Here is a 57,671-nt window from a genome sequence, read left to right as displayed (position 1 = left end):
TTGATCGGCACGTTTTACGGCGGTTGGGCGGTGAGCGTACCGCTATTGCTTATTTTGCTTGTGGCGCGCTTTATGATGTATGGATATCAGTTTATTACCGTTGCGGTATATGTGATGATGTGCCTATGCGGCAGCTTGTTTTCTCCGTTGTTTCAGCAGCTTACAAGAAAGCAGCGGCTCGTTGCTTCGGCGGCGATGACGTTTCTTTTGGCGATTGCGGCAACGGTGTTGGCGGTCGCCATTTCCGATTTTCAAGTGACGGAATCGTACGTTGTCGATTTTATTCTCGTTCCTCCTGTTGCGGTGTTGTTCGTTGTATTTATCATTGAAACGTTGCGAGAGGCGCTGCTTATTCGTTCAAAAGCGATCAAGTTGGAGAAAATGGAAGTCGTCAGTCAGCTTGCCGCCAGCATTTCCCATGAAATTCGCAATCCCCTTACAGTCGTCAAAGGTTTTATGCAACTGATGAAAGCAAAAGACATATCAGCGGAAACAAAAGAGCAATATATGAATATCGCCCTCGAGGAGTTAAACCGCGCCTGCATGATCATTGACGATTATTTAACGTTTGCGAAGCCGTTTCCTGAAAAAATTGAGACGCTTCATGTGGAGCGAGAGTTAGAAAAAGTGATCGACATGTTGCGTCCGTTTGCGAACATGTATGGCGTACAAATTGTCGCAACACTCATGCCTGCCACGATGGAAGGAAACGCACAATATTTTCGGCAATGTTTTTTAAATATAATAAAAAATGGCATTGAAGCAACTGAAAATGGCGGTAAGGTATATGTCGATGCCCACGCCGATGAAAAAACGGTTACGATCGTTGTGCGCGATGAAGGGGAAGGGATGACGAAAGAGCAACTTGCTCGTTTTGGTGAGCCGTATTTCAGCACGAAAGAAAAAGGAACAGGGCTCGGGGCGATGGTGTCGATTCGCATCATTGAAATGATGAACGGAACATGGCGCATTCAAAGTGAAAAAGGGCGTGGAACGACGATGACAGTCAGCTTCTCGTTATTAGAAAAATAAAAATATTGCGAAATAGCGAAAAAGTATTGTCTTTAACGATTTTGGGCGTTAAAGTATAAAATGAACATAACGAGTAAGGGGAGTTTACATCGATGAGTTTGTTTAGGAAAAAGTCGATTGAAGCGCTGATGAGCGAATCAGGAAAAAATGGGGCAACGCTCAAAAAGGAATTAGGCGCATTTGATTTAACGATGCTTGGCATCGGTGCGATTATTGGAACAGGCATTTTCGTTTTAACGGGGGTAGCGGCTGCTGAACATGCGGGACCAGCGCTTGTTCTTTCGTTTATTTTATCTGGATTGGCGTGCGTTTTTGCGGCGCTTTGTTATGCGGAGTTTGCATCGAGCGTTCCGGTGTCAGGGAGCGCGTATACGTACAGCTATGCGACATTTGGGGAATTAATCGCTTGGATGCTCGGTTGGGATTTAATTTTAGAGTATGGTGTGGCAGCTTCGGCTGTTGCGGCAGGCTGGTCTGGTTATTTCCAAGGATTGCTTGCCGGATTTGGCATTGAGTTGCCGAAAGCATTAACGAGCGCTTACGATCCAGCAAACGGGACGTTTATTGATGTGCCCGCCATTGTCATCGTCTTGCTTATTACGTTTTTATTGACGCAAGGGGTGAGAAAATCCGCTCGTTTTAATGCGGTGATGGTCGTTATTAAAGTTGCGGTTATTTTATTGTTTATTGCGGTTGGCGTATGGTATGTGAAGCCAGAAAACTGGACGCCGTTTATGCCGTTTGGATTTTCCGGTGTTGCGGCAGGAGCGGCGACGGTGTTTTTCGCTTACTTAGGGTTTGATGCGGTATCGACAGCGGCAGAAGAAGTGCGCAATCCGCAGCGCAATATGCCGATCGGGATTATCGCATCGCTTGCGATTTGTACGCTTCTTTACATTGCGGTGTCGCTTATTTTGACAGGCATTGTGCCGTATGATCAGTTGGGAGTAAAAAATCCAGTTGCTTTTGCGTTAAACTATATTCAACAAGATTGGGTGGCGGGATTTATTTCGCTCGGTGCGATTACAGGCATTACGACGGTGCTTCTTGTCATGCTTTATGCACAAACGCGCCTCTTTTATGCGATTAGCCGCGACGGCTTGCTTCCGTCATTGTTTGCGAAAGTGAGCGAACGGAAACAAGTGCCCCTTGTCAATTCATGGGTAACAGGCATTGCGGTTTCCGTTTTCGCAGGGGTCATCCCGTTAAATAAATTAGCGCATTTAACAAATATCGGAACGTTGTTTGCATTTACGACTGTTGCGATCGGCATTTTAATTTTACGCAAAACAGAGCCGAACTTAAAACGAAGCTTTATGGTGCCGTTTGTACCGGTCATTCCGCTTCTTGCGGTCGCGTTTTGTACGTATTTAGCCCTTCAGCTTCCAGCAACAACATGGTTAAGCTTTGGCGGCTGGTTAGCGATTGGTCTTGTCATTTACTTCTTGTACGGTCGCAAACATAGCAAATTAAATGAGGCAAATGCCGCACAAAAACAAGTGAGTTAACGATTGACAAAATGAACAGCCACTTTTATAATGAAAATACAATAACATCGTTTTCCTTCACAAAGGGGAGTAGCGTTCAGGCGTTGCCTGAAAACAAAGTCGTCAATTCATGGACCTTGTCCATCGGCTTTGTTGGCACAATTACGTGTCTAGCGAGACCTTTGCCGTTCGGCAAAGGTCTTTTTTGCGTTCTCATGATTTTTGCCGGCGGACGAGGGAAAACTACATATTACAGGAGGGATTATCGATGGATGTATCATTATTGTTAGAGTACGGTTGGGTGCTTCTCGTTTTAATCGGTTTAGAAGGTATTCTCGCTGCCGATAACGCTGTCGTGATGGCGGTCATGGTGAAGCATTTGCCAGAGAAAGAACAAAAACGGGCGCTCTTTTACGGGCTTGCTGGGGCGTTTATTCTTCGCTTTGCGGCGTTATTTGTTATTTCGTATTTAGTGAACATTTGGCAAATTCAAGCGCTCGGTGCGTTGTATTTAATGTTTATTGCGGTGCATCATTTTATCAATAAAAATCGCGATGGTTCGCATAAAACAGAGAAAAAGCAGTCAGGTTTTTGGATGACGGTATTAAAAGTCGAGCTTGCTGATTTAGCGTTTGCGATCGATTCGATTTTAGCGGCTGTCGCTTTAGCGATGACGTTGCCGGATACAAATTTACCAGCGATCGGCGGCATGGACGGCGGAAAGTTTTTAGTCATCTTCGCCGGTGGATTAATTGGCGTCATCATTATGCGTTTTGCGGCAAATGCGTTCGTGAAATTGTTGCATAAACGCCCAAGCCTAGAATCGGCCGCATTTTTAATCGTCGGTTGGGTTGGGGTGAAATTGGCAGTATATACGCTTGCACATCCAAGCTTAGCAGTCGTTTCCGAACATTTCGCGCATTCGGCGTTATGGAAAGCGATTTTCTGGATCGTTCTTTTAGCGATCGCAGCTGGCGGCTGGTTTTTCTCAGGAAAAGAAACACAACAACAGAAAGAAGCGATTCAAACGTTGAAAAAAGCGCAAAACGAGTAAAAGGAGGCACGTTCCTCCTTTTTTTGTTATAATGAGAAGAGGAGGAGTGAGATTTATGTTAAGTGAAAAATTGTTAAACGGACTGAATGAACAAATGAATTTTGAATTTTATTCCGCACATGCGTATATGGCGATGGCGGCATATTGCTCAGCGGAAGGATTGGATGGTTTCGCAAATTTCTTTTTAGTGCAAGCGGAAGAAGAGCGATTCCATGCGATGAAGTTTTACAACTTTATTAATGCGCTTGGCGAACGGGCGATTATGACAGGTTTTCCTTCACCGAACAACGAATTTACGTCCGTTCGTGACTGCTTCGAAAAAGCGCTCGCTCATGAAAAAGAAGTGACGCGCCGCATTTACAAACTATCTGACTTAGCGTTAGATGAGCGTGAACACGCGACGATGAACTTTTTGAAATGGTTTATCGACGAACAAGTGGAAGAGGAATCGCTATTTGACACGCTCATTCAAAAGCTCAAGCGCATCGAAGGCGACAGCAACTCGCTATTTATGCTCGACAACGAACTTGCACAACGTACATTTACACCAGAACCATAAAGGGAATGCATCGGCATTCTCTTTTTCTTTCCGCCTAACCAACGATCGCGCATCAAGCGATAGTTGGATATAGGAGGGATGGAAATGAAATGGCTAGTCGATGATGATCCGTTGTTCGTATTGCCGACGGTGGCGGTAAAGCTCGGATTGAATGAAAGTATTTTTTTACAACAGCTTCATTATTGGCTCACGAAAAGTACGCATACGTACGATGGATATACGTGGGTATATAATACGTACGAAGGATGGCAAAAACAGTTTCCGTTTTGGTCAGAAAGCACGATTCGGCGCACGATCGTCCGGCTTGAGAAAAAAGGGATCGTTGTGTCAAGGTATCGTTCGAAACTGGATAAAACGAAATGGTATCGCATTGACTACGATGTGCTTGCCGAAGTGCTTGACACAAACGTTGTACATGACGAGCAAGTGACGGAAGATGGCGAGAACATGTGTATCGAAAAAACGAACGGTCAACATGACGAGCGGACGATGCAACATGACGCATCGCACGCGTCAACTTGCCAAGACGGACAGCGCAATATGAACAGACAAACAAATATAACGACAGATGATACATTACAAAACATAATACAATTTTATGAACAAAACGGTTTTGGGACGATCAGTAGCTATGTCGGTGAACAGATGGCGCTATGGATCAACGAAACGTCAGCGGAATGGGTGCTCGAAGCGTTAACGATCACGTTAAAAAACGGAGTGAAAACGTGGAAGTATGCCGAGGGAATTTTGCGCAATTGGAAGAAGCATGGTCGCATAAAAAAAGAAAAACGAGCGGTGCGAACGGAATTGATTCCAGAGTGGTTACATATCGATTATTCACAATATGAACGAAAAGCTTGCAGTGAAGCCGAGCTCGAACAAAAAAGAAGGGCATTAGAAAAACGGCTAAGGGCTGCCCCTTAGCCTGTTCGTTTCACCTGATCGGTCGCTTCTTTTGTCGCTTCTACAGCTTCTACAAGCAATTCAACGAGATGGACGGCGCGTACGTTTGTGAGTCCTTCCCGTTCAATGCCGAGCTTCATTTGTAGTAAACAGCCGGGATTGGCGGTTACAATCGTCGTCGCTTTCGTTTGTTTTACTTGTTCCATTTTGTAGTCGAGCACTTGCATCGACATATCCGGTTCGATGATGTTATAAATGCCTGCAGACCCACAACACCGGTCGGCATCTTTCATTTCACGAAATTCGACGCCTGCAATCGACTGAAGCAATAGGCGTGGTTCTTTTGCGGTTTTCATGACGTTGCGCAAATGGCATGAATCTTGATACGTCACCGTTTGGTTTGGCAAGCGCCATCCTTGCTTATGAAAGCCGAGTTCCACTAAAATGACGGACACGTCTTTTATTTTTGCGACAAACGCTTTCGCACGATCCGCCCAAACAGGATCGTCTTTTAACAAATGGTCGTATTCGATTAAAAAGGCGCCGCACCCGCCAGCGTTTGTAATGATGTAATCGACATCGAGTGTTTCAAACGCTTCGATGTTGCGTTTCGCTAACGTTTTTGCGTCCGCTTTTTCACCGCTATGTCCATGAAGCGCACCGCAACACGTTTGCGTTTTAGGAATGACGATGTCGCAACCAACAAGCGGCAACAGTTTCATCGTCGCATCGTTTATGTCCATAAACATCGTATCCATTAAACAACCGCGGAAAAAAGCGACGCGCCGCTTGCGTGGAGCGAGCGCTTCAACGTGCGACGGACGTTCGTTCATTTGTTTCCACGTTGGCACGTTCGGTAGCACGTTTTCCATCATCGCTAAATGGTTCGGTAATACGCGCAATAGCCCAAGTTTACGAGCGAGCGCTTGCAATCCTGAACGTTGATAAAAGCCGATAAGTGCCGTCAACATACGCATCCGTTTTGGATGTGGAAACAGTTGTTTAAATACAAGATGGCGAATGAAACGGACGATCGGTGAATACGTTTTATGTTGCGCAATAATGTCGTGCGCTTCTTCAAGCAAATGACCGTAGCGCACGCCAGAAGGACAAACTGGTTCGCATGCGCGGCAGCCAAGGCATAGTTGAAGGGAACGTTCGACATCTTCGTCCGGTTCAATAAGTCCATCAACGACTGCTTTCATTAATGCGATGCGTCCGCGCGGCGAGTGCGATTCTTGAAAGCCGGATTCAATATACGTCGGGCATGTCGGTAAACAAAAACCGCACCGCATACAGTTTAATAGCTCGTCTTCATTTATGCGCGCTTGAAATTGTTTTGCGAGCTGTTTGTTTTTCATCGTGTTATCACCACCCGTTTGCGCGTGCTTTTGGCGAACACTTTTCCCGGATTCATAATGTTGTTCGGATCCAGCGCTTGTTTAATCGCCTTCATCGCAGCGATTCCTTCTTTGCCGAGCTTCCATTCTACATATGGGGCTTTCATGACACCGACGCCATGTTCGCCTGTAATCGTGCCGCCAAGCTCAATCGCTTTGGCGAATATGTCTTCAAACGCTTGCTCGACACGATGCAGTTCGTCTTTGTCGCGCACATCAGTCGGACATGTCGGATGAAGATTGCCGTCTCCTGCATGCCCGAACGTGCAAATGGTCACGTTATACTTTTTCGCAATGTCGTTAATCGCTTTTACCATATTCGCAATTTGCGAACGCGGAACGGTTGCGTCTTCTAAAATCGTCGTCGGTTTTAAACGAGCGAGTGCTGATAGTGCCGAACGTCTCGCTGTGCGCAAGTTGTTCGCTTCTTCTTCTGTTTTGGCTACTTGGACGGAAATGGCATGTTGCTCTTGACAAATGCGCGCCATCGCTTTCATATCTCGCTCAACGACTTCTTTCGGTCCATCTTGTTCGATCAGCAATACCGCTTGAACGTCTGTCGGCAAGCCGATGTTGACGAACGATTCGACGACTTGTAACGTCGGTTGATCTAAAAATTCAAGCGTCGTCGGGATGATTTTATTGGCGATAATCGTTGAAACGGAACGGGCGGCTGCTTCTAAATCTTCATAAAGCGCGAGCATCGTTTGTTTCGTCTCCGGCATCGGAATAAGTTTTAACGTCGCTTCTGTAATGATCCCAAGCGTGCCTTCCGAACCGACAAACAGGCGCGTTAAGTCGTAGCCGGCGACGTCTTTGGCGAGCTTTCCGCCTGTGCGAATGATGTCGCCGTTGGCGAGCACAACTTCAAGCCCCATGACGTAGTCGCGCGTCACTCCGTATTTTAAACCGCGCAAACCACCGGAATTTTCATTAATGTTTCCTCCGATCGTTGAAATTTTCATCGAGCTTGGATCAGGGGGATAAAACAGTCCTTTTGCTTCGACGGCATGAATAAGGTCAAGCGTAATAACACCCGGCTGAACGGTAACCGTTAAGTTTTCTTCATCGATTTCTAATATGCGATTCATATGTTTAAACAACATGACGATGCCGCCTTCGGTTGGGCATGTGCCTGCACAAAGATTTGTGCCCGAACCGCGCGGAACGATCGGAATGCGTTCGTTGTTGCAAATTTTTACAATTTCACTCACTTCATTTGTGTTGCGCGGAGCGATGACCGCATCAGGAAGCGATTGAAAGTTTGGTGTGGCGTCATAGGAATAAACGAGCCGTCCGGCTTTCGAATCATCGTAGTTTTCTGCACCGACGATGTCAATGAGCTGTCGTTTCACTTGTTCGGTGATCATATCATCCACCTTCTTTCTCCCATTTTTACTATAAGCATAAAAAAAAGCGGGAAAACCCGCTATGGATGAATATATAAAAATAAAACGTTTACATCTTATTTTTTTGTTGTTTCATCTAAAAAACGAATAGCTAAATATAAAGTGACGACATGTTCGATATTGCGCACGTTTAAATTTGTATATTCTTGTACTTTTTTTAGCCGATAATGAAGCGTATTAATATGAATGTGAAGCGATTCGGCTGTTTGTTTGAGCGATAAGTGGTTGGCGAAAAATGTGCGCAACGTATGAAGTAGTTCTTTGTCATGGATGAACGGCGCAATCGTTCGTTTGATAAGTTCTTGTTTTGTCGCAAGCGAAATGTTTTCTAAACACATGTCCAATCGTAAATCTTCATCGAAAACGATGTCGCCTGTTTGTTTGGCGATATGAAGCGCGCGTTCGGCTTGTTTATACGAATGGTACGCCTGTTTACTATCTCCCATTTTTCCGCATCCGATATGAAGTGTAATACCATATTTTTCTAATAGTGCACGTTGCATCGTTTTTATTTTAGTGATCGTTCGTTCTTTGTCGTCGTCTGTTTGTAAAATCAGTAAGCGATCGTTTCCCCAACGGACGATGACGTCACGTTCATCGTTCCAAACGGTTCGAACGTATTTCCATATGTCGACAGAAAGCGTTTGTTTTTTCTCATCTAACGAAGCGATGATGGCGCGCCGTTTCGCATACAAGTCAATATGAAACAGTTGGGCGCGTTCGTAAAACGATGGCGACCATTCGCGCGCTTGCAGCCATTCAAACACGAACGTTTCAAGCGTCCGCGCTTCGAGTTGAAGTTGTTCGATGTAATAGTTTTCCTGAATAAGAAGCTCGGTCATTTTTTTTAATAGTTCTCCATAAGGTGACACCTTTTTCGGGTCGCCTGTAATGCCGATGACGCCAATCACATCGCCGTGAAAAAAGATCGGCAAGTTGATGCCCGCTTTTACGCCTCGTAATACGTTTTCATCTTCTTTTGTAATAATCCGTGTTTTCTTTTCTTGGCAAACGAGAAACGCTCCTTCATGAAATTGACCGAGGCGCGTCGTATCGGTGCTTGCGATAATAATGCCGTTTGTCGCGACGATAATAATGTCTTCATCAATGAGGCGTCGGACGTCGGATACAATTTTTTTCGCAAGGTGAGGGGAGAACATCCATTCACTTCCTTTCGTAGCAAGGTGAAAAAAGAAACCGTCCTTTCACTTGAAAAGAAGGACGGTTGTCCGAGTTACATGTGAAAACGTGCCACCGCTTGACGAAGCTGTTCGGCAGTGCTTGCGAGTTCTTGCGAAGAAGCGAGCAACTCTTGCATCGTTGCGTTTTGTTCTTCCGTCGTTGCGGCCACTTGTTCAATGTTGCTTGCCGATTGCGATGAAATGTCAATAATTTGATCGGCAAATGCGGTCATTGTTTTTACTTTTTCGTCAACGGCGCGAATCGTATCGTGCACTGTATCGCTTTCTGCTTGAACGCGCGCCATATCGGTCGAAATGGAATGGAAAATATGTCCGACTTGTTCGACGAGCGAATGACCTGTTTGGAACGATTCACTGCTTTCATTCATCACATGTACAGCGTGCGCCGTTTGCGTTTGCGACTGCTCAGCAAGGGTGCGAATGTTGCCGGCCGCATGCGCCGTTTGTTCAGCCAGTTTACGCACTTCTTCAGCGACGACGCCAAATCCTTTTCCGTGTTCGCCTGCTCGGGCGGCTTCAATTGCCGCGTTTAACGCAAGCAAGTTTGTTTGATCGGAAATGCTCGTAATAAAGCCGACGATTTGATGAATTTCTTTTGATTTATCGTTTAGCGATTCAATGACAGTAGCGAGTCGCTCAATTTGTTCGCGAATGAGCTTCATTTGTGCAACCGTTTGCTCTACTAGTGCCGTTCCTTCGTTAACGCGTTTCGTTGCTTCGTTTGTTCGTTTCGTCGTTTCAGATACTTTCGTCATAACAGTCGTTAGCGCATCAGACACGTCGTGCACCGCTTCATTTGTTTGTTTCGATACATTCACTTGCTCATCTGCACCAGAGGCAACTTCGAGAATGGCTTGTGTAATTTGTTCGTTCGCTTCCGTCGTTGCTTCTGCGTTTTGTCGCAACGTTTGTGACATGTCGTTGACGTATGTTGCCGCCGCTTGAATTTGAGCGATCGATTGTTCCAATCCATCCGCTAATTCATTCATCGCTTGAGCAATTTGTCCGACTTCGTCATTTTTCGTATCGGTCAATCGTTCGACGCGCAAATTGCCGCGCGCAAGTTCATGACAAACATGGACGACGTCGTGTAATCGTTTGCTTATTTTTCGGCTGACGACGATTAAAGAGATGACCGATAAAACGATCGCTACAACGACGGTGATGATCATCATGAAAATGTTTTTCGCAATCGTGTCGTTCATTTGCGCCGTCAGCGTGTTTCTGTCATCCATGACGATTTTTCTTAGTAGGTCAAGCTTTTCAATGCTCATATCGCGAATTGTTGCGGCTTTATTTTGGAAGCTAATGACTTGGAAAATATCAATTTGTTCGCCGCGATCGCGATATGACAATACTGCAGGTTGAATCGTTTTATACAGCAGTTCGTTTAGTTGATTTTCAATCGAGATGGTTGAGTTGTAAATCGTTTTTGCCTCCTCTGTTTGCATGTGCGGTTTTAGCTGTTTTATTTTCTTATTGAATTGATCTGTTAAATCGTTGTAGTGCCAAAGCGTCTCTGGACGCGGATTTGTCATATAGTCAGTAATGACGATATATTTTTGTTTAAATAACGAACCGAGGTCGGTAATTAAAATGGCTTGGTCGCTTTTTTGTTCCACTTGTTTGACGACGTTCGTTAAGTTATTGACGAGTAAAAAAACAAAAATGAAAACGCTGACAAATAAAAGTGTAGCAAAGCTGAAAACGATCCCATATTTTTTCCCGATCGTCATCGCTTTGGTCGTTTTAGTTGTTTTCTTTTTTTTCTGAAAACGATTTGTCCATCGTCCTTTCATCATGAAGCCTCCTTTGCTTTTTTCTCATTATAGCACGACCGCTAGAGAGGAAGGGAGAGTATTTTTGGACAAAATGCCACGAATTTTGTCACAAATTTTTTATTGCAATCGGTTTCAAGTTATCGCATGGAAACAGCTTGCAGAACAATTAGGCATTACGTTTGATCGCGCGTTTAACGAGCAATTAAAAGGGGTGAGCCGCATGGAGTCGCTTGAGCGCATTTTAGCGCTCGGCGGCCAAGCGGATCGCTATACAACAGCGGAAAAAGAGGCGCTGGCGCATAAAAAAAATGAGCATTACAAACAGCTCATTGCGTGCATGACGCCAAGCGATTTACTTCCCGGCATGCTCGATTTATTGCGCGAGTTGAAGCGCAATCATATAAAAATCGGCTTAGCGTCCGCAAGTAAAAACGCGTTTACGGTTATCGAACGGCTCGGTATTCGGGAATATTTCGATACGATTGTCGATGCGGCAAAAGTACAAAACAGCAAGCCGCACCCAGAAATTTTCCTTACTGCCGCCGAGCAGTTACGTGTCGCTCCGTCGACGTGCGTTGGCGTAGAAGATGCGCAAGCAGGGGTGGCTGCCATTAAAGCAGCAAACATGGTTGCGATTGGTGTTGGCGACAAAGAAGCGTTAAAAGAAGCGGACTATATCGTCGAAACGACAGCCGATTTAACATACGATGCGATTGTACGTGCTTTTCATCGGGAATAAGGGAGCTCGTCTCCCTTCCATATACTATATTAAGGGGGGAAGGACATGCGATTTGGCAAAGCGTTGTTATATACGATTCTCGTGTTATATGCAATTGTGACGATGATTCCGTTTTTATGGGCGCTCTCGTCATCGTTTAAAACGCTTGAAGAAATTGTGAGCGGTTCGATCAGCTTTATTCCGAAAGACTTTACGCTTGATAATTATAAACAAATTTTTATTGAACAAGAGCTTTTCCCGCGTTGGTTTATGAATAGCGTCATTATTGCGGTGACGGTGACAATGTTGAATTTAATATTTAACTCGATGGCTGGTTATGCGCTTGCTCGTCTTCATTTCCGAGGAAAACAGACGATTTTTATGATCATTTTGGCGGTATTAATGATTCCAGCGCAAGTGACGATGATTCCGAACTATTTAATTTTAAAACAGCTCGGTTGGTTGAACTCGTATCAAGGGATGATTGTCCCAGCGATGATTAATGCGACGTTCATTTTTATGATGCGCCAATTTTTCATCAACTTCCCGAAAGAGTTAGAAGAAGCGGCCGCGTTAGACGGATTAAGCCGCATCGGCACGTTTTTCCGCATCGTGTTGCCGCTCGCTCGCCCAGCGCTCGCCGCGCAAGCTATTTTCGTCTTTATGGGCTCATGGAACGACTTTATGCGTCCGCTTATCATTTTGTCTGATCCGCAACTGTTCACGTTGCCGCTTGGATTAAATAGCTTTAAAGGACAATACATTAGCTATTGGAACTACATTATGGCAGCGTCGATGGTATTTACCATGCCTGTGTTAGTCATTTATGCATTTTTCAACCGTTATTTCATTAAAGGCATTTCATTTACAGGGGGAAAATGATCCCCCTTGTTTCATTTCTTCTAGCTCACGGTATTCGCTTATAAATAAAAGAATATATCCCGTCACAATAATCCCGACACCAATCACTTTCATGAGTTGAATCCATTCGCGGTCCATATACGCCACCTCGTCATGTATTGCTCCTTCAATGTATGACGAAAACGGGGCGAATGTGTCAATCCGCCCCGTATCCGACGTCTTTATCTGGATGGGTAAACGGTGCTAGTTCGCTCCGTTTTTCTTCGAGTAAGGCGCGGTTTTCGGGGGTATTCCAACCGATGTCGTTTGTTGGGTGCACCCATTCATCACCCGCCATTACACTCGGATCGGTTTCATCGCTCCATTCATGAAGTGGGGAGTTTGGCGAATTGTATTTACTATCGCCAATGACGACCCCATACCGATTGACAAATGGTGGTTTCATCTCGATGCCCGTTCCTTTAAATGACGGGGCGTGAATTTGATGCGGTTGCGTCTCATCGAAAATGGGCGATTCGATTTCTTTTTCTTTTTCCATGATGATCACCTCATCATTAATGTGGCTAAATGGCGTATAAAATATGTTCATTTGCGTGACATTACTTGTGAGGGGGGATTCATATGCATTTTCCAATTGCACAATTGCATGAACGCGACGTTGCCGAAGTACAACAATTTGAGCGGAAGCTTCGTGAACAAACGGGCGAAGACATTATACTTATTGCGTACAAAAAAGAACATGCGAGAGGTGAACGATCATGAAGCGCAAAGTGACACACGATGCCGCAAAAACGAACAACCAAACGCCGACAGAAAGCATGCCAAAAGACGAATTTGAAGCGCAATACGCTGGCGGAGAAGATATGAGTCGCGGCGCAAACCGAAATTCGAAAAAAGGACGGCAAGGAACATGAAAAACAAACAAGCAGGCAAAACAATTCCGATTCCAAGCGACATATTGAAGGAAGAATTCGGTCAAGAACAAGGCGACGTCAATGCGTATAAAGTGATGGAGTTAATGGAAGAGGCGAAAAAAGGAAAAGAAAAATGAGTAAAGTATATTTATGAAATAATTGCATAGTACAAAGTGTAGGCTACACAGGTTCGGACTATGTGGCTATAGAGAAAGGGCTGCTTACGTATATACGAAAGCAGCCCAATTTGTTACGTTTTTTACTTTTTTAAAAATAAATACAATAATAGTAATGGCTCTTTACCAAAAGTCGTACTTGAGATTTACTCTCACATTGGATGGTAGTTAGTACGTCGACGGCTTTTCACGCGGAATCCCGAGTTACTCACCGCCTATATTCAATATCACGCGGAGCCCCGAGGGATATTGATGTACTTTCATATTATAATACGACTTAGGCAAAAGTCAACTTCCAGTTGTTAAGGAACGGTGTTAATTAATGGGTAAGGAAAAGATCATGATATTTTTTGATGAGAGCGGCAAAAGGAGTGTCAAACCTAATTTAATGGGTGGTCTATCTATTCCGTATGAAATATACTATCAAGACGATTTTCAATTATTAACTCAAAAATTGAGAGATGGATTGATTAAGTTACATTTTAAGAGCTATTATGGCGATTCGAATGAAAGGGATAATTTTATTCGTGTTGGCGAGACTTTAGCAAAGTATTCTGAGTTCATCAAAATGATTGTCATTAATTATGATTATTCTGCTCTTGTTGGTACCACTGAATTAGGAAAAGATGTGGTTGAAGATATGATTTACACGAAGTTTCCTGAAAGAATTCTGTATGGTTTACTAAGAGGATACGGTAAGAACATTGACATAGAAGCAGAAGTGTTAATCGAAAAAGCTAATGAGTACGAAAATCTTAATCTTTTCCAACTTAAAGACAAATACGAACATGATGTTGCATTGAATTTAGATGGTTTAGTAAAGGATTTGTTAAATATTCAAGCGCTTTATAGAGGGGAAAATTACGTGATTAATAATTGTAAACTAGTTCCCAAGGGTGAAGAAATCGGCGTAGAAATGACTGACATGATGTTGGGGATTGTGAGAACAATTATAGAAAACAAGCCATCAACTACCTTAAAATATACTGCCAAAAATAAATTAACGATGCACTTATTACGGAATCGAGAGTTTTGTTCTTTAATACAAAATATAAGATATTTTGAATGGGATCAATCCAAAGAATTACCAGAAATAAGTTTAACGAGTTACTTGCAGCTATTCATGGCTAGACATTTTAATGAAACAATAAACTGAGTACCACCAAAGTGGGTGGTATCAGAATGTTGACAGGTTCCATCATGAGGAACCTGTCTTTTTTCTCCCACAAACATTTTACTCATACGTGACTGACTTGTTGTTCCATTTCCAAAAAATACGTCTCTGCTTTCATCGTCGTTTGGTTGAAGTATACGATCATCGCCATATGGCAATGGCGAATGTGTTTCGTTTGTAAATAATGCGGCAAGTCGAACGGGATCAGTTCAACGACCGTATGTTTAAATAGTTCTTTTTCGCTTAGTGAAAGAAGGTGCGGTTGTTCGGACAGTTTTTCATATACGCGCGCGCGTACATGTTTGTCCGTTTTGTCGTCCCACCACGGTTTGCGCGGTTTTTGTTTTTGATTGCGCAAATAGTCGTATTTCATCAACGCTTCGACAATTGGCAAGTTGGGCATGTTTGTCGTTTGTAAAAACGAATAGAGGCGGCGGAATAAATCTTCAAGCTGATGTCCGATGCGCGCCCAACCTTGTTCATCCCAATACGTCCCAAACGACTGGAAAAAGTCAAACGGCGTGTCAAATAGATGGGTGACGATATATTCGATCGTCTCGTCCATGCGATGATCGTTCCAATATTTTTCAAGCACATCTTCGACTTGTTTTAAGCGAATGATGTCATGAAACGACAGCACATTGTTCTGCAAAATTTCATACGGCGCGCGGTCCATAAAGACGTAGCCGTATTCGTTTGCCTTGTGACGAAGCCCTGTGCCGCGCAACATTTTTAAAAAGCCGAGCTGCAATTCTTCAGGACGAAGGGCAAATACGTCGTTAAACGTTTTGCGAAACGATGTGTAATCTTCTTCCGGAAGCCCGGCGATTAAATCGAGATGTTGCGCGATTTTTCCGCCTTGTTTCACCATCGTGACGGTGCGGGTGAGCTTTTCAAAATTTTGTTTCCGCATGACGAGTTTATTCACTTCATCGTTTGTCGATTGCACCCCAATTTCAAAACGGAATAGCCCTGGCGGCGCTTCTTTATTTAAAAATTCAATGACTTCTGGGCGCATAATGTCGGCCGTAATTTCAAATTGGAACACGACGCCCGGCACGTGCTCGTCAATTAAAAATTGGAACATATCCATCGCATAGCTACGGCTAATGTTAAACGTGCGATCGACAAATTTAATGACTTTCGCTCCGTGTTTCATTAAATAACGTAAATCTTCCTTTATTTTTTCACGATCAAAGTAGCGAACGCCGACTTCAATCGACGATAAACAAAATTGGCAACTAAACGGACAGCCGCGGCTCGTCTCGACGTATGTGACGCGTTTTGATAAATGCGGGATATCTTCTGGAAAGCGAAACGGCGACGGCATGCTCGCTAAGTTGATTTTATTTCGTTGCGGGTTAATGACCGCTTTGCCGTCTTGATGAAATGCGAGTCCAGCGATGTTTGCGACATCGTCGCCATTTTGAAGCGCTGTCAGAAGCTGTTTAAACGTTTCTTCTCCTTCGCCGATGACGATATAATCAAACTCCGGCACGCGCTCAAGCCAATAAGCGACGTCATATGACACTTCTGGTCCACCGACGACGATTGTGACGGTCGGATGCACTTTTTTCAAAAGCTGAATAACTTCAATCGTCTGTTCGATGTTCCAAATGTAACAGCTAAACCCGACGACATCGGGTTTGCGGCGATATAAATCGGTGACGATGTTTAACACCGGGTCTTTAATTGTATATTCGACAAGCTCCACATGAAACTCCGGTTGGGCGTACGCTTTTAAATAGCGAATTGCTAAGTTCGTATGAATATATTTCGCATTCAACGTTGTACAGATGATATGCACGGCAAACGACTCCTTTACATGTAGGCTGCAACAAGTCATTATATCATATAAGAAAGGAAAGGAAAAAGGGTATCCTTTTTACAGGACACCCTTTTGTATTATGCTGAAATTTGGTTTTCGGCCCGTTTCGTTTTGCCGCGGTTTGACATCATAAACAAAATGAATGTGGCGACGACGACGGCATAAAGGACAAACCAAACGTTAAAACCGCCGACGATCAAGCCCATGCCGAGCATACCAGCCGCTAAAATGTAATACGTCATCGGAATGAGCGCTTTACGAATTAAGCTTCCTTCTTGACCGACAAGACCGACTGTGGCGGAAGCGGCAACGACGTTATGGACACAAATCATATTTCCAGCTGCGCCACCAACCGCTTGTAGCGCTACGACAACGGCAGCGCCTGACGCCGATAAACCGATGCTTTCTGCTGTACCGAATTGGAAAAGCGAGAACATCATGTTGCTAAATGTGTTACTTCCTGCAATAAACGCGCCGAGCGCACCGATGAGCGGCGCCACGATCGGCCATGAGGAACCAGCGATATGCGATACGCCTTCGGCTAAAACGAGCGGCATGCTCGCAAGCTCATCTGTTTTCGTATTAATGAAAATGTTGATCATCGGTACCGCGAAAATGAGTGCCGAACCTGCGCTTAATGCCGTTTTAAACGAATCGGTAAACGCTTTTTTGTAGCTTGAAGCGTCCATACGATGTAACACGTACGTGATAAGTGAAACGATTAAGAAAATCGTACCTGGCAAATAAAGTGGCGTTGATTTAATCGCAATGCCGGAGTTGAATAAGTTATCGATGAGAATGGTGACGCTTTCTCCTGTTAAAAACGCTTTCACTTCTGTTACGGTGCGCGTAATGACAAGTAAAATCGCCACTAAGACGTATGGGAACCAAGCGTTCAAAAGGGAAATGCGCTTTTTCCCTTGAGCGATGTTCGTTTGTTCATTGTTTAAACGCCCGATCCATTCTTGTTCCCAACGGTTGCGATGTTCGAAATCAAACGTATCTTTCGGCATAAATAGTCCGGCTTTTGCAGCTGGAACGACAATAATAAGACCAATGAGCGAACCGAGCAATGAAGGAAACTCCGGTCCAAGTACGTTCGCGATGATTGCATACGGAACGGTAAATGCAAAACCGGCAAGCATCGCAAACTTCCAGACGCGCAATCCTTCGCGGAACGAACGATTTTTGCCGAAAAAGCGCGTAAGCATCCCGACCATAATAAGCGGAATAAACGTTCCGACTATCGCGTGAATGAGGCCGACGTTGGCGGCAATTTGCAGTAAATAATCGGTAAACTCCATATCGCCAATTGCTTTCATGACCGCTTCTTGATTGGCAAGACCTGTGTTTACCCCAACGAGAATCGGTGTGCCGATCGCCCCAAATGAAACAGGTGTACTTTGAATAATAAGCGAAACTAATACAGCCGCCATCGCTGGAAAGCCGATTGCAACGAGAAGCGGAGCGGCGATTGCTGCTGGTGTTCCGAATCCTGCGGCCCCTTCAATAAACGAACCGAACAACCAGGCGATAATGATTGCTTGAATGCGACGGTCTGGCGAAATGTGAATGAATCCTTGGCGAATCGTTTCAATCGCGCCGCTTTCTTTTACTGTATTTAAAAGCAATACTGCTCCAAATACGATAAACATAATTTCGATGGCGGTTTTTATCCCGTTGACGCTAGCGGCAGCCACAACGTTCATTTTCGTCCCCCAAACGAACAAAGCGATCGCCGCGGTCACAACGAGCGCAACAGGCATCGCGCGGCTCGCGGGCCATTTCAGTATGACAAGAAACAAGAAAACTGTTAAAATTGGCAATAGTGCGATAAATGATAACATGTTCCTCCCCCTTTGTTTATATATGATGACGTAATTCCTTATCCCCTCGTCATAAGGTCATACAATCATCTGATGAGTATATCATAATGTAAGCGCAACCAATTTTCAATATGAATATTTAAAAATTTTTCACAGTTATTTTGTAGAAAAATATGGTTCTGTTTTTTTATTCAATCATAAAAATATATTAAAAATTTTGATAAAATACATTTGAGATCACACTTCTTTTGTGATTATCTTTACATCTTATTGCCTGGCTCTCTTATGAACATATATAGTAAAAGAGAAAGCGAGGTGAACAACGATCATGATGGCGAATCGAGTGGAAAGGCATATGATTTGCGCCACTCATCCGTATTATCCGATGCTCGATGAGTATTGTTTTCGGTCAAAAAATTTGTACAACTTCGCCAACTATCAAGTGAGGCAAACGTTTTTTCAACATGGCACGTATCTTTCTTACAACAAGCTAGACAAGCTGCTGAAAACAAAAGGGATGGATGCAGACTATCGAGCGATGCCAATGGCTCAATGTGCCCAACAAACGTTAAGAATGTTGCATCAAAATTGGCAATCATTTTTTAAGTCGATGAAAGATTGGGCAAAAAATAAAGACAAATATACAGGCAGACCGAAACTGCCCAAATATCTCAAAAAAGACGGACGATATGTACTTGTGCTAACAAATCAATCATGCAAAGTCGTCGATGAACAAATCACTTTTCCTGCCTGTTTCCAAGGTTTTCAACTAAAGACAAACATGAAAGGGAAGCTTCAACAAGTCCGATTTATTCCAAAACACCGCCATATCATCGTCGAAGTCGTTTACAACATTCCTATCCCAGCGCAAAAACAAGATCGCGACAGATACATCAGTATTGATTTAGGATTAGATAACTTCGCAACCATTGTGAACAACGTGGGCAAACAACCGATCGTGATCAATGGTAAAGGTCTAAAATCCGTTAATCAATACTACAACAAACAAATGAGCCACTACCGCAAAGTAGCGAAACAGATGAATGGACTCGATTGGACAAAACGAATGAGCAAAATGACAGAAAAACGAAATCGCATCGTGGAAAACTTTATGCACCAAGCGAGTGCCTTTGTCATGAAACATGCGTTGTCTTTAGACTGCGATACGATTGTGGTGGGGATGAATAAAGATTGGAAGCGTGAAGTCCATCTCGGAAAGCGTACGAATCAAGCATTCGTTCACATTCCGTATCAAACGTTTCTTCATCAGTTGCAGTACAAAGCCGAACAGCATGGGATTCGCATCATCGTGACAGAAGAAAGCTATACATCCAAATGCAGTTTTTTAGACATGGAAGAAATGAAGAAACAAAAGCAATACAAAGGAAAACGAATCAAGCGTGGGCTGTTTCAATCTGAAAACGGAACGCTTATCCACGCAGATGTCAATGGAGCATACAACATTATGAGAAAAGTATTCCCAAAGGCGTTCGCCAATGGGATAGCGGGTGTGGGGTTACACCCGATCCGAGTACATGTCGCTTAAACGACGTGGACGGATAAACAATTTTATTAAAATTTATGATTTTAATAAAATTGATAACCTGATATGATATTCTATTCATGTGGGGGAGCAAACAAGAGATGATGGGGTGGACAGAGTGTACAAACAAATTAAACCGAAAAAAATATATGAAGAAGTAGCGGAAGCGATTTTACATATGATTCAAACCGGACAGTTAAAACCGGGCGATAAACTCGATTCCGTTCAACAACTAGCTGAAAATTTCCAAGTTGGGCGCGCAGCTATTCGTGAAGCGTTAACTGCGCTTCGAGCGATGGGGCTTATTGAAATGAAACAAGGGGAAGGCACATACGTGCGTGAATTTGACCCAGCGATGTTATCGTTCCCGATTTCTGCCGCTATACTGATGAGCAAAGAAGACGTGGCCCATTTATTAGAAGTAAGAAAACTACTTGAAGTCGGTGCAGCAGGAGTGGCGGCAAGAAAGCGAACGGAAGAAGATTTGCGTGCGATGCAAAGCGCCCTTACGCAAATGCGCGAAGCGATTGGCGATGAAGAGCTTGGCGAAAAAGCCGACTTTTTATTTCATATGGCAATTGCGGCGGCAACGAAAAATCCGTTGTTAGTTAGCTTAATGAACAACGTATCTGGCATGATGATGGAGACGATGCGAGAAACGCGCCGCATTTGGCTGTTTGCCAAACAAGCGACGACAGAACAACTACTTGAAGACCATATCGCCATTTTTGAAGCGATTCGCGACCAAAACGTTGAACTCGCCCAAGAGCGAATGAAAGAACATTTAGGACATGTTGAAAAAGTGCTTGCTGACTACATATCTTTATAGTGGAGGTGCTCCCTCCGCCCTTAATCATCAGATGACCAGTTGACTAATTTGGCAATAAGATGTAAAGTGAAAAAAAGAAAACGTTTTCTTTAGGGGGATCGGGAATGAACGTCACATTATTTGTTACATGTTTAGTTGATTTATTTCACGTGAACGTCGGAAAGGCGACCGTTGAACTATTAGAACGGCTCGGCTGCACGATACATTTTCCAGAGGCGCAAACGTGCTGCGGACAGCCAGCGTACAATAGCGGCTATGTAAAAGAAGCGAAAGAAGCGATGAAACATATGATTCGCACGTTCGAACATGCTGAATATATCGTGACGCCATCCGGTTCGTGTGCCACGATGTTTAAAGAATATCCGCACATTTTTAAAGGCGATGGCGAATGGGAAGAGCGGGCGAAACGCGTTGCCGATAAAACATATGAACTGACGCAATTTATCGTTGATGTATTACAAGTCGGAGATGTCGGGGCGCAGTTAGAAGGAAAAGCGACGTACCATACGTCATGTCATATGACGCGCTTACTTGGCGTCAAAGATGCGCCGCTTACGCTTTTACAACACGTAAAAGGGCTTGAAGTTGTCCCTTTGCCGAACGCGCACAATTGCTGTGGATTTGGCGGTACGTTTTCTGTAAAAATGGGGCCGATTTCCGAACAGATGGTCGATGAAAAAATTCAATGTATTGAACAAGTCGAAGCCGACTATTTAATCGGTGCAGACTGTGGCTGTTTAATGAATATCGGTGGGCGCATCGAACGAAAAGGCAAACCGATTCGCGTCATGCACATTGCCGAAGTGCTCAATAGTAGATAGGGGGGATTCATATGGCGATGAAAATTAACATGGGAGAATTTCACGAACGGGTGGAAAAGGGGATTCATAATACGTTTATGCGCGGGGCAGTGGCAGGGGCGCAAGAGCGGCTGCGCACGCGCCGATTAGCAGCAGCCGAAGAACTCGGCAACTGGGAAGAATGGCGCGCGCTCGGAGAAGAAATTCGCCAACATACACTTGAAAACTTAGACTATTATTTAATGCAACTGAGCGAAAATGTAAAAAAACGCGGCGGGCACGTCTTTTTTGCGCAAACGGCAGAAGAAGCGAACGACTACATTTGCCGCGTCGTTGCAAGCAAACAAGCGAAAAAAATTGTGAAATCGAAATCGATGGTGACGGAAGAAATTCATATGAATGCCGCATTAGAGAAGCTTGGCTGTGAAGTCATTGAAACGGACCTTGGTGAATACATTTTGCAAGTCGATGACCACGATCCGCCATCGCACATCGTCGCACCTGCCCTTCATAAAAATAAAGAACAAATTCGCGACGTATTTCAAAAAAAGCTGGCGTATACAAAAACAGAAAAGCCAGAAGAACTGGCGCTTCATGCGCGTGCGATGTTGCGCCAACAATATTTAACCGCAGACGTCGGCATTACCGGATGCAATTTTGCGGTTGCGGAATCCGGTTCGATTACGCTTGTGACGAACGAAGGAAACGCCGATTTAGTCACCGCATTGCCGAAAACACAAATTACAGTCATGGGAATGGAGCGCATCGTACCGACGTTTGAAGAAATGGAAGTGCTCGTTAGTTTACTGACGAGAAGTGCGGTCGGGCAAAAATTGACGAGCTACATTACCGTATTAACCGGTCCGCGCGAGGAAGGGGAAGTGGACGGACCAGAAGAATTTCATCTCGTCATTGTCGACAACGGACGTTCTGACATTTTAGGGACGGAATTTCAACCGGTATTGCAATGTATTCGTTGCGCGGCGTGCGTGAACGTTTGCCCTGTATACCGTCATATTGGAGGACATTCGTACGGTTCGATTTATTCTGGGCCGATTGGAGCGGTATTGTCCCCGCTTCTTGGCGGCTACGATGATTATAAAGAATTGCCGTATGCGTCCACATTATGCGCTGCCTGTACGGAAGCATGTCCGGTAAAAATTCCGCTTCATGAACTGTTGTTAAAACATCGCCAAACGATTGTCGAACGGGAAGGAAAAGCGCCGATTTCGGAAAAATTAGCGATGAAAGCGTTCGGATTAGGTGCGGCATCATCTTTGTTATATAAGCTTGGTTCAAAAATGGCCCCGACTGCCGTCAATCCGTTTACGACAAACGACCGCATTTCGAAAGGTCCCGGACCGTTAAAAGCGTGGACGGACATTCGTGAATTTCCAGCGCCAGAAAAAGAACGGTTCCGCGACTGGTTGAAACAAAGGGGGAACGAATAATGGAAGCTTTTTTACAACGAATTGCTTCACGACTTGGACGCGATGTGCGCACGTCTGTTGAGCGCCCACAGTGGAGACATGCACCGCAACAAACGGTGTTTCAAGGATACAGCCAAAATGAATTGCTTGACGTATTAAAACAACAATGTACCCGCATTCATACGACTCTTGTTGAAACAAACAGCGCCGAGCTTCGTGATACGCTGCAACAAGTCATTGCTGCGCATGGCGGTGGACCGATCGTTGTCGCAAACGATGAGCGCTACGAACAGTTTGGGCTCTCCTCCTTTTTACAGAGAGAAGATGTGTACGTATGGGACGCTACACGTGGACGTGACAATATTGAAGCGGCAGAACGAGCTAATATCGGCATGACATGGAGCGACATGACGCTAGCGGAATCGGGAACGGTCGTGTTATTAAACAACCGCGATCAAGGGAGAACGATTAGCTTTTTACCGACGACGTATGTGGCGCTTATTCCGAAAAGTACAATCGTTCCGCGAATGACGCAAGCGGCGCGCATCATTCGGGAGAAGCATGTTCCGTCATGCATCAATTTTATTACAGGTCCGAGCAACTCCGCAGATATTGAAATGAACTTAGTCGTCGGCGTGCATGGGCCGGTGAAAGCAACATATATCGTCATTACCGATCGTTAAGCAGCCGATGCGCTGCTTTTTTTTTAATTCCAATCAGATTAGTAAAATTTTCGGAATATTCAAGAAGGAATAAAAAAACAGATGGCGAATATACATCATAACTATGGAGAGGGAGCGATTGAGGAGGGAATGCGTTTGAGTTTGCAAAACATGATGGAAGAATCAAAGTTCGTTCAGCTTTCGATACAAGAAAAAGAGGCGATCGATCGGCGAATAAGTTTGTATGATTTTATTTTACAACAAGTGACAGATGCGATCGTTTTAGTAAAAGATGACGGGACGTTCATAGACGTCAATGAAGCGGCGTGCCGTTTGTTTCGTGCGTCAAAAGAACAGCTGTTGTACAAAAATTTTTACGAATACGCCTACCTTGTGCCAGAACATATTTTCCATTTTCAAAAACAAATGTTGCATAAATTAGGGGCATACGACGATGAACTCATCATTCGTTTAGCCGATGGCGAAATCAAACATGTGCAACTATTTATGCGCCGCCATGACCATCAACCGTTTAACTTATATATGATCCGCGATATTACCTCAAAAAAAGTGCTTGAGCGTGAACGGACGATTAACGAAACGTTATTTAAAGATTTGTTTAATCGCGCAGGCGACGGCATCGTCATTTTTGATGAACAAGGACGCTTTATTGATGCGAATCCTTCCTTTTGTGCGAGCGTCAATGTATCGAAAGAAGAACTATTCAAATTATCGATTCAAACATTTATTCCAATTGAATATTACGATTTATTTGAACAACTGTTGCTCACATTAAAACGAACGGGAACGGTATCGAGCGAACTTCCGTTTATTTTAGGGGACGGCATGCAAAAGCTGTTTGAACTGACGTTAACAGCGAACGTACATAGCGGCTTTTTTATGGCGATTATGCGCAACGTGACGGAAAAACGAAGCATGGAGATGAATTTGCAACGAAGCGAAGAGCGATTTCGTGCTATTTTTGAACACGCTCATGAGGCGATTTTAATTTGCGATGATTTCGGAAACATTTTGCGCGCCAATCCAGCGGCAAGCCGAACGTTTGAATTGCCGCTTCATGACCTTGTTCATGCGAACTTAATGCAGTTTATTGATGCAAAAGATGAAAAAGTACGTCACGTATTACGGCAATTTTTCCGCGATGGAGAAATTCGTGATGAATTAACGTTTCATATGCCAAACGGGGAGAAAAAACAACTTGAATTTACTTCGAAAAAAGGGGTTATTAACGGTTACCATTTAACGATTTTCCGCAACGTAAGTGAACGGAGAAAAATGGAGAAACAGTTGCGTGAACAAGAACAAAAATTTCGCAACGTATTTAATCATGCGATGGACGGCATTGTGTTAATGGATAACGAACAGCGTATTTTTGATGCCAATCCGGTAGCATGCCGTATTTTCGCGCTTTCCAAAGAACAGTTGATGGAAAAAAGGTTGCATACATTTATCGGAAGCAACGATTTGCATAAATTTCAAATGTGGTTGAACAACGGAGAGGAAGAAGAACAATTTACAATTACAGATGGCGAAGGAAAGAAAAAAATCGTTGAATTATCGTTTAAACCGAACATTATTGAACGTGTCGGTTTGATGATGGTGCGCGACATTACCGAGAAAAAAGAAATGGAAGAACAACTTCGCAAATCAGATACGTTAAGCGTCGTCGGTCAACTGGCGGCAGGCATTGCGCACGAAATTCGCAATCCGATGACAGCGCTAAAAGGATTTATTCAGCTTTTACAAGGAAGCATCGGCAATGATTGTGAACAATATAATATGTATTTTCACGTCATTATGTCAGAATTAAAACGGATTGAGTCCATTATTACTGAATTTCTAGTATTAGCAAAACCGCAAGCCGTTCATTACGAGCGAGGCGATGTCGCAAAAATTATGCAAGAGACGGTCGATTTGTTAAGTGTACAAGCGACGATGCATAACATTCAAATTGAAGCCACATATGAGCCGGTTCCGCCAATTTATTGCGATTCGAAACAACTAAAACAAGTGTTTATTAACATATTAAAAAATGCGATTGAAGTGATGTCAAAAGGCGGAACGATTACCGTTTCCGTATCGCACGTTGCAGAGGGGGTACGCATTGCTGTCCGCGATGAAGGAAGCGGCATTCCGAAAGATAAAATCAAAAAATTAGGCGAACCGTTTTATACGACGAAAGAGCGCGGAACGGGACTTGGCTTAATGGTCAGCTATAAAATTATTGAAGAACATCAAGGGCGCATTGACGTCGAAAGCGAAGTCGGGGTTGGTACAACGTTTTATATTACTTTACCAATTGTTAATGACATGCGATGAACCGATATGATCGTTGGCTATGAAACCGTTCGTCCAGAAGATGTCGCTTCGCACTATCAATGTCGACTAGGCAAATGGTACTTTGATGAACAAACGAAAAAACAATTGCAAGGCACGCCGGCATACGAAAAATTAAATGCTCCCCACGAACGGGTACACGTTGCGGCAAAAAAAGCGGCGGAAGCGTACGCTAAAGGCGATCTAAAAGGTGCCGAAGCGCAGTTAATCGAACTAGAACAAGCATCGATAGAAGTGATTCGTCTCATTGATAAGCTGATGGAAAAAGTCGAAAAAGAACGGACGTTTGAAACCCACCTCGCATAAGGTGGGTTATTTTTTTACGATATGGGACAACGCAAGTGCGAAAATGAGTAGCGCTCCTTTTATAATATCTTGTGCATAGTACGGGACGTTCATCATCGTCAGCCCGTTTAACAACACGCCAATAAAAATCGAGCCAAGTAACGTACCGATCACATTCGGTTTGCCGGCACCAAACACGGAAAAACCGATAAAGGCAGCGGCGACGCTGTCCATGAGTAGCGATGCGCCCGCAGATACTTGCCCTGTACCAATGCGGGAAGCGAGCACAATACCACCTAAAGCGGCAAACAATCCGCTAATCATATACGCATATGTACGATAGCGGTTGACAGGAATGCCGGTGAGATGAGCGGCTTCACGATTTTCGCCTGTCATATAAAATAAGCGGCCTGTTTTTGTATATGTTAAAAAAAGATGCGCACAAACGACGAGCAAAAGCATAAGCAACACAGAAAACGGGACGCCAAACAGCTCTCCTTGTCCGATAAATAAAAACGATGGAATAAATTTTCCAGGTGCCACGCCACCTTCGGGAAGTGGCATATCGTTATAAATGGAAAAACCTTTCGTATACGTGAGCTGCACGCCGTTAATGATGTACATGACCGCTAACGTCGCCAACAAGTCAGGCAAACGAAGGCGAATAATGAGAAACGCATTGAGCAGCCCAACGAGCGCTCCGAGAAGAAGCGGAACGGTAAGGGCTACGAAAAGTTCTTGACGATGTAAAACGAGCGCGGAGGCGCTGGCGATCGTTGCTAAGCTGACGGTGGAGCCGACCGATAAATCAAACCCGTCGACAATTAACGAAAACGTAATGCCGATCGCAACAAGCGTCACAATGGAAATAGAGCGCAAAATGTCGCTAAAGTTGGCGTATGTGAAAAACGAATCGAGCGAGAAGCTAAAAAAAGCGATGACGATTACGATAGCGAGTATCGTTCCGTACTTGTATAAAAACTTCAACTTGTTCCACCCCCTGTCATGTCGTAGACGAGCTGTTCATACGTCGCCTCGTGCGCGTCCATTTTTTTTATGAACCGCCCGTCGACCATGATGTAAATCGTATCGGCGATATGAAGCAATTCTTGACATTCGCTCGTTAAATAAATGATCGCTTTTCCTTTTTCAGCAAGCGCGCGAATGATGGCAAACACTTCTTCTTTCGCATGCACGTCAATGCCTTTTGTCGGCTCGTCAAAAAGAAAGACGTCGCCATTTGTTTGTAACCATTTCCCGATGACGACTTTTTGTTGATTGCCGCCGCTTAAATGTTTCACAAGCGCAGTCGGCGAAGATGGGCGAATATGTAACGATGAAATAAGGTTTGTAGCGATCGTGCGTTCACGTCGTTTGTCAATCCATTGCCATGGGGCGATGTTTGACAATAGGCGTATGGTCAAGTTTTTTTCGATCGTTTCGTTCATAAAAAGCCCTTGTTTTCGCCGTTCTTCAGGAATGAAACAAACGCCTGCTTCAATTGCATCTTTTGGCGAGTTCCACGTTTGCTTTTTTCCATGCAATATGCGTTCGCCTGTCGTTTTTACGTGAGCGATCATACTTTCGGCAAGTTCTGTTTTTCCTGCACCAACGAGGCCGGCGATACCGACAATTTCACCACGCCGAACAGCAAGATCGACGGTCGTGTTCGTTTTCGGGATATACAATTGTTTCACTTCAAATATCGTTTCGTCGCGGACGGTGCGCGCTCGTTGCTCGTTCGTTTCTTTTTGGCGTCCGACCATATGGCGCACGATGTCTTCTGTCGTTAGCGATACATCGCCTTCGTAAACGATGGTACCGTCTCGTAAAATCGTCATGCGGTCGCATATGCGTTTTACTTCGTGCAATTTATGCGAGATGTAAATAAACGACACCCCTTGTGCTTTCAATTGTTCCATCATCGCAAACAATCGTTTCGTTTCTTCTTCGCTTAATGAAGCGGTTGGTTCATCTAAAATAATGTAGCGAGCGGAAGAAGAAAGGACGCGCGCAAGTAAAATAAGCTGTTTTTCATGAAGCGTGCACGTCTGCACCGGTGTATCAAGCGACAAATGGGCTAAGCCGACGCGTTCAAGCAATTGTAAAACAGTTGCGCGCTGTTTCGTTTTGGAAAAGAACATACGTTTTTGTTCGACCATTTGTTCAGCGAGAATATTTTCATATACAGATAAAGCAGGGAATAACGCCGCATCCACTTCTTGAACGACATGTCCGATGCCGGCTCGTTTCGCATCTTTCGGCGAAAAAAATGTATGTGGCTGTCCATCGATTTCAATCGTTCCGCTAGTCGGTTGCAACACGCCAGCTAAAATGTTCATTAACGTGCTTTTTCCTGCGCCATTCATACCTAAAAGGGCGTGAACTTCGCCCGGTTGGATATGGAAGTTCACGCCGTTTAATACGGTCACATCACCAAATGAATGAACGATTTGTTTCATGCGTAAACCGCTCATTGTTTTTTCACCTTTTCTTCAAGCGTCTTCATCCACGGCGAAACCGCAACATTCGATTGGCCCCAGCTTGTAATGTAGTTGTGCAGTTCGCCCATCGACACTTGCTCATCTGGTAAATCAGAACGTTTCACTAAATGCGGTTCAAGTGAATAAATATTTGGCGTTTGTTCGCCGGCAATTTTTTGATACGCAAAGCGCACTTGCACGCGTCCGACTTCCGCTGGGTCAGTTGCCGTTGTTGCGACCCATGGGCTATTCGGTTGTTGAATGAGTTGTAAATCTTCATCGCTTAAGTCGATGCTGTATACTTTAATTTCTGTTCGACCTGCTTGTTGAATGGCGCGCGTCGCTCCTTTAGCGAACTCATCCCACGTCGCAAAGACGGCGTCGATGTCGCCTTTATTCGGATATTTTTTCAAAATGGCTTCCATTTGTGTTTGTGTATCTAATGCAGTATTGGCGCTTGCCGTGCCGAATTTGGCGACTTCTTTTATGTTCGGATATCGTTTTTGAAACGCTTCATATATGACGTGGCGGCGTTCCATCGGCGTAAAGCCGCCGACCCAAATCGTGACGATTTCGCCTTCACCGTTTAAATCTTCCGCTAACGTTTTTAACGTTTTCCATGCTAAGCTGTAATCGTCTTGGTCAATGACGGTGACACCTGGGATGTTTAAATCGTTATCGAATGCGACGACGTGAATGCCTTTGGCGAGCGCTTTTTCAACCGGTGCTTTTAACGCATCGGCGCGTCCGTGGTCTAATAAAATCGCATCGACGTTTTTGCTAATTGCTGTTTCGACGTACGATGCCATTTTCGTTAAATCGTTATCGGCGTTATAAATTTGCACGTCGCCTCCGAATTTCGCGACTTGTTCTTTTACCCCAGCGATATATTGCGATGAAAATGTGCCGATCGACATTTGCATAATGGCGGCAATTTTAATCGGTTTGTTTAATGCGGTTGGAATGTCCGCTCCTGTTGTTTCATTCGTTTGTTTCGTTTCTTCTTTCGCCTGCTCTGCCGGTTTTGAGACGGCGTCTTGTTCGTTCGTGCATCCTGTTAAAAGGGCAAATATAAGCACGATGAGTATCGATAGTTTTTTCATGCGAAAACCTCCTCAAATAATGTCGGTAGCTTCGTTTTGTAGTCGCCGGACACGATACCTTTTTCTGTAATGATGCCGGTAATGAGTTCATGCGGCGTAACGTCAAATGCAGGATTGTACACGTTCACATCCGGCGCGATGTTTACACCAGCGATATGGGTCACTTCTTCTTTCGCCCGTTCTTCAATCGGAATGTCGTCGCCTGTTTTCGTCTGTAAGTCGATTGTTGAAAGCGGGGCGGCGACATAAAACGGAATGTTGAACGCGTTCGCCAAAATAGCTAAGCCGAGCGTGCCGATTTTGTTCGCTGTATCGCCGTTGGCGGCAATGCGGTCTGCCCCGACGATGACGGCAGAAATGCGCTTTGCTTTCATCGTTTGCGCCGCCATATTGTCTGTAATGAGGGTCACATCGACGCCAGCTTGCGAAAGTTCCCAAGCGGTCAGCCTTGCGCCTTGCAAGACCGGGCGTGTTTCACAAGCGTACGCATGAAGGATGATTCCTTTTTCTTTCGCTAAATGAAACGGGGCGAGCGCCGTGCCGTAGCGTGCCGTTGCAATCGCCCCCGCATTGCAAATTGTCATGATGCGGTCGCCGTCTTGAAACAAAGAAAGGGCATATTCACCGATGCGGCGGCAGACGTCTTCATCTTCAATTTGAATGCAAATTGCTTCATGAATAAGCGTCGTTTTTGCTTCGTTGACAGATGTGGCGTTGGCGACGCTTTTCATCAGCCGATCAAGCGCCCAAAATAAATTGACGGCAGTCGGACGCGAGCTTGCTAAATAGTCGCGATCGCGCTTTAGTTTAGTATGAAATGTCGCTAAATCATCGGTTTCATATAATTTGGCTGCAAGTGCTAATCCGTAAGCGGCGGTCATGCCGATCGCTGGTGCCCCGCGCACTTTTAACGTGACGATCGCGTCCCATACGTCTTTTATATTTTTTAATTCTAAATATTCAGTCTTATGAGGCAACGCTTGTTGGTTTAAAATCGTAATATGCGTATCATGCCATTGTACTGCTTTCATCATTTTCCTCCTAGCTGTTTACATGTGCGGTTTGTTCAACGAGACGTTTGAAATCATCGACACGAAGATTGTGTCGATGGACGATCAGCTCGCGTCCGAGACGAAGGGCATGGCGTTTCGCTTCGAGCCGCCGTTCAAGCGGCAATTCCTCCAAATCGGCTACGTGCGCTAAGCCGATCGTGCGGCGAATGACTTCGCAACCAGCAAATCCGATCGCTTCGACGAGCGCATCGTTCATGATGTCGTCGAGCACGAAAGAAACGCGCGCATACGGTTCGTTGCTTTCTTGCCAACATGTTGTAAATGTGCGAACAAACACGTCCCACGTTTTTTCAATATGTGTAAAGAGCGGCTCGCATTCGCTTTCATGGCGAGAGAGGGCGTTTAATAGTAAATTGGCAAAAAAATTCCCTAAATCAAAGCCGATCGGACCGTAAAATGCAAATTCTGGATCAATTACTTTCGTGTCATCGTCACTTGCGAATATGCTTCCGGTATGTAAGTCGCCATGAAGCAACACGTCTGCTTTTGTTAAAAAGAGCCGTTTCAATTTCGCTACTTCGCGCTTGAGTTCATCATCTTGCCAAAGCTGTTCGACATCGGCGCGCAGTTCTGCTTCAAAGTTGTTCGTGTCGTGATCAAAAAACGGGTCGGTAAAGATGAGATCTTCCGTAATTTTACAAAGTTCAGGATTTGTAAACTGTTGGGCGAGCTTCTTTTTTTGTTGTTGATTCATGCCAAAATCAGACGTATAAAACGCCGTTTTCGCGACAAACTCGCCGATATGTTCAGAAAGCTTCGGAAATGTTTTTCCTTCGATAAGTCCACGACGTGCAATTTGTAAATGGGATAAATCTTCCATCACCGTAATCGCTAAAGTCTCATCGGAATAATACACTTTTGGTACATACTGAGAGGCGTAGCTTGCGAATGTGCGCAACGCTTGGCTTTCAATTGTCGCTCGTTTTAATGTGAGCGGCCAGCTTTCTCCGACGACTTTCGCATACGGTAGCGCTTGTTTGATAATGATGCTGTCGTTTGTGCGTTCGTTGACGATGCGAAAGACGAGATTTAAGTTGCCATCACCAATTTCTTGACTAGAAAGAAGGGCATCTTCTTGGAATAGCCCTAAACGAATCGCGAGCGCGACCGCTTTTTGTTCTGTTAACGGTTCGTACATATGAATTCCCTCCTTGACATAAATAAAAAACCTCTTTCGCTGAACGAAAGAGGTTTGAAGTTTGCTTCGCACCTCTTATCTCTCAGCCTACTGCTGCAAGAATTAGCACCGTGCGTCATCGCCGGTTGCCGGGTTTCATCGGGCTCGTCCCTCCACCTGCTCTTGATAAGAGTGTTTATCTTTATTTGAATATTTGAATGTTTTGAATAGTGAAAACGTTTCGTGAATTCGCTTGATTTGAATCATACATCGCTTCTCGCTTGTTTGTCAATCTTTTTTTTCAAAAATTTTATACACGTCTGGGCGACGATCAGCAAAAATCGGGATGCGGGCGCGTACGCGTTGTACTTCGCTTATGTCGATCGTTGCCTTGATGACCGTTTCTTGTTCGCTTCCTTCTGCAAGAATATTTCCCCACGGATCGATAATCATCGAATGCCCAGCAAACGTGTTGTTCGGGTCTGATCCTGCACGGTTGCACGCGACGACGTAACATTGATTTTCGATCGCTCGCGCCATTAATAACGTGCGCCAATGATGAAGGCGCGAAAGGGGCCATTCCGCAACGACAAATAACACTTCCGCACCGTTTAGCGTATGCGCGCGAATCCATTCTGGAAAGCGAATGTCATAACAAATGACCCCCGCACACGTCGTTTCATCGAGCGAACATAGCCCGGTCGTTTCTCCCGCTTGTAAATATACATGCTCATCCATCAATTTAAACAAATGAAGTTTGCTATATTCACAAACGACATCGCCGTTTCGATGGACGATATACATCGTATTCGTTATGTTGTCCGCCACTTTTTTCGCGACCGATCCACCGACGATATGCACATGATACGTGCGGGCAAGTTCGGAAAGAAACGCTTTCGTTTGTTCGCCGTTTTCATCGGCAATATGAGCAAGTCTCGTTAAATCGTAACCTGTCGTCCATAGTTCAGGTAAAACGACGACATCGGCTTCTTTCGCGATTTGTTCCATGTAGCGCACGACTGTTTGTTTATTTTTTTCCGGTGCTCCAAACGCAATGTCCATTTGTACGCAAGCGATATTCATCTCATTCACCTCAAAAAAATTTTCTTTACATTTTGATTTTTACGATATATGATTCTTGACTAGAATTTCAACCTTTTTGTGAAGTAGGTGTGAAAAATGAAAACATTTCCGCAATCGAACTTGTTACAGCAACTTCCGAAGCAATTTTTTGCTTCGCTCGTGCAAAAAGTGAACGCAGTCATTGCCGAAGGGTATGATGTCATTAATCTCGGACAAGGAAATCCAGATCAGCCGACACCAGCGCACATTGTAAGCGCGATGCAACAGGCGGTAGCAAAGCCTATGTATCATAAATATTCACCATTTCGCGGCTATTCGTTTTTGAAAGAAGCAGTCGCGACGTTTTATAAACGCGAGTATGGCGTGACGATTGATCCTGAAAAAGAAGTCGCTATTTTGTTTGGCGGAAAAGCAGGGCTCGTTGAAATGCCGCTTTGTTTATTAAATCCGGGCGATGTTGTGCTCGTTCCTGATCCCGGTTATCCAGACTATTGGTCGGGGGTCGTGCTTGCGCGGGCGCGCATGGAAATGATGCCGCTACGGGCGGAGAATGGCTTTTTACCTAATTACGAGGAGCTAAACAAAGATGTCGTTCGCAAGGCGAAACTGATGTTTTTAAACTATCCGAACAATCCGACCGGCGCAACCGCAACGAAACCGTTTTTTCAACAAACCGTTTCGTTTGCTGAAAAACATCGTATCGGTGTTGTACACGATTTCGCATACGGAGCGATCGGCTTTGACGGGAAAAAGCCAGTAAGCTTTTTACAAGTCGAAGGGTCAAAAGACGTTGGTATTGAAATTTATACGTTCTCAAAAACGTACAATATGGCAGGATGGCGCGTCGGTTTTGCGGTCGGTAACGAAAGCATGATCGAAGCGATCAACGTGTTGCAAGATCATCTATACGTCAGCATGTTCGGGGCGATTCAAGAAGCGGCAGCAGTCGCACTACTTGATTCGCAACAATGCGTCGCCGAGCTTGTCGCGACGTATGAAGCAAGAAGAAACACGTTCGTTCATGCATTGCGTGACATCGGCTGGAATGTGCAAGCGCCAGCAGGTTCGTTTTTCGCTTGGCTTCCGGTGCCAAACGGCTATACGTCGGAAACGTTTGCTGACCTTTTGCTTCAAAAAGCGCACGTGGCGGTCGCTCCGGGCATTGGGTTTGGCGAACATGGGGAAGGTTATGTGCGCACAGGGCTGCTCACAAGCGAAGCAAGACTTCAAGAAGCAGCGGAACGCATCGGGCGATTGCAACTTTTTTAAAAAATCGTTGACAAAATCGGCATGTGCTGTCATAATTCGAATTAAATTTATGAAAAACGAACTGTTCGAAAAATTTTATACATTGCGAATTCTTATCAAGAGTAGGTGGAGGGACGAGCCCGATGAAGCCCGGCAACCGACTTAACAAGTGTTAAGCACGGTGCTAATTCTCGCAGCAGTGAGCTGAGAGATAAGAAGAGACGAACAATTAGCCTCTTCTTATGAAGAGGTTTTTTATTTGTAAAGGAGTGATACGATGATTACCGCAACATATTTGATTCATGATGACAAAGACTTAGTGAAAAAAGCAGAAGGGATTGCGCTTGGGCTAACTGTCGGGTCGTGGACCGATTTGCCGCAGCTTGAACAAGAACAATTGAAAAAACATAAAGGGATCGTTCAGTCCATTGAAGAGCTAGAGGAAGACGAGCGTGTCAATACGTTTTTTGGAAAACGACTGAAACGCGCACTCGTGCGCATTTCGTATCCGAGCGTCAATTTTAGCGCCGATTTTCCAGCGATTTTGACGACGACGTTTGGAAAATTGTCGCTTGACGGAACGATTAAACTTGTTGATTTAACGTTTTCTGACGAACTGAAGCGTGCGTTTCCGGGCCCGCGCTTTGGCATTGACGGCATACGCGAAAAGCTTGGGGTTTTTGACCGTCCGCTTGTGATGAGCATTTTTAAAGCGGTCATTGGGCGTGATTTACAATACGTTACGGAACAATTAAAACTACAAGCGCTCGGTGGGGTCGATCTCGTGAAAGACGATGAAATTTTATTTGACAATGACTTAACGCCATTTGAAAAGCGCATTGTCGCAGGAAAACAAGCGCTACAAGAGGTGTACGAACAAACAGGGCATCGAACGTTATATGCGGTCAATTTAACAGGTAAAACGTTTGAACTAAAAGACAAAGCGAAGCGTGCGGCGGAGCTAGGGACGGACGTGTTGTTGTTTAACGTGTTTACATACGGACTTGACGTGTTGCAGGCGCTTCGTGAAGACGATGACATTCGCTTGCCGATTATGGCACATCCGTCGTTTAGCGGCGCGATCGCCTCATCGCACGTATATGGAGTTAGCTATGCGCTTCTTCTTGGGAAATTATTGCGCATGGCCGGGGCGGACTTTTCGCTTTTCCCATCACCGTATGGAAGCGTCGCGCTTGCAAAACAACAGACGGTTGCGATTCGCGAGGAATTAACGAAAGAAGAACCGTTTTTACGCACATTCCCTGTGCCATCCGCCGGCATTCATCCGGGGCTTGTGCCGCTTTTAGTGAGCGATTTTGGCATCGACTCCGTCATTAACGCAGGCGGCGGAGTGCATGGTCATCCGAGCGGGGCAATTGGTGGCGGGCAAGCGTTTCGTGCCGCAGTTGATGCGGTGCTTGCTGGTCGTTCGCTTCATGATGCGGCAAAAGAACACGAACCGTTACAACAAGCGCTTGATTTATGGGGGAGCGCTTGATGAAGTCAATTGTTTTTTGTGACTTTGATGGAACGATTACGTTAAACGACAACATTATTGCGCTCATGAAACAGTTCGCTCCGCCCGAGTGGGAAGCCATCAAAGATGACGTGCTTGCGCAAAGATGTTCCGTACAACAAGGTGTCGGACGCATGTTTTCGCTGTTGCCGACGACGCTAAAAGAAGACATCGTGCAATTTTTGCTTGACACCGCCCGCATTCGCGACGGATTTTCCGACTTTGTCGCATTTACGAACGAACGGCAAATTCCGCTTTATATCGTGAGCGGCGGCATCGATTTTTTCGTTTATCCGCTGTTAGACGGACTTGTTGAAAAAGAGCGCATTTTTTGTAACAGCGCTGACTTTAGCGGAGAAACGATTCGAATTACGTGGCCGTATGCGTGCGATGAACATTGCGAAAATGAATGCGGGTGCTGCAAGCCGTCGCTTCTTCGTAAACTCGCGCCAAAAGGGGCAAAAACGATTGTGATTGGCGATTCCATTACCGATTTAGCGGCGGCGAAACTAGCCGATCACGTCATCGCGCGCGACTTTTTGCTTGAAAAATGCCGGGAGCTTCATTTGCCACATACACCGTTTACGACGTTTTATGATGTCATCGATGCGTTACAAGAAAGCGAGGTGATCGTGTGAGACAAAAAAAATGGGAAGAGCTTGCGGAAGTGAAACGAGAACTAGCGGCGCGCGATTGGTTTATGGGAACGAGCGGCAATTTGTCGCTAAAGGTGAGCGATGAGCCGCTTACGTTTCTTGTGACCGCTAGCGGAAAAGATAAACGAAAAGAAACGGCAGAAGACTTTTTACTCGTCGGCGCGGACGGACAGCCAGCCGAAGCGACGCATTTAAAGCCGTCAGCTGAGACGCTTCTTCACGTGAACATTTACAATAAAACGAACGCTGGTTGTGTGCTTCATGTCCATACCGTTGACAACAATATCATTTCCGAATGGTACGGTGACGAAGGGGAAGTCGTTTTTACAAATCAAGAACTCATTAAAGCGTTCGGATTATGGGAAGAAGATGCGGCATTTCGCATTCCGATTATTCCGAATTTCGCTCATATTCCGACATTAGCAAACGCGTTCGCCGAACATGTTCATGAAGATCGCGGCGCAGTGCTTATTCGCAACCACGGCATTACTGTTTGGGGAAAAGATGCGTTTGAAGCGAAAAAATGGCTAGAAGCGTGCGAGTTTTTATGTCAGTACTATGTGAAATTATTACTTTTAAAACGATAAGGGGGAGTATGTATGGCAGTTATTAAAGTGCGCAACACAGGTGAAGTGATTGAAGGAAAGGAAAATGTCGCTACGTTTTTAAATAAGCAAGGGGTGTTGTACGAACATTGGGATGCAAGTAAACTTCCAGCGCATCTTCAAAACAAATTTGTATTAACAGATGAAGAAAAAGCGGACATTTTAGCAACGTTTCAATCGGAAATTGAAGATTTAGCGAAGCGAAGAGGTTATCAAGCGTGGGACGTTGTCGCTTTATGCGAACAAACACCAAATTTAGAAGAGCTATTGAAAAAATTTGAACAAGTGCATACGCATACAGAAGACGAAGTGCGTGCAATCGTTGCTGGTCATGGCATTTTCGTTATTAAAGGGGACGAAAATACAGGCTACTTTGACGTTGAACTTGAAGCAGGGGATGTCATTTCTGTCCCAGAAGGAAATCCGCATTTCTTTACATTAATGGACGATCGCCAAGTCGTTGCGGTTCGCTTATTTATCGATCCATCTGGTTGGGTGGCACATCCATATGAAGAAAAAGAAGGGGAATAACGCCCCTTCTATTTTTTTGTAAACAATATGACGCCTGCAATGGTAATGAATGAACCGATCCATTGTATCACTGTTAACGTTTCACCAAGTAGTATGTATGCAAACAGTGCAGTAAAAAGCGGATTGAAATTTAAAAACATGCCTGCAGTTGTGGCACCGACTTTTTTCACGCCAACGTTCCAAAGAAACATCGCAAGCACCGTCGCCCCAACGCTTGTATATAAAAGCGCAAGCGAAAAGGAGACGTTGACGTCATGAACGGAAAAAGAAGAAAGAAACGGCAACAACCCGATGATGCCAAAGACGCCGGACCAAAACGTTGCTGCAAGCGGAGAATAAGATGTCATCACTGCCTTTGCACAGGCAGAATAAACGCCCCAAATGATGACTGCTGCGATCATCCATAAATCGCCGATGTTTACATCCGCTAACCGATGCAGTTGCCCGTGCGTCATCACGATGAGCACACCCATGAGTGAGACGACCATCGCCAGCCATTGTCGGATCGTGAGCTTATCGCGGTAGACAACGTATGCCACAAGCGCAATCGCCATCGGGTTTAACGTCGAAATTAAACCGACATGATCCGCTGACGTATAGCGAAGCGCTTGAAACATAAACACGTTAAATAAGACGACGCCCGACATCCCCATCGCAATCAAAGGAACGATGCCGCGCGTTTGGAGGCGGATGGATCGTTCTTTTTTTAAAACGATCGGAAATAAAAAAAGGACCGCGATCGTCCAACGAATAAACGTCAACGTTAACGGGGAGGCGTGGGCGACAAGCAATTTGCTTGCGACAAAGTTGCCTCCCCATAAGGTGCTTGTTAATAAAAGAAGCATATAATATTTCGACATGTAGATCATCCTTTAAAATGTTTCAATTAAAAATACCATCACTAATAGTCCGATAATAAACGCATACGTCGATGATTGTTCGTTTCCGTCGCCATGGCTTTCAGGGATTAACTCTTTATAAATAATAAACAACATCGCACCAGCCGCAAACGCTAATCCGTAAGGGACGAGCGCATCGACGACAGACGTTAAATAAAAACCGATGATGGAGGCGACGAGCTCGATCATTCCCGTCCCGGTTGCCATGAAAAACGCTTTTCCTTTTGAAATATGTTGATTAAATAAAAAAAGCGCAACGAGCAATCCTTCAGGTGCGTTTTGGAAGCCGATCGCAAGCGCAATTAAATCCCCGATATGATTTTGTTCCCCGGAGGCGTAGCTGACGCCGACAGATAAGCCTTCTGGAATGTTATGAAGCGTAATCGCCGCAAGGACAAGCAGCGCTTTTTGATCCATTTTGATGCCGCTTTTTGTATGTGCTAAGTCGATATGCGGTACGATGTTTTCAAGAAGCGTCAGCGTAAACACTCCAAAGCACAATCCAACCGCAAGAGAAAAAAACGTGCCAGAAGAAAGTGATTCTGGAATTAACCCAAGCATCGATGCCGCCATCATAACACCAGCTGTAAAAGCGAGCAACATGTCGCGCCATTTGTGCGTTAATGAGCGCGACAAAAATAAAATCGGAACAGCGCCAGCCCCTGTTGCTAGCGCCGATAACGTGCTTCCGATGAGCATATCGACCATTATTCCACCTCCTGTCGCAAAGGAAGACGAACGGTAATCGTCGTTCCTTTCTTTTCTATGCTATGAATGTCGATTGTCCCTTCATGCATATCGATAATACGTTTACAGACGACGAGCCCAAGTCCTGTTCCCGTTTGTTTCGATGTGACAAACGGTTGAAACAGTTTGCTTTTTACATCGTTTGGAATGCCGCATCCATTGTCTGTTACTTGCAGCACCGCCCAGTCGTTTTGTTTCGTCAGCGAAATCGTTAGCACGCCACCACGCGGCATCGCTTCGATCGCATTTTTTGCTAAATTTAAGACGACTTGTTTTAAATGATCTTTTGAACAACGAATCGGAAGTGGCACATCGGCACGTTGAAACGTATAGACGACGTTATGTAAATGCGCTTGCGACTCAATCATCGGATGAATGCTTTGCACAATATAGTTTAAATCACACGTTTCAAGTTTTTGTGCCGTCGGTTTGCCGAGAATTAAAAATTCGTTCACAATATCGTTAATGCGTGTAATTTCATTTTGAATGACGGAAAAATAAAGTTGTGATTCGTTATCTTTATGTTTTTCACTTAATAGTTGAATAAATCCTTTAATGCCAGCAAGCGGGTTGCGAATTTCATGCGCGGTGCTTGCGGCGAGTGTGCCGACAAGTTCGAGTTTTTGTGCTTCGGTCTCCATGCGTTCAAGCATCGTTTGCCGTTTTAATAGCCAATATTGAATCAGTAGCCAAATAATATGGATGGCGACGATCAGCAATAAGATGTATGGAAGGGATGTTTGCACATTTTGTTTCATCGTTACGTGCGGCACGTTCGCTTCAATCATCCATGGTGCATAATTTAAATGAACCGTCACCGTTTGTTGCGATGGGCGAATTTCGTTTGTTGCCAACAACATCGTTCCACGCTCATCATATAAACGAAACGATGCGTTTGGGTCAATGATTTTCATCCGTTTTTTTATGTAATCCATACGTAATTCCGCCACAAAAAAACCGACTGTATCGTTCGTTTTTTCATCGACAATCGGTGTGACGATCGTTGTTGTATGATCGCTGTCAATGACCGTTTGTTTTGTCGTTTTCGCCAATCGCATCGCTGAACTTGTACTTTCAGAAAAAAACGATATGTGATGAAAACGAACGTCTTGTTTTTCTATTTGTTGCAACATGTCGTTTATGTCTTTTTCGCTTAACATCGCCATATGTTTGCTAACCATAAACGCTAACGTCTCGAGTTTTGTCGTTGTCTCCGCAAGAAAGCGATCGAGATCGTTTTTATGTATATTCGCAAACAAGCGCGTTTCTTCAAGCAATTGTTGTTGCTGTTGTTCATCTTGCCAAAGCACAATCCACACGCTTCCTACAAGGCATGGGATCATAACAAGCAAGATGTACAACCATCGTCTCATTCTCTCTCTCCCCATATATGCTCCCTCAACAAAACAAAATTCAAGGAATATTATAACATAAAGATGAAAAAAAGACGGAAAAAATCATTGGTGTAAAGGAGCTTTTTGCTCGGATAGGAAGGATGAAAAATACGAAACCCCAGCACCGAAGTACTGGGGCAAAAACGATGATTTCCCCGCTAATGGGGGGAGATGGCCTGCGACGTGGCAGGCAACTTATCGTTAGTTTATGATTCTATTGACGATAATATGCAAATAGAGGAGCCTAAATGGCTCCTCTCCGTTGCAAAAACAAACGAATCCACGTTTTCTTACGTGTGAAATAGTCTGTGACGAGACAGACAACTTACTTTGTAATTTAAGTATAGAAAAAAACTAGGGAAATGTCAATACGATGTAAGTTCGTTACAGGTCAAATACCCACTTTACACGGTTCATAATCTTATTTAAGTCATCATCGTTTATATTACCAATATGTTGTTTTAATCGTACTTTGTTGACGGTCGTTAATTCTTCCACCTTTACCGCGGAAGTCTGCGCTAAAAACGGATACACTTCCTTTTGAAGAAAGTAATGTGTCTTTAAACGAGGAACTACTTTTGTTTTTCCTTTTCGATCTGTAATCGTTTTTGTTTTTAACTTTGTCGACAGAGGAGCTATCTTAACGCTTCCAGATGTACGGTTAATCCAGTCATTCGAAATAACAAGCACCGGTCGCTCTCCATTTTGTTCTGTGCCTATATTTTCTCCCAGTTCACAAGTGAAAATAGCTCCTCGTATGATTGGGCGCTTCATTTGTGTTTGCTCATTCTCAATCCATTCATTTGCTAAAGCAATCTTCTTTGGATGCCATTCATCTAGTTTTTCCTTTTTGCCCACTTTTTTTAAACGCAAACGTTCGCGTTGAATTGTATCTAACTCCATTTTCTCCTACGTCCCCCTCGTTTTATATATCACGCTCATGATTGTATCACATTTCAACTACTTCTATAACCGTTCAATCGGATTCAAGATGGTAGAAGAAATAGAGTACAGCGCCTTCGCCATGATCAAGAAATGCTTGCACCACGATTCATAAAAATCACCTTCTTCAGCTTGCCAATGATATACTGTGAGCAGCTGAAGAAGGTGAGGTTTTTGTTATGCCGACTGTTTTTGTTTGTTCGTTTCGCTGTTTTGTTGTTTGACAACAAGCGGATAGAAAAGTAAGCTGCTTGCAAGCAAGGCAATGCCGAGTAAAAATGTTTTCATGTCAGCCGTGCCTGCTTTCACAAGCCAAATGGAATAAATAGTCGCAAGGACAGCGATGATGCCGTCTGTCATTCGTTGTTGCGTCGTTTCATACGTTTCGCCTGTCCAGACAAGCTTCAATTGGAAGACGGAAGCGATGAAATACGGAACAAGATATGATAACGTCGCAATGTAAATAACGAAATCAAATGCGGCCGCCATTGAGTTTGAAATCGTTGAAAAAATAAATAATTGGGCAATCATATTTGAGATGATTAAAGAAAAACGCGGCATGCCTTTGTTGTTTTCTTGTAAAAAGGCACGAATAAATAATCCTTGTTTTGCTGCTTGATACGGCACTTCGGCACTTAAAAAAATCCAGCCGAGCGTTGAGCCGATTAAACTAATTAAACCAAGTCCTGCCAAAAGCTGCGCTCCGATTGGACCTAATACAGTACCGATCGCATCAACAAGCGGCTTTTCAGACTGAATAAGCGCCTCTTGTTTTAATAGTCCCATCACAAGTACGCTAATGCCAATATAAATGGCTAAAGCAATGAATAGTCCGACAATCGTTGCGCGTTTGACATCGCTTTGTTTTCGGGCACGCGAAGCAAAAACGATCGCTGATTCAATGCCGATAAACGCCCAAAGCGTGCTTAACGCGACGTTGTTAATTTGCGAAAGCAATCCGAGCGTATGACCTGCTTCATCGTAACGCGGAGCAACAAACGGTTGGAGATAGCTTTTTTCAAACGCAAACAACGCGATGACAATAAAAAGGAAAAAGCCGAGCACTTTCGTTGCCGTTGCGACAAAGTTCAACTTTCCGGCACTTTCTGCTCCTTGTAAAATGATCGCATGCATCATCCATAACAGTGCGGTGCAGACGAGAAACGTGAGCAGATTGCCAAGTTTTAATGTAAATGAGCCAACAGAGAAGACGACATGTCCGCTCGTTAAAATAGGGAAAAACGTTGATAAATAACTAGCAAACGTCGTAATGATCGCTACGTTTCCTGCGACGTTTCCGATCCAATATCCCCAAGACGACATAAAGCCGGACAAAACGGATGCGTTTGAGCCTTTTGGAAACAGCTCTTTCGCATAAATTTGCGGTCCGCCGTTTAATTCAGGTTTACGAATCGCTAAGTTGCCAAAAATTATCGCAATCATAAGTACGCCCGCGCCCGTCAATAGCCAACCGAGCAACACGCCAGCAGGGCTTGCCGCTTCTGCAAGTGAACGAGGAAGCATAAAAATGCCGGAGCCGACCATATTCCCGACAACGAGCGCCGTCAATAACCAAAAGCCGAGTTTTTGTTGTTTCATGTTGTTCATCCTTTCATGCATAATATAATAGCGGAAATATAATGGCGAAGCGGTAGAGCGCTGTTGAAAGCGGGCGTGATAAATAAAAAAGTGCACCCTAAGTTTTCAACGGGTGCACAATATATGACACATCCGCATCAAACTTAAGATCGATAGCTCTCCACCGCATGCGCGATGACAGTCCTGCACCTATTCGGCCACAGGCCCAGCTTATAGCGCCAGAGCACGCTATAAACTTCGGCGACAAATCCTTTCATCTCACTTCATCGACGTCTCTGCGTCTCCATGAAACTACTATTATTTGCCGCGACCTCTATCTCATCTTAGTTGACGAGAAAGATTTCGTATGCAATTGACGTTACTATCGTACAAAAATCTTTTCTTTTCGTCAACGAAAAATTTTTTAGCACATATTTACAAAGGGCACAACGAACACATATAATAAAAGTGAGTAATCACTCATTTTTATGAAAGCGAGGGAAGATGATGGTCATTCAATTACAGCACGTGCATAAGCAGTTTCATAAGAAAGAAGTTATTCATGATGTGTCTTTAACCGTAAACAAAGGAGAAATTTTCGGTATGCTCGGCCCATCGGGCGCTGGGAAAACGACGATTGTCAAAATGATCGCAGGCATTGATACGGCGACAAAAGGGGAGCTTCACGTGCTCGGTACGCGCATGCCCAACTTACAAACGATGGCGCGCCTCGGCTTTATGGCGCAATCCGATGCGTTATACGGGGAGCTCACCGCACTTGAAAATTTACATTTTTTCGCATCGATTTATGGGCTAAAAGGAAAAAAGAGAAAAGATCGCATCGAAGAAGTGTTGGAGCTTGTCAATTTAACGGACGATATGAAAAAAGCCGTTCATCAATTTTCCGGTGGAATGAAACGGCGGTTATCACTCGCGGCGGCGCTTTTACATGAACCAGAAGTGCTCATTTTAGACGAGCCGACCGTTGGCATCGACCCGCTTCTTCGCCAAGCGATTTGGGAAGAGCTCGAACGCATTCGCCAAAAAGGAACGACGATCGTTGTGACGACGCATGTAATGGACGAAGCGGACAAATGTATGCGGCTCGCGATGATTCGCGACGGACGGTTGATTGCCGTCGGCAGTCCAGATGAATTAAAGAAACAAACAGGGGCATTAACGATTGAACAAGCATTTTTACATTTTGGAGGGATGCAATCATGAGAATACAAGCGATTGTCGTCCGCATTATTCGTCAGTTTTTTCGCGATAAACGCACGCTTGCGTTAATGATTATCGCACCGATGTTTGTATTGTTTTTAATGGACTTAGTGTTTAATGGTGAGACGTACGAACCGGAAATTGCGATTGATTCAAACGTACCGCAACAGCTTGCCGACGCATTACAAGAAACAGATGCACATGTGACGACAATGACAAAAAAGAAAGCGATGGATAAACTGGACGAACAACAAATCGACGCGTTTATTGAAATGGACAAAATGACGTTGCGCATCACGCTTGAAGGAAGCGATCCGTCCGTCAGCAAACAGGTGTTGATGACGGTGCAAAAAGCAGCCCAGACGCTTATGCCGCCGATGAAACAAACGTTAACGATTGATACGGTATATATGTACGGCTCAGAACATATGGCGTTATTTGATAATTTCGGCCCCGTACTCATCGGCTTTTTCATTTTCTTTTTCGTCTTTTTAATTGCCGGAGTATCGTTTTTGCGCGAGCGGACGAGCGGCACGCTGGAGCGGCTACTTGCAACGCCATTAAAGCGATGGGAAATCGTCATCGGCTACGTCATCGGCTTTGGCATCTTTACAACGATTCAAGCGAGCTTCATTTCTTTATTTGCGATTCACGTCTTAAACATGATGATGGAAGGCTCGTTCGGTTATGTGCTACTCGTTACGTTTTTATTAGCGATGACGGCGCTCACCTTAGGGACGTTATTGTCCGCATTTGCGAACAACGAGCTGCAAATGATTCAATTTATCCCGCTCGTCGTCGTTCCGCAAGTGTTTTTCTCTGGACTGTTTAATTTAGATACGATGGAACCGTGGCTTCGTTCCATTGGGGTTGCGATGCCGTTATATTACGGAGCGGATGCGTTAAGAGAAATTATGATTCGCGGCAAAGGTTGGGAAGCGATTTCGTTCGATGTGTCCGTTTTAGTTGGCTTTTCGCTCTTATTTATGATATTAAATGTATTAGCATTAAAGAAATATCGAAAGTTGTGAGGATGATGATGGACGAACGAAAATGGTTGTTTGATTTACTCAATGTCGAAGAACAACAGCTAAGTGAAAAACAAATTAACATTTTACAAGCAGCAATTGAAATGTTTGCGGAAAAAGGATACGCGGCTACGTCCACGAGCGAAATTGCCAAGCGGGCAGGTGTAGCTGAAGGAACGATTTTTCGCCATTATAAAACGAAAAAAGATTTGTTGCTTGCCATTGTCAAACCGACGTTATTTCAATCCGTTGCGCCGTTTTTCGCAAAAAAATTTGTCAAAGATGTGTTTGAAAATGAGTATGAACATTACGAACAGTTTGTGCGCGCCATTTTTCAAAATCGGTATGAATTTGTGAAAACGTATTTGCCGGCTGTGCGTGTGTTTTGGCAGGAGATGGCGTTTCACAGCGATATTAAAACGCAGTTTCAAACGATTTTTACGAATCATGTGTATGACAAGTTTAAACAAATTGTCGAGCATTTCCAACGAAAAGGGGAGTTGGCGCAACTCCCTCCTGAGACGATTATTCGGTTGACAATCACAACGATTGCGGGATTTTTAGCGACCCGTTTTTTAATCATGCCGGATTATCCGTGGGATGATGAACAAGAGATCGAGCGGACGATTCAGTTTTTGATGAATGGGTTGAAGAAAACATGATAGGGCATTTTCTATCATGTTTTTTTATTTTTTTTAAAAAAGGCCTTGAAAGTCAAAGAAGGTCAAATTATAATAAAGACAGAAAGATCAAATATAGTCAAAGTCAAAGGAGGTTGGTGCCTATGATGTGCCAAGTATGTAAACAAAATGAAGCAAACATCTTTTTACACGTACAAGTGAACAACGAAAAACAACAATTACACCTTTGCGATGCATGCTATGCAAAGCAAAAACAACAATTAAAAGTGCCAGCAGGATTCCACTTCGATCGTCTCGACCAATGGTTCTCCGACTTTTTCGCACCGCTTACAGAACATTCCCATATCGAGCAACAAATACAACAAGAACAACCGAAGCGAAACGGATTGCTTGATCAATTCGGTCGCAACTTAACACAACTTGCGAAAGCGGGGCTTATCGATCCGGTTATCGGACGTGAAAAAGAAATTGAACGCGTCATCGAAATTTTAAATCGCCGCAACAAAAATAACCCGGTATTAATCGGTGAACCGGGCGTCGGTAAAACAGCGATCGTCGAAGGATTAGCGCTTAAAATTGCCGAAGGGTCTGTTCCTACGAAATTATTGAATAAAGAAGTGTACGTGCTTGACGTCGCATCACTCGTTGCGAATACAGGCATTCGCGGTCAATTTGAAGAACGAATGAAACAATTAATTGCCGAATTGCAACAACGGAAAAACGTCATTTTGTTCATTGACGAAATTCATTTACTCGTCGGCGCAGGCTCAGCCGAAGGTTCGATGGACGCAAGCAACATATTAAAACCGACGCTTGCTCGCGGGGAATTACAAATCATCGGCGCAACAACATTAAAAGAATATCGTCAAATCGAAAAAGACGCGGCGCTTGAACGTCGTTTCCAGCCTGTTCTCGTTCACGAACCAACAATCGAACAAGCCATCGACATGTTAAAAGGCATTCAGCCAAAATACGAACAATTCCATCAAGTGAAATATACAGATGAAGCGATTCGCGCCTGCGTTACGTTGTCACATCGCTACATTCAAGACCGCTTTCTTCCTGACAAAGCAATTGACTTGTTAGACGAAGCGGGTTCAAAAGTGAGCTTAAAAGCGACACCGACAAATAAAGAAGCGATCGAACAACGTCTCGAACAAATCAAAAAAGAAAAAGAAAAAGCCGCACAAGAAGAAAACTACGAACTCGCGGCAAAATTGCGCACCGAAGAATTGCAGCTTGAAAAACAATTACAACAAAACGGACAAGCAGAACAACCTGTTGTAGATGTCATTCACATTCAACAAATAATTGAAGAAAAAACAGGAATTCCAGTTGGTAAATTACAATCTGATGAACAAGCAAAAATGAAACATTTAGAAGAAAACTTAGCGAAAAAAGTAATCGGTCAAGAAGAAGCGGTGAGAAAAATCGCAAAAGCGATTCGTAGAAGCCGCGCCGGCTTAAAAGCGAAAAACCGTCCGATCGGTTCGTTCTTATTCGTCGGTCCAACAGGCGTCGGTAAAACAGAATTGTCAAAGACGCTTGCTGAACAATTGTTCGGATCGAAAGACGCGATGATTCGCTTAGATATGAGCGAATATATGGAAAAACATGCGGTCGCCAAACTGATCGGTGCACCTCCTGGCTACATTGGTCACGAAGAAGCCGGTCAATTAACAGAAAAAGTGCGCCGCAACCCTTACAGCATCATCTTGCTTGACGAAATGGAAAAAGCGCATCCAGATGTACAACATATGTTCTTGCAAATTTTAGAAGACGGTCGTTTAACAGATAGCCAAGGTCGTACTGTCAGCTTTAAAGATACGGTCATCATTATGACATCGAATGCTGGTACGAACGTTGAGGGCGACTTGCTCCAACGTCTCGGTCTATACTTTAAACCAGAATTTTTAAACCGTCTCGATGCCATTGTCGAATTTAAACCGCTTGAAAAAACGCATATGTTACAAATTGTTGACCTTATGCTTGCGGAGTTGCAACGTACGCTTGATGAACAACATATCACAATGACGATTAGCGACAAAGCGAAAGAAAAATTAGCCGAACTCGGCTATCATCCAACGTTCGGTGCTCGTCCACTCCGTCGCGTCATACAAGAACACGTCGAAGATCAAATTGCTGATGTATTGCTTGATGAACAAGATGTACGCGCAATCCATATCGATGTAGAAGACGACCGCATCGTTGTAAAAGCTGAAAAAGCCTAATAAAATGAGAAAAAGGTGTCCCGAAAGCAAGGAGGACACCTTGTCTCTTCTTAACGATGTGCACATACGCAATATATTTATTCATCGTATATTGTATAAAAATTAAGTAATCTTTCCTTTTAGCTGTATGGCTTTTCCTTTTTTCTTAGATGGATAGGTCCATTGAAAAGAAGTACCCATTTGTCCTTCTACATTTTGTAATATCTTCGTAATATAAACATCTATTTTTTCCATTTCAAGTGCCTTGGTATCATTTTTGAAAACAATGATATAATTTGCCCAATGAATTTTCGGATCTCCATAGCCGCCAATTCCTGCATAAGCCCATTGTGCTAATTTTTTATTGAGTTTAGGGAGTTCAGTTTCCATTATTTTATAGAGATCGTCATATCGTTCTTTGAGTTTTGTAAAACCTCCAACTTCTTGTAATTTTCGAAAAGCTTCTTGTAGTTTTTTATCTTTTATACCTAACACTTCAATAAAGCTTTCAGCGGTGTATTCGTGAATGGAAACATACGTTGCACTTGAGCGTTTGCAACTAAATGTGAATATTTCTTCTGAACGTCTATCTGTCGTAATGGCAAGTAGGATATCTGTCTTCGGTTGCCCACCGGTTTCAAGTTTTGGGATTTTATTTGTTGCTTTTATTTTTATTATTTTCTCGTTTTTTGATATACCGATTAAGTTCATGATTTGTTGAAATGTTGGATAAAAATAACCATCTTCTGTTGCGCTTGATTGATTCCATTTTTCAACGTTTGACGGGTGATTTAAAAGAGATGCGATTTGTTTTTCGAAGTTTTTTCCTTCCATCGCTTTTCTTTTTCCGATTTTTTCATTTTCTAAGCCTTTTGATTCTATAAATCGTTCTAATTCACTCAAGCTCAAAACATCATCAATAGCTGAATACATCTTTTTCTCTCTAATTTTTCGCTGGTAGCTTAATGCTTGTTGTTGGTTATTGTAATCAAGACCTTCTGGAAAGACTAAATATATTTTTTTACGTTTTGATTGATTTGTTTTATGTGGTATGCATCCCACTGTATTTGCTTTGCGCGATCAGTACGAATTGTTGATGTTGTATGTATTCCCCAAACTTCACCGTCATCAAAAGTGATAAGATGATCTATTTTAAATTGTTTTTTGTCAAAATCAGGGTAACCAGTTTGATAAGGAGTGATATTCTCAGCGATATATCCTTCTTGAGAGTAGTTTTTAATTAATGATTTAAGGTTTCTCTTATTTTTTTCTCCATGCTCTTGTTTTTGTCGATTTTCTTGTTCCAAGTTTCCCACTCCTTTTATTCATCCTTGTTTTTACTTTACCATAAAATGACGTATAATAAAAGAGTAGGAGGCTTGTCCTACTCTTTTGCTGTTATTTGGTTAAAATTTCTTTTTTACTGTTTATTCGATTATAAATTGTATTTAACGTATTTGTCACTTCCAGTCCTAGAGCATAGGCTAATAGAGGTGGAATAGCGTCACCGATTTGTTCATATCGATCTTGTTCTGGATCGGAATGAAACTTTACAAATGGCCCCTCAAATATATACCAGTCAGGAAAACTTTGAAGTCTCGCTGCTTCTCTTGGGGTTAATCCTCTATGCTGAATAGGATGTATCATTTCGTCTAAACAATGTGATGTTACTGTAAAGCTTGGAATATCTTCTCTGAGCCGTCTGTTTCTTGCACCGTATAGCTTATTTGGAAAGAGCTCTTTTCTTAAATCTTCCCTATTTTCTAAAATTAAACGTTCAGCAGCGGTTTTCATATTTTCACCTTGACGTATTAATTCCATGCGTCTGATCATTTTTTCTCGATGGTTTACGGCTTTATGAGAGGTTAATGTGTTCGGATGAAATGCCAAGTGCTCTGGGAAACCTAAAGTAATCCCTCTCATTTTAAGTAAGAAATCCCGTCTTTGCTCGGTTAGCGTATCATCCGAAAAATTAAATGTGTATTCTATTGCTTCTTCCCCCGAATGAACTTCAGGCAAATCAAATAAAGCATCTCCTACAGTAACATAAGGAAACGTTCGATCAGGTCCGTGAGTTGGGAGTGGATATCGAAATGTTGCATCGTAATCACGATTAATCCCGATTAAAAAGATGCGCTCTCTATGTTGGGGTACACCGTAATCACTTGCCTTTAGAAGGATTTGATGAGGATCACGACTAGCTAAATAAAAGGATGTATCATAAGCTGTTGATTCAAACTCATCACAAATGTTTTCAAATACAGATTTCCCGTTTGAACGTTTTGAGAATAGTCCTTTTACGTTTTCAAAAAGAACCATTTTACTTTTTACATGACGGGCAATACGCAAAATATTTAAAAACAAGTCATCTCTTTCATCTCCATCTGCTCTTTTTCCGGCCATAGAGAAACTTTCACACGGTGCTCCTCCTGTTACAATGTCCACTGAATCCACTCCGAAACGTTGCTTAAGAATTTTCGAGATCAGTTCATTCGAGACTTTGTTAATATCCCCATAAATAATAAGGGTGCGATCACTTTTTCTAAAGAATTGATCAGGATCTTTCATCTCGCCAGATAAAAAACTTTCTAAATCAAAAACCTCGGCATTATGAGAGGCACTATATGTTTGAACCGTCCAATAGCTCATCTCAACCGCGATTAATGGTTTTATTCCGCTCCACATAAAGCCGGTTGCTAGTCCACCCGGTCCAGAAAATAAATCAATGCTTGTATACATAAAACCTCCTCCATATATTAAAGTTTTCATCAAATTCATTTTAGCAAATATGTATGAAAAAATCTTCATTTTTTATTTGATATATAACATGATAAATAAAAACTGCCGCAAAGGGCAGTTATAAAAGTTTCGTCAACTTGTTTGTGATGTTGACTATATGTTGTTGCACTTGCTGAAGTTCGTCAATTGCTTCGGTGCTATTGTTTATTTTTTCGGCCACTTCTTCGAGCATATGCACCATTTCTAATACCGAGCTTGTAATGTGATTGAGCTGTTCGGAAATGTCTTCGGCAGACGTTTTGCTTTTTTCTGCCATTTTCCGCACTTCTTCTGCGACGATCGCAAAGCCACGTCCGTGTTCGCCTGCACGTGCCGCTTCAATGGCAGCATTTAATCCGAGCAAATTCGATTGCATCGAAATATCTTTCACAAACGCAATGACCGACTGAATTTGTTCGGTGCTTTTGCTGACGCGCTCCGCTTTTTCGCTTAATCGTTGCAAATGTTCGTGAATGAGTTGCGACGTTTGGTGGATATCGTTCGTGCTCGCGTTCATTTCTTCAAGTAAACTCGCAAACTCTTCATTTAATGTGTTTTGACGGTCGGTGACGTCCGTTGCGATTTTAAAAATTGCTTGTATTTGTCCCACTTCATCTAACACCGGAGCATAAAGCGCCTCAAGCCATATATGTTTTCCTTGGCGAGTGACGCGTTGCACCGTTCCGTAAAACGGTTGTTTGCTTTTTAGCCGATTCCAAAACTCTGTATATTCGTAGCTGTTTACGTACGTTGGTAAGCAAAATTGACGGTGGGATCCCCCGAGCACCTGTTGCTCCGTATAGCCCATCGTTTGAAGAAACGCATCGTTTGCCCATAATACCGTCGTGTCGGGACGGAATAAAATCATCGCAAACGAGCGATTGATTGATTCAAAAAGACGTTCTAAATCAATTGGAATGGAACTTACTTTCATTCGTTTTCCTCCTAAAATGACATGATAGGTCTATTGTACTACACCCCATTATATAACGGCAATTCGATGTATACGGTCGTTCCTTTCCCTCGTTCGCTTTCAAAACGAATCGAGCCGCCGTGTAGCTTGACAATTTGTTTAGTAATCGCAATGCCAAGTCCTGTGCCGCCATGTTCGCGCGAGCGCGAGCGGTCGGCGCGGAAAAATCGTTCGCCTAATCGTTCGATGTCTTCTTTTGACATGCCGCATCCGGAGTCGGCGATCATGAGTTCGCACATCGGCTGTTTGTTTACTGCACGCAACGAAATCGTTCCGCCGAAAGAAGTATAGCGCAACGCATTATCGAGCATATTTTGCAATACTTGTTCGATACGGTCGGGATCGCCATCGACGATTAAGTCGTGATCGAGGTCGAGCAACAGGCGAATGTTTTTTTCTTGCAACATCGGTTCATATTTTTCAATCGTCTCCTCGACTAATTGTGCAATTGAAAATGGTGTGCGTACAAGCGGATACGTGCCTTCGAGTTGTGCTAAATCGAGCAAATCGCGCACGAGGCGTTGCATGCGGCTCGCTTCGCGATGAATGAGTTTTATATATTTTTTTTGTTGCGCTTCATCTTTGATGACGCCGTCTAGTAGCGCTTCGCTATATCCTTTCACATAGCTTAGCGGCGTGCGCAATTCATGAGAGACGTTTGCTAAAAATTCTTTTTTTCGTTCATCTTCTTGCGCGAGCGCTTTTGCCATTTGGTTAAATGTTTTGGCAAGTTGCCCAATTTCGTCTTCCGCTTCGACGTTCACTTGTGCGGAAAAATCGCCTTGCGAGACGCGATAGGCGGCTTGTTGCATATGTTGCAACGGTTTCGTGAAATGCATCGCAATTTTTCGTCCGACAAATACAGTAATGAGTAAAAAAAGGCTTCCACCAATAATGATGAACGTTTGAATGCGCTTAAGCACATCTTCAATCGATGCAAGCGGCACGTACAAATATAAAATGCCCATGAGGCGATGTTCATCGAGTAGCGGGATGATGACACCGACAATATGCCGATGAAATGTTTGTTCATATCCTTTTTTCGTTACCGTTTTTCCAGCGAGTAATTGTTGTCGTTCCGCTTCGCTAATAATCGCATGATGGTCGACTTCAAACGGCAAGCATGCGTTCAATTCACGTGGGTTGTTCACGAGTACAATCTCCGTATCGGATACGTCATTGATGATAGAAACGGTGTTGCGAAACGAGTCGGTGAGTGCACCGCCTTTATATTTTGCGGCAATGTTCATTCCTTCTTGTAATAAACGTTGTTCGACGTTGGTGATATAAATGTTTTCATATATATAAACAGCAACAGCATACAAAAGCAACACCGCAAGCATTAAAAAGGCGCTAATCGTTAGCCATAGTTTTTGTTGGAGTGAAAGGGAATTAAATCGTTTCATCAAATTTATATCCCACTCCCCATACTGTTTGAATGCACTGTCCGGCTTCGCCGAGTTTAATGCGCAATGTTTTAATATGCGTATCGACGGTGCGCGTGCTGCCGACGTAATGAATGCCCCAAACGCGATCTAACAGCTGTTCGCGTGTAAATACTTGACCGCGATGTTTGATAAACAACACGAGCAGTTCAAACTCTTTTAACGTTAATACAACCGGTTTTCCGTTTACGATCACTTTTCGTGCTTTTTCATCAACAACAATTGGGCCTGCTTCATATGACGTCGTTACGTCTGTTCCTTTCGTTCGGCGAAGGACAGCGTGCACGCGTGCGACGACTTCATTTGGGCTAAATGGTTTCACGATGTAGTCGTCCGCGCCAATTTGTAATCCATAAACGCGATCCCACTCATCGCTTCGTGCTGTTAAAAAAATGATCGGCACTTGCGAACGTTCGCGCACGTGCATGCAAAAGCGGTAGCCGTCTAGTTTTGGCATCATAATATCGAGCAAAATTAAATCGATATGTTTTCGTCCGAACTCGGCAAGTCCAGCTTCACCGTCTTCTGCTTCGATGCACGTAAATCCTTCAGGTTCTAAATAAAGACGAAGCAATTCACGCATTTCTTTTTCATCGTCAACAATTAAAATCGTTGCCATATTTATTCCTCCTTCGCATCGCGGAAAAAGATGTAAAACGGCCCTTGTCCAACGGAAACGGTTTTCGTTTGTTTGAATGTTTTTTCATCGACAAAAACGAGCTCGTTGCTGTCGTAGCTAGCGATGATAAGCTCGCTTTTTGTTTTTATCATCGCAAAAGGATTCGCGCCAACGTTAAGTGAGCGTATGACATGTTTCGTTTTCGGTTCAAATGCATATAGCATGTTTGAACCGTGACAAAGTACATATACCGCTTCGCTCGTTTGCGAAAATTGAATCGGCATCGTTTCTGCCTTCACACGCGCAAGCAACCGTCCGTCGACAAGCGAATGAACATACGCTTCTTGCTGAATATACGCTCCGCTCCCATGTCCACCGACCCATAGTTCATCCGTTTCAGCAACAACTAAGCCGCTGACCGCAAAATCGAGCGTATCGACCGTTCGTTTCACTCGTTTTGTTTGCTGGTCAATAAATGAAATAGCGCCATGTTTAAAATGAATGACAATCCATTGCCGATGTTTGTCGTCGGCGACGATGGAAAAAGGGGAGGAGGGAGTAGCGATCGTCTCTTTTACTTTTCCGTCGAACGTCATGAACGATACCGTTCCGTCTTTTTCGTTCACAACGAGCAATTCGTGTTTTGTGACGAGAACATCGGTAACCCCTTTGTTTACGCGCCAACGTTTTTTCTCTTTCCCTGTCGATAGCGTGTACATCATCATTTCATCCATGTCTTGTCCAAACAACATGACCGTATCGCCATCAGGAAGGAGGATGGCTTTCGTTACCGGATTTTTCATCTTCCATGTTGCCATCGTTTTTTTTGTGTTATAATCAACGAAGGATAAGCTTTGCTCCTTTATATTGACGACCCCAACGACCGATTTGTTTCGGGGAATTGGGGTGTACGTCTCTGGTGTACAGCTTCCCAATAAAACGACGATGATAAGCAAAAAAAAGAAACGAACTTGCATCGTACGCATCCTCCATCGTGTATATGTATCATCATTGTAGCAAATGATTGTGATGATTTTGTGAAATTATTGTAACATGGAAGGGGATTAAAATGAAAAAGTGGTTGTTGTTGTTTGTCTTCGCTTTGCTTGTTGTGGCAGGTTGTGCAAACAAAGCGGAAGAAGAAGAGCTGGTGTATTTAGACGTCAAAATGGCGGTGGAAGAAAAGCTTCCGGTGAATGAAGAAGTCGAGCTTGCATGTTTTGTGACATACGGTGATGAAAAAGTGACCGATGCATCGGAAGTGAAGTTTGAAGTATGGAAGCATGGAGAAGAAAATCGGCAAATGTTAGAAGGAAAACATGTCGGTGATGGAAAATATGTCGCGCGCTATACGTTCGAAACGAAAGGGACGTATGCCGTCGTCGCACATGTGACAGCGAAAAATATGCACAATATGCCAAAAGTTGATGTAGTAGTGGAATAAGAAAAACGGCGGAAAATATTCGCCGTTTTTTTTCATATATATAGAAAAAATGGACGAGTGGGGGAGAGCGTATGTGGATGCGGGCGATTCAAATTGCGTTTGTATATGTCGGAACGGTAGTCGGGGCTGGATTTGCGACAGGAAAAGAAATTGTACAGTTTTTTACGCAATACGGAGCAATTGGGACGGTCATGATTGCAGGAAGCGGAGGTCTATTTATTTTTTTCGGGACGCGTTTAATGGTGATGGCAAATCGGCTTCAAGCGCGGTCATATGAGCAATTCAACGCCTATTTGTTCGGAAAAATGAGCGCAGTTGTCAATTTGTTTATGTTTGTTGTGCTATTTAGCGTGACGTCTGTTATGTTGTCGGGAGCAGGGGCGGTGTTTGAAGAACAGCTTCATATGCCGGCGCATGTCGGGCTTTTGTTTACGATGTTGCTTGCGTTTGTGACGATGTTGTTCGGTTTAAATGGTATTTTAAGCGTCAATATGGTCGTTGTGCCGCTTATGATTATTTTTAGTTTGTCGATTGCGCTCATAAATGAAAGCGACATCGTCTGGACGAAGCCACCGCTTGCCGCGTTTTTTTCCCCGTTTGCGTATGTGGCGTTTAATTTAGCGATGGCACAAGTTGTGCTCGTTCCGCTTGCAACCGAAGTAAAAGATGAACGGGCGATTCGCCTTGGGGGATGGCTTGGCGGCATATTGCTTATGTTTATTTTATTTAGCAGTCATTTCGCGCTTTCTTTACTTCCTAATTTGCCATCTTACAGCATTCCGATGGCGGAAGTCGTGAAACGTTCGCTCACATCGTTTTACGGGCTATATGTCGTCATTATTTATGGTGAAATTTTCACTTCGTTTATCGCGGGCGTATTCGGATTACATCGGAAATTGGCGCTTTTTTCTCAAACGCCGATCTTTGTTCTCATCGTGCTTTTACTTATGATGTATGCGTTTAGTTTAGTCGGGTATCATGCGCTTTTAACCGTATTGTACCCTTTGTTTGGGTATGTTAGTATCATCTTTATTTTCTTACTTTTCTATCGAAAAATGCCTAGCTAGAAAAAACGAAATGTAGTACATTGAATGTAAAGGGGAGGTGAAGTGATGCGGCAAACGGTCATGGCAATGTTCGTTTTACTTCTTTTCTTTACGCTCGAAACGTTTCACATCATTCAATGGTACGATGCACGTGTATGGCCTCTTATTGTTTTTTCCTTTGGACTTATCGTTCATATATATGTGTTCAAACGAGGTGTACGTGAACACGAAGCGTTTCTTTTCTTGCCAGCAGCGATCGCATTATGGATGGGCGCGCTTGCATTTGGCGGTTATGTTTTGTTTCATGACGGAACGATGTACGTATTGGCGTTTACGATCGGTTTGTTGGAATGGTGGTTATTTAGCGGTGAAGAGTGGCTGAAAACGCCGCTTCTCTTTTGTTTCGGGTGTAGCGTTGCAGCTAGTTTAGAAGCAGGGGATATGTTCTTACTTCTTTTCGTTTTAGCGATCGGCATTTTGGCATATATGTATCATACAAAAAACGAGCGAGCCAATGCACATTAGGCTCGCCTTTTCTCTTTATTCCACGCCAAACCGATGTAAAATTTGTTTCAGCTGATTGACGTTTTCCGCCAACACGGCTGCTTCTTTCGCAAGTTGATGGACGCTCATCGCTTGTTGTTCAAGACCCTTTTCCCCTTATCTCAAATATACACAATTTTCAAACAATAAAAAAGTCATAAAAAAGAAAAAGGAACAAATGATAAAAAGGGGAGGTGGCACAATGACTCAATCGAAACGACAAAAAGAGCGACAATGGACCGTTCGTAAGCAAGCGCAAAATGAACCGCACGGGAAAGTGAAGTCGTTTGAACAACTAGCAAAAGAGGAAAAATAAATGGAAAAGGCTGTCCCAAGGAAGTTTGTGACAGCCTTTTGCATCGTTATTTTGCTTTTAGTGCACGAATTTCGTTTTCATGATTAATCACGCAGGAAACCCCTGCTTTCAAGCATGGGGAGGAATGCGTTTTTTTTTGTTTATTTTTCACTAAAAAAATATAAAATAAAATTAGTGAAAGGTGGTGAGGACATGAAATTG

The 57,671-nt window shown here is 43.7% G+C and carries 56 protein-coding genes, 1 pseudogene and 3 riboswitches (1 of these 60 running past the window's edge); of the genes and pseudogenes, 31 read left to right on the top strand and 26 right to left on the bottom strand.

From position 1 onward, the window contains the following. From LD028_RS05220 to LD028_RS05200, 5 genes and pseudogenes are all read left to right on the top strand, one after another. Positions 1-1,032, top strand: the 3' portion of a protein-coding gene (locus LD028_RS05220) for a sensor histidine kinase (protein ID WP_237811189.1). Its footprint begins 222 nt before the window's first position; only the last 1,032 of its 1,254 coding nucleotides appear in the window; the start codon falls outside the window, past its left edge; it ends in the stop codon at positions 1,030-1,032. Between the two features lie 92 nt (positions 1,033-1,124). After that, complete coding sequence (gene bcaP, locus LD028_RS05215) at positions 1,125-2,540, top strand: branched-chain amino acid transporter BcaP (RefSeq protein WP_237811188.1); 1,416 nt, start codon at positions 1,125-1,127, stop codon at positions 2,538-2,540. A gap of 83 nt (positions 2,541-2,623) precedes the next feature. Further along, positions 2,624-3,573: pseudogene (locus LD028_RS05210) on the top strand (TerC family protein). A 55-nt stretch (positions 3,574-3,628) separates the two neighbouring features. Further along, a complete protein-coding gene (locus LD028_RS05205) occupies positions 3,629-4,132 on the top strand; it encodes a ferritin (RefSeq protein ID WP_237811186.1) in 504 nt (167 codons plus the stop codon). An 84-nt stretch (positions 4,133-4,216) separates the two neighbouring features. After that, positions 4,217-5,056 carry a DnaD domain protein gene (locus LD028_RS05200; protein WP_237811185.1) on the top strand — a complete coding sequence of 280 codons (840 nt, stop codon included), beginning with the start codon at positions 4,217-4,219 and terminating at the stop codon, positions 5,054-5,056. Here LD028_RS05200 and LD028_RS05195 read toward each other — a convergent pair. The 4 genes from LD028_RS05195 to LD028_RS05180 form a co-directional block, all read right to left on the bottom strand. Continuing rightward, on the bottom strand, positions 5,053-6,396 hold the full coding sequence (locus LD028_RS05195; protein ID WP_237811184.1) for a (Fe-S)-binding protein: 1,344 nt from the start codon (positions 6,394-6,396) through the stop codon (positions 5,053-5,055). The two genes, LD028_RS05200 and LD028_RS05195, sit on opposite strands and share 4 nt — an antisense overlap. Continuing rightward, positions 6,393-7,805 (bottom strand): glycolate oxidase subunit GlcD, encoded by a 1,413-nt coding sequence (glcD, locus tag LD028_RS05190; RefSeq protein ID WP_237811210.1) that lies wholly within the window; start codon positions 7,803-7,805, stop codon positions 6,393-6,395. Before glcD ends, LD028_RS05195 begins: the two co-directional genes overlap by 4 nt. A gap of 95 nt (positions 7,806-7,900) precedes the next feature. Next, complete coding sequence (locus LD028_RS05185; RefSeq protein ID WP_237811183.1) at positions 7,901-9,004, bottom strand: CdaR family transcriptional regulator; 1,104 nt, start codon at positions 9,002-9,004, stop codon at positions 7,901-7,903. A gap of 74 nt (positions 9,005-9,078) precedes the next feature. Next, positions 9,079-10,845, bottom strand: a complete 1,767-nt coding sequence (locus tag LD028_RS05180; RefSeq protein ID WP_237811182.1) for a methyl-accepting chemotaxis protein — start codon at positions 10,843-10,845, stop codon at positions 9,079-9,081. A 73-nt stretch (positions 10,846-10,918) separates the two neighbouring features. Between LD028_RS05180 and pgmB the strand changes: the two genes are divergently transcribed. Both pgmB and LD028_RS05170 read left to right on the top strand, forming a co-directional pair. Further along, positions 10,919-11,566 carry a beta-phosphoglucomutase gene (pgmB, locus tag LD028_RS05175; protein ID WP_237811209.1) on the top strand — a complete coding sequence of 216 codons (648 nt, stop codon included), beginning with the start codon at positions 10,919-10,921 and terminating at the stop codon, positions 11,564-11,566. 45 nt (positions 11,567-11,611) lie between these two features. After that, complete coding sequence (locus LD028_RS05170) at positions 11,612-12,427, top strand: carbohydrate ABC transporter permease (RefSeq protein ID WP_237811181.1); 816 nt, start codon at positions 11,612-11,614, stop codon at positions 12,425-12,427. On the opposite strand, the gene LD028_RS05165 is transcribed toward LD028_RS05170, so the two are convergent. Then, positions 12,407-12,544 (bottom strand): hypothetical protein, encoded by a 138-nt coding sequence (locus LD028_RS05165; protein WP_158310583.1) that lies wholly within the window; start codon positions 12,542-12,544, stop codon positions 12,407-12,409. The genes LD028_RS05170 and LD028_RS05165 overlap by 21 nt on opposite strands. A gap of 58 nt (positions 12,545-12,602) precedes the next feature. Then, positions 12,603-12,944 carry a DUF3905 domain-containing protein gene (locus LD028_RS05160; protein ID WP_237811180.1) on the bottom strand — a complete coding sequence of 114 codons (342 nt, stop codon included), beginning with the start codon at positions 12,942-12,944 and terminating at the stop codon, positions 12,603-12,605. An 83-nt stretch (positions 12,945-13,027) separates the two neighbouring features. On the opposite strand from LD028_RS05160, the gene LD028_RS05155 reads away from it, so the two are divergent. From LD028_RS05155 to LD028_RS05140, 4 genes are all read left to right on the top strand, one after another. Then, positions 13,028-13,168 (top strand): hypothetical protein, encoded by a 141-nt coding sequence (locus LD028_RS05155; RefSeq protein WP_237811179.1) that lies wholly within the window; start codon positions 13,028-13,030, stop codon positions 13,166-13,168. After that, a complete protein-coding gene (locus LD028_RS05150) occupies positions 13,165-13,320 on the top strand; it encodes a hypothetical protein (RefSeq protein ID WP_012575564.1) in 156 nt (51 codons plus the stop codon). The genes LD028_RS05155 and LD028_RS05150 overlap by 4 nt, the downstream gene beginning before the upstream one ends. Further along, complete coding sequence (locus LD028_RS05145) at positions 13,317-13,457, top strand: hypothetical protein (RefSeq protein WP_237811178.1); 141 nt, start codon at positions 13,317-13,319, stop codon at positions 13,455-13,457. The genes LD028_RS05150 and LD028_RS05145 overlap by 4 nt, the downstream gene beginning before the upstream one ends. A gap of 361 nt (positions 13,458-13,818) precedes the next feature. After that, the gene (locus LD028_RS05140) at positions 13,819-14,652 is read left to right on the top strand and encodes a hypothetical protein (protein WP_237811177.1); all 834 of its coding nucleotides are present in this window, start codon (positions 13,819-13,821) and stop codon (positions 14,650-14,652) included. Between the two features lie 82 nt (positions 14,653-14,734). Here LD028_RS05140 and LD028_RS05135 read toward each other — a convergent pair whose 3' ends face one another. Both LD028_RS05135 and LD028_RS05130 read right to left on the bottom strand, forming a co-directional pair. After that, positions 14,735-16,477 carry a B12-binding domain-containing radical SAM protein gene (locus LD028_RS05135; protein ID WP_237811176.1) on the bottom strand — a complete coding sequence of 581 codons (1,743 nt, stop codon included), beginning with the start codon at positions 16,475-16,477 and terminating at the stop codon, positions 14,735-14,737. A gap of 98 nt (positions 16,478-16,575) precedes the next feature. Continuing rightward, positions 16,576-18,345 (bottom strand): L-lactate permease, encoded by a 1,770-nt coding sequence (locus tag LD028_RS05130; RefSeq protein WP_237811175.1) that lies wholly within the window; start codon positions 18,343-18,345, stop codon positions 16,576-16,578. A gap of 307 nt (positions 18,346-18,652) precedes the next feature. Here LD028_RS05130 and LD028_RS05125 point away from each other — a divergent pair, with 307 nt between their 5' ends. The 7 genes from LD028_RS05125 to LD028_RS05095 all read left to right on the top strand — a co-directional run bounded on the left by LD028_RS05125 (position 18,653) and on the right by LD028_RS05095 (position 26,252). Further along, a complete protein-coding gene (locus LD028_RS05125) occupies positions 18,653-19,870 on the top strand; it encodes an RNA-guided endonuclease InsQ/TnpB family protein (protein WP_237811174.1) in 1,218 nt (405 codons plus the stop codon). 106 nt (positions 19,871-19,976) lie between these two features. Further along, positions 19,977-20,696 (top strand): FadR/GntR family transcriptional regulator, encoded by a 720-nt coding sequence (locus LD028_RS05120; protein ID WP_309240389.1) that lies wholly within the window; start codon positions 19,977-19,979, stop codon positions 20,694-20,696. A 104-nt stretch (positions 20,697-20,800) separates the two neighbouring features. After that, positions 20,801-21,517, top strand: coding sequence for a (Fe-S)-binding protein (locus LD028_RS05115; protein WP_237811173.1), 717 nt, complete (start codon positions 20,801-20,803; stop codon positions 21,515-21,517). An 11-nt stretch (positions 21,518-21,528) separates the two neighbouring features. Continuing rightward, entirely contained in the window at positions 21,529-22,947 is a 1,419-nt protein-coding gene (locus LD028_RS05110) for a LutB/LldF family L-lactate oxidation iron-sulfur protein (RefSeq protein ID WP_237811172.1), read from the top strand. Further along, complete coding sequence (locus LD028_RS05105) at positions 22,947-23,609, top strand: LutC/YkgG family protein (protein ID WP_237811171.1); 663 nt, start codon at positions 22,947-22,949, stop codon at positions 23,607-23,609. The genes LD028_RS05110 and LD028_RS05105 overlap by 1 nt, the downstream gene beginning before the upstream one ends. Positions 23,610-23,738: 129 nt before the next feature. Beyond that, positions 23,739-25,928, top strand: a complete 2,190-nt coding sequence (locus tag LD028_RS05100; protein WP_237811170.1) for a PAS domain-containing sensor histidine kinase — start codon at positions 23,739-23,741, stop codon at positions 25,926-25,928. Between the two features lie 6 nt (positions 25,929-25,934). Further along, positions 25,935-26,252 carry a CZB domain-containing protein gene (locus LD028_RS05095; protein WP_237811169.1) on the top strand — a complete coding sequence of 106 codons (318 nt, stop codon included), beginning with the start codon at positions 25,935-25,937 and terminating at the stop codon, positions 26,250-26,252. A 6-nt stretch (positions 26,253-26,258) separates the two neighbouring features. Here the strand turns inward: LD028_RS05095 and LD028_RS05090 are convergent, their stop codons facing one another. The 6 genes from LD028_RS05090 to LD028_RS05065 all read right to left on the bottom strand — a co-directional run bounded on the left by LD028_RS05090 (position 26,259) and on the right by LD028_RS05065 (position 33,090). Further along, positions 26,259-27,218, bottom strand: coding sequence for an ABC transporter permease (locus LD028_RS05090; RefSeq protein ID WP_237811168.1), 960 nt, complete (start codon positions 27,216-27,218; stop codon positions 26,259-26,261). Then, on the bottom strand, positions 27,215-28,708 hold the full coding sequence (locus LD028_RS05085) for a sugar ABC transporter ATP-binding protein (protein WP_237811167.1): 1,494 nt from the start codon (positions 28,706-28,708) through the stop codon (positions 27,215-27,217). Before LD028_RS05085 ends, LD028_RS05090 begins: the two co-directional genes overlap by 4 nt. Further along, complete coding sequence (locus tag LD028_RS05080; protein WP_237811166.1) at positions 28,705-29,817, bottom strand: sugar ABC transporter substrate-binding protein; 1,113 nt, start codon at positions 29,815-29,817, stop codon at positions 28,705-28,707. The genes LD028_RS05085 and LD028_RS05080 overlap by 4 nt, the downstream gene beginning before the upstream one ends. After that, the gene (gene mtnA / locus LD028_RS05075) at positions 29,814-30,851 is read right to left on the bottom strand and encodes an S-methyl-5-thioribose-1-phosphate isomerase (protein ID WP_237811165.1); all 1,038 of its coding nucleotides are present in this window, start codon (positions 30,849-30,851) and stop codon (positions 29,814-29,816) included. Before mtnA ends, LD028_RS05080 begins: the two co-directional genes overlap by 4 nt. Positions 30,852-30,858: 7 nt before the next feature. Further along, entirely contained in the window at positions 30,859-32,028 is a 1,170-nt protein-coding gene (gene mtnK, locus LD028_RS05070; protein WP_237811164.1) for an S-methyl-5-thioribose kinase, read from the bottom strand. A gap of 72 nt (positions 32,029-32,100) precedes the next feature. Beyond that, a riboswitch (SAM riboswitch) is annotated at positions 32,101-32,200 on the bottom strand. Between the two features lie 95 nt (positions 32,201-32,295). Next, entirely contained in the window at positions 32,296-33,090 is a 795-nt protein-coding gene (locus tag LD028_RS05065) for a carbon-nitrogen family hydrolase (protein ID WP_171700673.1), read from the bottom strand. 96 nt (positions 33,091-33,186) lie between these two features. Here LD028_RS05065 and LD028_RS05060 point away from each other — a divergent pair, with 96 nt between their 5' ends. From LD028_RS05060 to LD028_RS05040, 5 genes are all read left to right on the top strand, one after another. Continuing rightward, the gene (locus LD028_RS05060; protein WP_237811163.1) at positions 33,187-34,359 is read left to right on the top strand and encodes a pyridoxal phosphate-dependent aminotransferase; all 1,173 of its coding nucleotides are present in this window, start codon (positions 33,187-33,189) and stop codon (positions 34,357-34,359) included. 89 nt (positions 34,360-34,448) lie between these two features. After that, positions 34,449-34,556: riboswitch (SAM riboswitch) on the top strand. A gap of 59 nt (positions 34,557-34,615) precedes the next feature. Continuing rightward, on the top strand, positions 34,616-35,836 hold the full coding sequence (mtnW, locus tag LD028_RS05055; RefSeq protein ID WP_237811162.1) for a 2,3-diketo-5-methylthiopentyl-1-phosphate enolase: 1,221 nt from the start codon (positions 34,616-34,618) through the stop codon (positions 35,834-35,836). Then, positions 35,836-36,492 (top strand): 2-hydroxy-3-keto-5-methylthiopentenyl-1-phosphate phosphatase, encoded by a 657-nt coding sequence (locus tag LD028_RS05050; protein WP_237811161.1) that lies wholly within the window; start codon positions 35,836-35,838, stop codon positions 36,490-36,492. The genes mtnW and LD028_RS05050 overlap by 1 nt, the downstream gene beginning before the upstream one ends. After that, a complete protein-coding gene (locus LD028_RS05045; protein WP_237811160.1) occupies positions 36,489-37,097 on the top strand; it encodes a methylthioribulose 1-phosphate dehydratase in 609 nt (202 codons plus the stop codon). Before LD028_RS05050 ends, LD028_RS05045 begins: the two co-directional genes overlap by 4 nt. A 12-nt stretch (positions 37,098-37,109) precedes the next feature. Continuing rightward, complete coding sequence (locus LD028_RS05040) at positions 37,110-37,646, top strand: 1,2-dihydroxy-3-keto-5-methylthiopentene dioxygenase (RefSeq protein ID WP_237811159.1); 537 nt, start codon at positions 37,110-37,112, stop codon at positions 37,644-37,646. Positions 37,647-37,654: 8 nt separating this feature from the next. On the opposite strand, the gene LD028_RS05035 is transcribed toward LD028_RS05040, so the two are convergent. From LD028_RS05035 to LD028_RS05015, 5 genes are all read right to left on the bottom strand, one after another. After that, positions 37,655-38,506 (bottom strand): DMT family transporter, encoded by an 852-nt coding sequence (locus tag LD028_RS05035; protein ID WP_237811158.1) that lies wholly within the window; start codon positions 38,504-38,506, stop codon positions 37,655-37,657. 12 nt (positions 38,507-38,518) lie between these two features. Then, on the bottom strand, positions 38,519-39,253 hold the full coding sequence (locus LD028_RS05030) for a ZIP family metal transporter (RefSeq protein WP_237811157.1): 735 nt from the start codon (positions 39,251-39,253) through the stop codon (positions 38,519-38,521). Next, positions 39,253-40,680, bottom strand: coding sequence for an ATP-binding protein (locus tag LD028_RS05025; protein ID WP_309240390.1), 1,428 nt, complete (start codon positions 40,678-40,680; stop codon positions 39,253-39,255). Before LD028_RS05025 ends, LD028_RS05030 begins: the two co-directional genes overlap by 1 nt. Before the next feature lie 390 nt (positions 40,681-41,070). Further along, positions 41,071-41,589, bottom strand: a complete 519-nt coding sequence (locus LD028_RS05020) for a type II toxin-antitoxin system PemK/MazF family toxin (protein WP_237811155.1) — start codon at positions 41,587-41,589, stop codon at positions 41,071-41,073. 216 nt (positions 41,590-41,805) lie between these two features. Next, positions 41,806-43,227: an amino acid permease gene (locus LD028_RS05015; RefSeq protein WP_237811154.1), complete on the bottom strand. Its 1,422-nt coding sequence runs from the start codon at positions 43,225-43,227 to the stop codon at positions 41,806-41,808. A 145-nt stretch (positions 43,228-43,372) separates the two neighbouring features. After that, positions 43,373-43,551: riboswitch (Lysine riboswitch) on the bottom strand. A gap of 162 nt (positions 43,552-43,713) precedes the next feature. Here LD028_RS05015 and LD028_RS05010 point away from each other — a divergent pair. The 4 genes from LD028_RS05010 to LD028_RS04995 all read left to right on the top strand — a co-directional run bounded on the left by LD028_RS05010 (position 43,714) and on the right by LD028_RS04995 (position 48,327). Next, positions 43,714-44,430: an ABC transporter ATP-binding protein gene (locus LD028_RS05010; RefSeq protein WP_237811153.1), complete on the top strand. Its 717-nt coding sequence runs from the start codon at positions 43,714-43,716 to the stop codon at positions 44,428-44,430. Next, complete coding sequence (locus LD028_RS05005; protein WP_237811152.1) at positions 44,427-45,458, top strand: ABC transporter permease; 1,032 nt, start codon at positions 44,427-44,429, stop codon at positions 45,456-45,458. Before LD028_RS05010 ends, LD028_RS05005 begins: the two co-directional genes overlap by 4 nt. Before the next feature lie 8 nt (positions 45,459-45,466). Beyond that, positions 45,467-46,117, top strand: coding sequence for a TetR/AcrR family transcriptional regulator (locus LD028_RS05000; protein WP_237811151.1), 651 nt, complete (start codon positions 45,467-45,469; stop codon positions 46,115-46,117). A gap of 122 nt (positions 46,118-46,239) precedes the next feature. Next, positions 46,240-48,327, top strand: a complete 2,088-nt coding sequence (locus tag LD028_RS04995; RefSeq protein ID WP_237811150.1) for an ATP-dependent Clp protease ATP-binding subunit — start codon at positions 46,240-46,242, stop codon at positions 48,325-48,327. A 102-nt stretch (positions 48,328-48,429) separates the two neighbouring features. Here LD028_RS04995 and LD028_RS04990 read toward each other — a convergent pair whose 3' ends face one another. The 7 genes from LD028_RS04990 to LD028_RS04960 all read right to left on the bottom strand — a co-directional run bounded on the left by LD028_RS04990 (position 48,430) and on the right by LD028_RS04960 (position 55,098). Beyond that, entirely contained in the window at positions 48,430-49,239 is an 810-nt protein-coding gene (locus LD028_RS04990) for an MspI family type II restriction endonuclease (protein WP_237811149.1), read from the bottom strand. A 74-nt stretch (positions 49,240-49,313) separates the two neighbouring features. Beyond that, complete coding sequence (locus tag LD028_RS04985) at positions 49,314-49,613, bottom strand: hypothetical protein (protein WP_237811148.1); 300 nt, start codon at positions 49,611-49,613, stop codon at positions 49,314-49,316. 91 nt (positions 49,614-49,704) lie between these two features. Next, a complete protein-coding gene (locus LD028_RS04980; protein ID WP_237811147.1) occupies positions 49,705-51,045 on the bottom strand; it encodes a DNA cytosine methyltransferase in 1,341 nt (446 codons plus the stop codon). Positions 51,046-51,163: 118 nt separating this feature from the next. Next, entirely contained in the window at positions 51,164-52,018 is an 855-nt protein-coding gene (locus tag LD028_RS04975; RefSeq protein ID WP_006321622.1) for a methyl-accepting chemotaxis protein, read from the bottom strand. A 38-nt stretch (positions 52,019-52,056) separates the two neighbouring features. Further along, complete coding sequence (locus LD028_RS04970; protein ID WP_237811207.1) at positions 52,057-53,463, bottom strand: sensor histidine kinase; 1,407 nt, start codon at positions 53,461-53,463, stop codon at positions 52,057-52,059. After that, the gene (locus LD028_RS04965; protein ID WP_237811145.1) at positions 53,450-54,121 is read right to left on the bottom strand and encodes a response regulator transcription factor; all 672 of its coding nucleotides are present in this window, start codon (positions 54,119-54,121) and stop codon (positions 53,450-53,452) included. Before LD028_RS04965 ends, LD028_RS04970 begins: the two co-directional genes overlap by 14 nt. Before the next feature lie 2 nt (positions 54,122-54,123). Then, complete coding sequence (locus LD028_RS04960) at positions 54,124-55,098, bottom strand: YncE family protein (protein WP_237811144.1); 975 nt, start codon at positions 55,096-55,098, stop codon at positions 54,124-54,126. 92 nt (positions 55,099-55,190) lie between these two features. Between LD028_RS04960 and LD028_RS04955 the strand changes: the two genes are divergently transcribed. The 4 genes from LD028_RS04955 (at position 55,191) to LD028_RS04940 (ending at position 57,470) form a co-directional block, all read left to right on the top strand. Beyond that, on the top strand, positions 55,191-55,565 hold the full coding sequence (locus tag LD028_RS04955; RefSeq protein ID WP_237811143.1) for a FixH family protein: 375 nt from the start codon (positions 55,191-55,193) through the stop codon (positions 55,563-55,565). A gap of 71 nt (positions 55,566-55,636) precedes the next feature. After that, positions 55,637-56,632: a YkvI family membrane protein gene (locus LD028_RS04950; RefSeq protein ID WP_006321627.1), complete on the top strand. Its 996-nt coding sequence runs from the start codon at positions 55,637-55,639 to the stop codon at positions 56,630-56,632. A gap of 45 nt (positions 56,633-56,677) precedes the next feature. Further along, a complete protein-coding gene (locus LD028_RS04945; RefSeq protein WP_237811141.1) occupies positions 56,678-57,136 on the top strand; it encodes a hypothetical protein in 459 nt (152 codons plus the stop codon). A 220-nt stretch (positions 57,137-57,356) separates the two neighbouring features. Then, positions 57,357-57,470: a DUF6254 family protein gene (locus tag LD028_RS04940; RefSeq protein WP_003396753.1), complete on the top strand. Its 114-nt coding sequence runs from the start codon at positions 57,357-57,359 to the stop codon at positions 57,468-57,470. Positions 57,471-57,671: the final 201 nt, after the last annotated feature.

The sequence above is a fragment of the Anoxybacillus sp. LAT27 genome, assembly GCF_022030075.1.
In the GTDB taxonomy this organism is placed as follows: domain Bacteria; phylum Bacillota; class Bacilli; order Bacillales; family Anoxybacillaceae; genus Anoxybacillus; species Anoxybacillus kestanbolensis.
Note: the sequence above shows the minus strand (reverse complement) of the source record. Positions and strands in the feature narration are given on the sequence as shown.

Bases quoted from the DNA above. Each gene is read 5' to 3' on its own strand.
- LD028_RS05020 (WP_237811155.1), bottom strand. From the start codon at position 41,589: ATGGAGTTAGATACAATTCAACGCGAACGTTTGCGTTTAAAAAAAGTG.
- LD028_RS05125 (WP_237811174.1), top strand. From the start codon at position 18,653: ATGATGGCGAATCGAGTGGAAAGGCATATGATTTGCGCCACTCATCCG.
- LD028_RS05205 (WP_237811186.1), top strand. From the start codon at position 3,629: ATGTTAAGTGAAAAATTGTTAAACGGACTGAATGAACAAATGAATTTT.
- LD028_RS04940 (WP_003396753.1), top strand. From the start codon at position 57,357: ATGACTCAATCGAAACGACAAAAAGAGCGACAATGGACCGTTCGTAAG.
- LD028_RS05010 (WP_237811153.1), top strand. From the start codon at position 43,714: ATGGTCATTCAATTACAGCACGTGCATAAGCAGTTTCATAAGAAAGAA.
- LD028_RS05185 (WP_237811183.1), bottom strand. From the start codon at position 9,004: ATGTTCTCCCCTCACCTTGCGAAAAAAATTGTATCCGACGTCCGACGC.
- LD028_RS05050 (WP_237811161.1), top strand. From the start codon at position 35,836: ATGAAGTCAATTGTTTTTTGTGACTTTGATGGAACGATTACGTTAAAC.
- LD028_RS05170 (WP_237811181.1), top strand. From the start codon at position 11,612: ATGCGATTTGGCAAAGCGTTGTTATATACGATTCTCGTGTTATATGCA.
- LD028_RS05130 (WP_237811175.1), bottom strand. From the start codon at position 18,345: ATGTTATCATTTATCGCACTATTGCCAATTTTAACAGTTTTCTTGTTT.
- LD028_RS05040 (WP_237811159.1), top strand. From the start codon at position 37,110: ATGGCAGTTATTAAAGTGCGCAACACAGGTGAAGTGATTGAAGGAAAG.
- LD028_RS05195 (WP_237811184.1), bottom strand. From the start codon at position 6,396: ATGAAAAACAAACAGCTCGCAAAACAATTTCAAGCGCGCATAAATGAA.
- LD028_RS05095 (WP_237811169.1), top strand. From the start codon at position 25,935: ATGATCGTTGGCTATGAAACCGTTCGTCCAGAAGATGTCGCTTCGCAC.
- LD028_RS05080 (WP_237811166.1), bottom strand. From the start codon at position 29,817: ATGAAAAAACTATCGATACTCATCGTGCTTATATTTGCCCTTTTAACA.
- LD028_RS05005 (WP_237811152.1), top strand. From the start codon at position 44,427: ATGAGAATACAAGCGATTGTCGTCCGCATTATTCGTCAGTTTTTTCGC.
- LD028_RS05180 (WP_237811182.1), bottom strand. From the start codon at position 10,845: ATGAAAGGACGATGGACAAATCGTTTTCAGAAAAAAAAGAAAACAACT.
- LD028_RS05085 (WP_237811167.1), bottom strand. From the start codon at position 28,708: ATGAGCGGTTTACGCATGAAACAAATCGTTCATTCATTTGGTGATGTG.
- mtnK (WP_237811164.1), bottom strand. From the start codon at position 32,028: ATGTACGAACCGTTAACAGAACAAAAAGCGGTCGCGCTCGCGATTCGT.
- LD028_RS05200 (WP_237811185.1), top strand. From the start codon at position 4,217: ATGAAATGGCTAGTCGATGATGATCCGTTGTTCGTATTGCCGACGGTG.
- mtnW (WP_237811162.1), top strand. From the start codon at position 34,616: ATGATTACCGCAACATATTTGATTCATGATGACAAAGACTTAGTGAAA.
- LD028_RS04995 (WP_237811150.1), top strand. From the start codon at position 46,240: ATGATGTGCCAAGTATGTAAACAAAATGAAGCAAACATCTTTTTACAC.
- LD028_RS04965 (WP_237811145.1), bottom strand. From the start codon at position 54,121: ATGGCAACGATTTTAATTGTTGACGATGAAAAAGAAATGCGTGAATTG.
- LD028_RS05100 (WP_237811170.1), top strand. From the start codon at position 23,739: ATGCGTTTGAGTTTGCAAAACATGATGGAAGAATCAAAGTTCGTTCAG.
- LD028_RS04950 (WP_006321627.1), top strand. From the start codon at position 55,637: ATGTGGATGCGGGCGATTCAAATTGCGTTTGTATATGTCGGAACGGTA.
- LD028_RS04945 (WP_237811141.1), top strand. From the start codon at position 56,678: ATGCGGCAAACGGTCATGGCAATGTTCGTTTTACTTCTTTTCTTTACG.
- LD028_RS05145 (WP_237811178.1), top strand. From the start codon at position 13,317: ATGAAAAACAAACAAGCAGGCAAAACAATTCCGATTCCAAGCGACATA.
- LD028_RS04990 (WP_237811149.1), bottom strand. From the start codon at position 49,239: ATGTATTCAGCTATTGATGATGTTTTGAGCTTGAGTGAATTAGAACGA.
- LD028_RS05105 (WP_237811171.1), top strand. From the start codon at position 22,947: ATGGAAGCTTTTTTACAACGAATTGCTTCACGACTTGGACGCGATGTG.
- LD028_RS04970 (WP_237811207.1), bottom strand. From the start codon at position 53,463: ATGAAACGATTTAATTCCCTTTCACTCCAACAAAAACTATGGCTAACG.
- LD028_RS05160 (WP_237811180.1), bottom strand. From the start codon at position 12,944: ATGGAAAAAGAAAAAGAAATCGAATCGCCCATTTTCGATGAGACGCAA.
- LD028_RS04955 (WP_237811143.1), top strand. From the start codon at position 55,191: ATGAAAAAGTGGTTGTTGTTGTTTGTCTTCGCTTTGCTTGTTGTGGCA.
- LD028_RS04980 (WP_237811147.1), bottom strand. From the start codon at position 51,045: ATGTATACAAGCATTGATTTATTTTCTGGACCGGGTGGACTAGCAACC.
- LD028_RS04960 (WP_237811144.1), bottom strand. From the start codon at position 55,098: ATGCAAGTTCGTTTCTTTTTTTTGCTTATCATCGTCGTTTTATTGGGA.
- LD028_RS05150 (WP_012575564.1), top strand. From the start codon at position 13,165: ATGAAGCGCAAAGTGACACACGATGCCGCAAAAACGAACAACCAAACG.
- LD028_RS05025 (WP_309240390.1), bottom strand. From the start codon at position 40,680: ATGGGGAGAGAGAGAATGAGACGATGGTTGTACATCTTGCTTGTTATG.
- LD028_RS05140 (WP_237811177.1), top strand. From the start codon at position 13,819: ATGGGTAAGGAAAAGATCATGATATTTTTTGATGAGAGCGGCAAAAGG.
- LD028_RS05035 (WP_237811158.1), bottom strand. From the start codon at position 38,506: ATGTCGAAATATTATATGCTTCTTTTATTAACAAGCACCTTATGGGGA.
- LD028_RS05060 (WP_237811163.1), top strand. From the start codon at position 33,187: ATGAAAACATTTCCGCAATCGAACTTGTTACAGCAACTTCCGAAGCAA.
- mtnA (WP_237811165.1), bottom strand. From the start codon at position 30,851: ATGATGAAAGCAGTACAATGGCATGATACGCATATTACGATTTTAAAC.
- LD028_RS04975 (WP_006321622.1), bottom strand. From the start codon at position 52,018: ATGAAAGTAAGTTCCATTCCAATTGATTTAGAACGTCTTTTTGAATCA.
- LD028_RS05165 (WP_158310583.1), bottom strand. From the start codon at position 12,544: ATGGACCGCGAATGGATTCAACTCATGAAAGTGATTGGTGTCGGGATT.
- pgmB (WP_237811209.1), top strand. From the start codon at position 10,919: ATGCCACGAATTTTGTCACAAATTTTTTATTGCAATCGGTTTCAAGTT.
- glcD (WP_237811210.1), bottom strand. From the start codon at position 7,805: ATGATCACCGAACAAGTGAAACGACAGCTCATTGACATCGTCGGTGCA.
- LD028_RS05015 (WP_237811154.1), bottom strand. From the start codon at position 43,227: ATGAAACAACAAAAACTCGGCTTTTGGTTATTGACGGCGCTCGTTGTC.
- LD028_RS05065 (WP_171700673.1), bottom strand. From the start codon at position 33,090: ATGAATATCGCTTGCGTACAAATGGACATTGCGTTTGGAGCACCGGAA.
- bcaP (WP_237811188.1), top strand. From the start codon at position 1,125: ATGAGTTTGTTTAGGAAAAAGTCGATTGAAGCGCTGATGAGCGAATCA.
- LD028_RS05030 (WP_237811157.1), bottom strand. From the start codon at position 39,253: ATGGTCGATATGCTCATCGGAAGCACGTTATCGGCGCTAGCAACAGGG.
- LD028_RS05000 (WP_237811151.1), top strand. From the start codon at position 45,467: ATGGACGAACGAAAATGGTTGTTTGATTTACTCAATGTCGAAGAACAA.
- LD028_RS05155 (WP_237811179.1), top strand. From the start codon at position 13,028: ATGCATTTTCCAATTGCACAATTGCATGAACGCGACGTTGCCGAAGTA.
- LD028_RS05110 (WP_237811172.1), top strand. From the start codon at position 21,529: ATGGCGATGAAAATTAACATGGGAGAATTTCACGAACGGGTGGAAAAG.
- LD028_RS05115 (WP_237811173.1), top strand. From the start codon at position 20,801: ATGAACGTCACATTATTTGTTACATGTTTAGTTGATTTATTTCACGTG.